The following is a 57,671-nucleotide window of genomic DNA, read 5'->3' as shown; positions in this document are numbered from 1 at the left end:
GGGAGGGGTACGCGGACACCACCGCGCCCCAGCCCACCCTGACCGACGTGGCCCGACTGATCCGGGAGGCCACCGACTCCGGGCAGCGGGTGACCGCGCGCCTGAACGTCCCCGACACCGCCCCCGTCGGCCACGTGGCCCGTACCGTCTACCGCGTGGTGCAGGAAGGGCTCACCAACGCTCGCAAGCACGCCCCCGGTGCCAGGGTGGAGGTGTGCGTCGAGGGGACGCCGGGGCGGGGGTTGACCGTGTCGGTGCGCAACCCGCTGCCGTTGGGGGTGGTGGCCGGCGAGATCCCCGGTGCGGGTGCCGGGCTCACCGGTCTGGCCGAGCGGGTCGCCCTGGACGGCGGCACCTTCGTGCACGGCCCCGAGGAGGGGACCTTCCACCTCACCGCCGAGCTGCCCTGGTCCGAGGTGGTGTCACCCGGTCGACCATCCGGGGTCGGGTGCCCGGCAGCCCTCTGAAGGTCGGTCACTCGGGGTGCGCCCGGTGGTCCCACCATCGAGCCGGCCCGGTCCGATGCCGTGCGGTTCGGTCGACCATCCGGGGTCGGGGCCCGGTCGCCACCCGGTCCGGGTCCGATCGTGGCGCGGCCCCCGACATCACCGGAGGACACCCGTCCGGGATGCCATAGTTGGGGAGTGGACACACCCGTGCGCGTTCTCCTCGTCGACGACGACCCGCTGGTGCGGACCGGTCTGCGCCTCATGTTCTCCGCCGCCCCCGACCTCACCGTGGTCGGGGAGGCCGCCGACGGGGAGGAGGTCGAGGCGGCCGTGGCCGCGCACCGGCCCCACGTGGTGCTCATGGACGTGCGCATGCCCGGCCTGGACGGCATCGCCGCCACCGCGGCGCTGCGCGCCGGCGCGCCCGGCGCCCCCCAGGTCATCGTCCTCACCACCTTCGATGCCGACGCCACCGTCGCGCGGGCACTGCGCGCCGGCGCGGCCGGTTACCTGCTCAAGCACACCGAACCCGAACGCATCGTGGAGGCGGTGCACCGGGCCGCCGCCGGCGAACCGGTGCTCTCGCCCGCCGTGGCCCGCGCTCTGATGGACCGGGTCGCCGCCACCGACCCCGGCGAACGGCGCGGCGCCACCGAACGCCGCCGCACCGCCCGGGACCGCCTGGCCCTGTTGACCGACCGCGAACGCGAAGTGGCCGAGGCGGTCACCGCAGGGCTGTCCAACATCGAGATCACCCGGGCGTTGCACATGTCCCTGGGCACGGTGAAGGCGCACATCTCCAACGCGCTCACCAAACTCGACCTGACCGGCCGGGTCCAGTTGGCGCTGCTCGCCCACGACGCCCGCGACTCCGACTGACCGACCCCGGCCGGACCCGGACCGCCGACACCCCACCGTCGAGGGGACGCGCACCGTCCCGTCCCATCGGCACCCGACCCGGGTGCCCGGCCCCGTTCCGCCTCGGCGATGACGGGCGTCGGTCCGCGCGCCGTTCTTCGCACCGCCGTGGGCGGCCGGTCGAGCGGGCCGGAGGCCGGGCCGACGATGACGATCACAGGCGGGCCGACTCGCGGTGGAAGGCCACCCCCTGACCGACGATGAGACCGGCGGTGGCCACCGCGTAGGCGATCCACACCCCGGCGAGCCCGCCCACGGCGGCGGCCGGAACCGCCGCCGCGCACAACAGCCCGTAGCAGACCGCGAACGTGTACATCGAGTACCGCGCCCGCTTGAGCCCCAACAGCCCCATCCCGGGCAGTGCCTGGACGGCGTCGGCGATCACGACCGCCGACAACACCGGCAACAGCCCGATCACCGCCTCCCGTACCGACGGATCGGGCGTGAACATCCCGACCACCGTTCCGGCCAGGACCCACAGGAGCGCCAAGGCCACCGCCACCACCGGCACCGCCACCACGTATCCGGCGGTGACGGAGCGGCGCACCTCCACCGACGACCCCTTCCCGGCGGCCCGCGCCGTGAACGGGATGCTCGACTGGCCCACCGCGACCGCCGGGATGAACACGAGGTTCGCGATGACCACCAACAGTTGGTGGGCGGCGGCCTGCTCCGTGCCGATCCGGGCCACCACCAGCCCCAGCAGGCTCAACGTCCCGAACTTGATGAGCAGCGTGGACCCGGTGGGCAGACCCACCCGGGCGATCCTCACGACGCCCGCCCACCCGGGCGTCCCCGGTCCCACCGGCTGCCCGCGCAGCACGGTCCGTCGGCGTGAGACGTACAGGAACAGGGCGGCCATGACAGAGCCGTTCACGGCCATCGCCAGCGCCGCCCCGGTCAGTCCCAGCCCCGGGACCGGGCCGGCCCCCAGCACGAGGACCGGGGTCACCGTGATCGCCAGAGCGGCGTCGACCAGGCTCAGGACCATCACCGACCGGTTCCGTCCCAGCCCGATGAGGAGTACGGTCACCGACGTCTTGAACGCGGCGGCGATCATGCCCAGGCCGACCAGCATCGGGGGCACGGTGCCCAGCGCGACCAGGGTGGGTTCGGCCACCCCGATCACCCGGGCCCACAGCGGGGTCAGGGCCAGGACCACGCCGCCCGCGCCGCCCAGGACCAGGGCCAGCCAGGTGGAGTCGCGCACCACCGGGGCCAGCGCCGCCGGATCGTCCTCGTTCTCGGCGATGAAGGGCATCGAGCCGCGCAACGCCCCCTGCACCACCATCAGCAGCGGAGCGAAGACCGCGATGACCAGCGCGTAGGCGGCCAGGTCGGCGGTGGCGACGTTGCCGATCACCCCGGCGGTGACCATGTTCCCGGCCATGCCGGCCAGCATCGAGAAGGAGAGGGGGAGGGCCTTGCCCCCCAGGGTCCGGGTGAGTTCTCCCAGCGGCGCCACGGGTCCGCTCGTTCCGACGGGGGTCGGTGGTTCCGTGCTCACGGCGGGGTCTCCCGGGGTGGTTCCCAACGACTCCCGGAGAACGTAGCACCCTTTCTCATGACATGCGAAATAAATGGATTGACAAAAGAAATCTCATATCATGGCGTAAAGTCACGAGAAAGGCTTTTCCGGTGTCCGGTTCCGGTCGCCCTTCGGCGGGGGCGGTCGGAGGGAAGCCCGGTCGGGCCGATAGCGTTGACCGTGGTGCGGGCCGAAGGATCGGTCCGCCGTCGATGGAGGAGGCGTCGTCCCGTGTCAGAAAAGCGCGTCTTGTGGTCCAAGCAGGTTCCCGAGATCTATTCCAAACTCGACGAGGTCGACGGGCTCGTCGCCGAGCACCTCGACATCACCCTGCTCGAACTGGTGAAGCTGCGTTCGTCCATCCTCAACGGCTGCTCCTTCTGCGTGGACCTGCACACGCGGAGGGCGCTGAAGGAGGGCGAGTCCCAGCAGCGCCTGTTCCTGGTGTCCGCCTGGTACGAGGCGGGCGAGGTCTTCACCGACGCCGAGCGGGCGGCGCTGGCGCTCACCGACGAGATGACCCGGCTGGGCGATCACGGCGTCTCGGACGAGGTCTACGACGCGGCGGCCGAGCACTTCGACGACAAGCGGTTGGCGGCGTTGAAGGTCGCGATCTCGATGATCAACCTCTACAACCGGCTGGCGGTCAGCTCCCACCTGCATCCCCGCCCCCGTAAGGGCTGAGCGTCTTTCAGGGGCGTATCCGGGGAGGCGTCCCGGTGTTACGCTCGCATGTGTTCTAGATCACATGTGAGCGTAGGACGACCGTCAGGAGCCCTCCGTGCCCCCAGCCGTCTCCCCGGACCACACCCTCGCGCATCTCCTCGAACACAACGCCACCGCCCACCCCGACCTCCCGGCGCTGTCCTGGCGGGACGGTACGGACTGGGCCACCCTCACCTGGGCCGAGGTGAACGCGGCCGTCGCCCGCCTCGCCCAGGGGTACGCGTTCCTCGGGCTCGCCCCGGGCGACCGCGCCCTCCTCATGATGGGCAACCGACCCGAGCACTGGCTCTCCGACCTGGCCCTCGTCCACATCGGCGCGATCCCCACCACCGTCTACGACACCGCCGCCCCCGAACAGGTCGCCTACATCGTCCGGCACAGCCGGGCCAAGGTCGCCATCGTCGAGAGCGCCGAGGTCGCCGCCGCCTGGGAGCCCCTGGTCGCCGACCCCGGAACGGCACTGGAATCCCTGGTCGTGGTCTCGGGCGCCGATCCCGCGCGCGGCCACCTCGACTACGTTCCGCTGGCCGCCACCCCGGCGGGGGACGCCTTCGAACGCCGCCACGACCTGAAACCCGACGACCTGCTCACCGTCGTCTACACCTCCGGCACCACGGGCGATCCCAAGGGCGTCGCGGTGACCCATCGACGGATGCTCGCCAACCTGGCGGCCCTGAACTCCCTGGTCGACCTGCCCGAGCACGTCGACCACATCTGCTACCTGCCCCTGGCCCACATCGCCGAACGGGACCTGGGACTGTACCTGCCGCTGCTGCGCGCCTCCCACGTGTGGATGTGCGACGACCCCGCCCGGCTGGTCGAGACGCTCCGGCACGTGCGCCCGGCCCAGTTCTTCGGTGTGCCCCGGGTGTGGGAGAAGCTGACCTCGGCCCTGCGGGCGGGCATCGCCGCGCTGCCCGAGGAGTACCGGGCCGGAATCGAGTCGGCAATGGAGGTGGGCGCGGAGCACACCGCCCGCCTCGAACGCGGTGAACCGATCCCCGACGACCTCGCCGAACGGTTCGCCGCGGTCGGCGAACTCGCCCTGACCCCGATCCTGGAGAAGGTCGGGCTGGACCGGGTGGTGTGGGCCTCCAGCGCCTCCGCCCCCATGCCCCAGGACGCGGTGCGCTTCTGGGCGGGTCTGGGCGTTCCGATCATGGACGCCTGGGGACTCACCGAGTCCCTCGGCGTGGCCACCGTCAACACCCCCACCGCCGGGTTCCGGCTGGGATCGGTGGGCCGGCCGCTCGACACCGTGGAGGTCCGGGTCACCGAGGACGGGGAGGTGCTGCTGCGCGGTGAGACGGTGTTCGACGGGTACGTGGACGCCGACGGCACCGTACGGTCCGCCGCCGATGCCGACGGGTGGTTCGCCACCGGCGACATCGGCCGGTTGGACGAGGACGGCCACCTGTGGATCACCGACCGCAAGAAGGAGATCATCATCACCAGCGGGGGCAAGAACGTCTCGCCCGCCCTGGTGGAGAACACCCTCAAGGAGCACCCGCTCGTCGGGCAGGTCTACGCGCACGGCGACCGGCGCCCCTACCTGGTGGCCCTGGTGGTGCCCGATCGCGAGATCACCCCGGTATGGGCGGCCGCCCGGGGCATCGACACCGGCGGGGACTGGGCCGAACTCGTCGCCCACCCGGAGGTGCGGGCCGAGCTGGAGCGCGCCGTCGCCGAGGCCAACGCCCGGCTCAACCGGGCCGAGCAGGTCAAACGCCACCGGGTGCTGGCGGGGGAGTGGGGCCCGGACACGGGAGAACTCACCCCCTCGCTGAAACTCCGGCGGCGCGTCATCCGCGACAAGTACGCGACGGAGCTGAACGACCTCTACGGGGAGTCGGCTCCCCTGTCGTGAGGGTTCCGGCCCGTCGCCGGGCGTCCGACCGGTCCGGATCGTCCGGGGCGCGGCCTTCGCCTCGAAGAGGCGGTCCGGACGGACTCCGCGGCGGCGCCCCCTTCTGCGTGCCCTCCCCGGTCAGCCGGTGGTCTGTCCGTGCTCGGTGGTCTGTTCGGGGGACCGGGCCGGGCGCGGTGCCTCGTGCGCCGCCCGGTGTCCGCTCCGGTAGACCGACTCGTCGGTGGCGGTCCGGGGGGACGTCCCGCCGCCCTCGGCCCGGTTCCTGTCGGGCCAGCCGGCGGTCAGACCGAAGATCACCAGCAGGTCGATGGCGATGGCCATCATCGACCACAGCGGCATGGCCATGACGAACGCCATCTGGGCCAAGGCGTTGAGGCAGGCCAGGACGATGGCGAAGACCCGCGCCCAGGTGCTGCCGGACAGCACGGCCAGACCCGCGACGACCAGGACCGCACCCCACAGGCCGAGCAGGACGCCCCAGGAGTCGTATGCCATGACGAGCATCTCCGAAGACCCGACGACGTAGTACTCCGGCGTGAACAGGGCGACCATGCCCTGGATGACGTTGACCAGGCCGATGACGATCAGCAGGGTCGCGACGAAGTACTGCCAGCCGTTGGCCGAATCCACGCGCATGTCGTCTCCTCACCGGCCGGAACCGGTCTGTCCGTGTTCCGACCCATCGGACGTGACGGAGAACGCGGGACCGCGCTCCGCTCCTTCATGATCTTCCGGTCTCGGTCAGCGACGCGCCAACGGTCCGCACTCATCGGGCAAAGACGGCCTGGGCGCGTCTCTTTTCTATGAACTTACGTAATTACGGATTTTCGTGTACGGTGCAGGGGTGGCAGAGCACACGACAGAACAACGCCTGGCCGCACTGGAGGCCCGGGTCGCCGCGCTGGAGGAACGCGCGTCGGCGACGACCGCCGACGGGCGGGAGGCCGCGCCCGCCGCCGGGGGCGATCCGTTCTTCGCCCTCAACGCCCTCAAGGAGCGGGTGGACGGCGACGGCGGAGTGGTCTTCGCCGGCGTCATCGGCTCCGGGGACGACACCGTCGAATGGCAGCAGGCACTGCCCACCTCACGCCTGGCCGAAGAGGACTGGTCCCGCCGTGCCGGCGCCCTGGACGCCCTGGGGCATCCGGTCCGCCTCCATCTCCTGCGCGCGGTGTGGAACGGCACCGACACCGTCGCCGCCCTGGCCGAACGCGCCGACTTCGGCACGACCGGTCAGATCTACCACCACGTCAACCTCCTGGTCGCCGCCGGTTGGCTCACCACCGTCCGGCGCGGCCGTTACACCGTGCCCCCCGAACGCCTCGTCCCGCTGCTGGTCATCCTGACCGCCGCGGGCGGGCTCACCTGATACGAGGGAAGAGGACCCGTGCGAACCCGGACCATCGTGGCGGCCTGCCTGGCCGCCCTCCTGGTCATCGCCGTCGGAGTGGCGGTCGCCCCGCGCGTCCCGACGCTGTCCACCGCCGAGACCGGTGACCCGGACCTGCTCGACCGCGCCCGCGACCTGTACTCCGACGGCCCCCGCGACCTGCTCGGAGTCGTCGAGATCGACGGCGGGACCACCTCCGCCGCCCACTTCGGCGGCGACGGGGACACCGACTACGAGATCGGTTCGATCAGCAAGGTCATGACCGCCCTGCTCCTGGCCGACGCCATCGAGCGCGGTGAGGTCACCGAGGAGACCTCGCTCGGCGAACTGCTCGACCTCGGCGACGCCCCGGCGGAGGACGTGGTCCTCGTCGAACTGGCCTCCCACCGCTCCGGGCTACCCCGACTCGCGTCCCGGCCCCAGGACGTGATCCTGACCGCGACCGCCGCCAACCTCGGCCGTGACCCCTACCGCGTCGACGTTCCCACCCTGCTCGACCAGGCACGCGCCGCCCGACTCACCGACCGGGGCGAGCCCCGCTACTCCAACCTCGGGTTCGCGCTGCTGGGGCAGGCGCTGGCCGAGGCGGCCGGCACCGACTACGCGACCCTGCTGCGCGAACGCGTCCTCGATCCGATCGGCATGGACGACACGTACCTGCCCGTCGACGGTACGGAACTGCCCGCCGACGCCACCCTCGGCCACACCGACCGGGGCCGTACCGCCGCGCCGTGGCTGGCCATGGCCTACGCTCCCGCCGGCGGGGTCCGTTCCACCACGGCCGACATGGAGCGCTTCGCCCGAGCCCTGCTCGACGGCACCGCCCCGGGCATGGCCGCGCTCGAACCGCGGTGGGCCGACGGCGAGGACCGCGTCGGCTACGCCTGGGTCGTCACCGACGTCGAGGGCACCGAGGTGACCTGGCACAACGGCGGCACCGGCGGCTTCGTCTCCATGCTGGCCCTGGACCGTGAGGCCGACCGCGCGGTGGTGGTGCTCTCCAACACCACCACGGACGTCGAGGGCGAGGCCGTGCGCCTCCTCACCGGAAAGGACTGGGCGTGATCTCCTCTGTGATCCCCATCGTCATCGGTTCCGTCCTGTGCCTGTGGTGGGCGCTGGCCGTCGTGACCACCGGGTTGGCCGTCCGCCCGGGACGCCTCGTCGACCGCTGGGACGCGGTGTCCCGGGTGGCCTCGCTGGCCTTCGTCATGGCCCTGTGCCTGGTCGTCGTCACATGGACACTCGTTCCGGTCGCACTGTGGTACCTGCTCACCGTCCTGACCGCGGCGGTCGTCGCGGCCGTCGTCCTGCGGGCGGTGGACCTGCCGACCCGGGGCGAGGACTCCGCGGCTCCCACGCGCCGGGCCTCGGCCATCGGCAACACGGCGCTGGCGATCGCGGTCGCCGCCGGACTCCTCCTGGTGCTCCCCTGAGAATGCGTGGGAGAGAAGGGCGGACGAAAGAATGCGATATGCAGAGAAATGTCGAGTTGATCTCCTTGTATGAGGGGTGAGCTGGGAGGATCCCCGCCGAAAAGGCGGGGATCCCTTTCCTCGGAAGGCCCGCGCGACGGTCGAATGTGGTCTACGGTGAAAATCGTCCGTCCGCGCGTTCCCCGGCGAACGCCGAGTCCGGCCGAACGCGCGGTGGGACTCCGTGCCGTTCGACCCGCCCGCGAGGACCTGCACCCATGCCGATCGACTCCCGCGACCGGAGCCGGACCCTCCCCCACCCCGCACATCAGGCTCTGATCGCCCTCCTCATCACCGCCGCCCTCGTCGCCCCCGCCTGGTCGTGGTCGGTCGCCGTGGTCGGCGATCACGACCGCGCCCTCGTCGCCACGGTGACCGGGGTCTTCGGAGCCGCCCTGTGCGTCGCGCTCACCGTCGCCGCGCATCGGGCCGCGACCCTGCGCGCCGTGCGGGACGGACGGGTCCGGGCCGACGAGATCGCCGAGAGCCTCGAACGCGAGGCCGCCCGCGTGACCGACCACCTCCTGCCCACCCTGGTCGAGGGCGTCCGCGCCGGACGCACCGTTCAGGAGATCCTCGCCGCGCACCCCCCGATCCGGAACGCCGTCCTGGACCGACTCCTGCGCACGACCGGCGGGGAACTCGATCTCGCGGCCCGCCGCGCGGCCCACGCCCGTGCCCTGATCGCCCGCTGCGAACGGCGGATCATCGACCTGGACCGGGTCTGGCTGTCCCTGCTCGTCACCCGCGTCCGTGAGGACCGGTGCACCGCCGTCGAGCACACCGACCGCGAGCACCCGCACGTCCCCACCGGCCATTCCTCCCTCGACGACGCGCTCGCCTCCCTGGCCGACCACGTCCGCGACGAACTCCTGGCCGCCGCCCGTCGCACCGACACGGCCTTGGCCGCCACCGCCGCCTGTGGCGCCCGCCTCCGGGCCGGACTGGAGACGACCGACGCCCGCCTGCGCGTCCTGCGGGAGACCCACGGCGACCGCCCGGAGGTCCGGGAGGACCTCGTGGAGGCGGGCCGTGTCGTCGCCCGTACCGGTCGGATCGCCGACACCCTGGTCACCCTGGCCGGCGGTGGCCCGGGCCGCCGCCACCCCCGCCCCATCGCCCTGGCCGACGCGCTGCGCTCCGCCGGCCGTCGGATCGGCGCCCACCGGCGGGTCCGCGCGCCCCACACCGGGGGTGTCGCCGTACTCGGCCATGCCGCCGAGGCCCTGATCCGTGTCCTCACCGAACTGTTGGACAACGCCACCGTCTTCTCCGGACCCGACACCGACGTGCACGTCCGGGTGGAGGAGGGGGAGAACGGGATCAGCGTCGTGGTGGAGGACGCCGGGCCCGGCATGAGCCGCCGGGAACGGGAGGCGGCCCGAGACCTCGTCACCTCCCCCCGAGGTCTGGAGGGGCTGGACGGCGATCGCACGGGCCTGGCCGTCGTCGGTCTCCTCGCCTCCCGACACCGGTTCGACGTGACCTTCCGAACCTCACCGTACGGCGGGCTCGGTGCCGCCGTCCTGATCCCGCACCACCTGGTCACCGCGGTCCGTCCGGCGCCGTCGGTCATCGTGGCGGAGGAAGGGGCCGGCCGTGTCGCCGGGAGGGCGCTGTGAGCATCTCCGAAGACGACACCTCCGTCCGGCGGCCCCCGACGGCGGACGGGCCCGCCCCGGACGTCGCTCCGGCGAGCAGCGGGCCGCCGCCCCCCTCGCCCGACCACGCCGAAGCGCTCCGCCTCCACGGGCCCGAGGCCGAACGGGATCCCGTCGCGCTCTTCGCCCGCCTGCGCGCGCTCGGCCCGGTCGCCCCCGTGTTGCTGGAGGGCGACGTCCCCGCCTGGTTCGTCTCCGGTCCGCGCGAGCTGCGGCAGGTGATGGGCCGCCCGGAATGGTTCTCCCGGGACTGCCGGCGGTGGAACCACCGGGACCGGATCGGTGCCGATCACCCGCTCCGTCCCCACGTGACGTGGACGCCGGCGCTCACCTTCGCCGAAGGGGCCGAACACCGGGCCCGGGTCGACGCGATCGGCGACGCCTTGGCCGCCGTCGACCGGATCGACCTGCGCGACCTCTCCCATCGGGTCGCCGGCCACCTCGTGGACCGCTTCGCCGGCCGGGGGACGGCCGACCTGGTCGTCGACTACGCCCGGCACGTCCCGGCCCGGGTGCTGGCCCGCCTGTACGGCATCGCCGAGGACTCCGCGCCGATCGCCGACCTCATCGCCGCCGCGATCCCCGACCCCGGGGCGGGGCCGGCGCGTCGACGGCTCCACGGGCACCTCGTCGAACTCGTGCGCGATCGCCGCCGCCTGCCGCGCGCGGACGTGCCCTCCCGGCTCGCGTCCCACCGAAGGGCCGCCTCCACGGAGGAGGTGGCCCTGGACCTGCTGCTCATCTCGACGGCGTGGCAGACGTCCACCGCCGACTGGATCGCCGACACCCTGCGGCTGACCCTGGTGGACGCCGCGTTCGCGGCGGACCTGGGGGCGGGGCGGATCACGGTCTCGCGGGCGCTCGACGAGGTGCTGTGGCGGGACACACCGGCCCGCAACGTCCTCGGCCGGTGGGCGGTGCAGGACTGCGAACTGGGCGGTCGCCGGATCCGACGGGGCGACCTGCTCGTAGTGGGACTGGCGGCGGCCGGTATGGACCGGCCGGCCGGCGAACGCCCCCGGCTGTTCTTCGGCCACGGTGAGCAGGGCTGCCCCCACCCCGCGCCCCGGATGGCGGCGACCATCGCCGGGACGGCGGTGGAGGTGCTGCTGGACCGCCTGCCCGACATGTGGTCGACACCGTCCCCGCGCGGGTCGGACCGCAGGCCCTCTCCGTGGGCGGGCGGCCCCCTCCACCTGCCGGTGACCTTCGGCCCCCGGAGGACGTGACGCCGGCCCGCGCCCTGGGGAAGAGGGCGCGGGCCGGGTGTCGGTCCGTCGTGCGGGTCGGTTCCCGCGGGTCAGTTCCCGTACCGGTTCTCGTACTCGACGGGGACGGCCGCTTCGCCGATCTCCTCGACGAAACCCACCTGCTCGTAGGTCACCCAGACCTGCTCGTCCATCTGGGTGCTCAGCAGGGTCCCCGACTCGGGGTCCACGATCCAGTGGAAGGACAGGTCCGCGTCGGGAATGCTCGGGTCGGTCACCTTGAGCCGCTGCCCCGGTCGGCCGAGCTGGTCCTGGGCCGGGCCGACCAGCTCGATCCCCTCCGCCTCGGCGGCCAGGGCGAAGAACGCGCCCCGGGTCTCGCTCCGCAGCGCGCCGGTGACGAGGTCCGGGAAGACGCTGAGCACGTAGGAGTCGAACTCCGCCTCGGTCTCCGGTACCGGGGAGTCGGTGAGGGACAGGGACGCCGACCACCGTTCGCGCAACAGGGTCTCCAGCTCCTCGGGGTCACCGGGCAGTTCGAGGAGTTCCGAGGTCCGGGAGTCGATGATGTTGACGAACTCGCCGTGGTAACCGGTGCTCGCGGGGGTGCTGTGGTTCAAATCGGGTGACCCCGCCTCCTCCCAGGCCGCACGGTCCTCCTCGGTCGGGAAGATGTTCTCCGCGTTCAGGTTGAGGTTGTTCAGGCTCCGGAAGTCGCCGCCGAGTTCGTACCACTGCTCCTCGGTGAAGGTCTGGTGGACGGTGTAATCGGATCCGCCCCCCACGGGTCCGGCGGGGCGCCGGTTGTGCGTGCGGATGTACCAGACGTCGCCCACGGCCGTCTCCTCGGCTGCGGCGGCCTCGGCCGCGGCGATGAACACCTCCCGCGCGTCGGCGTAGGCGGGCGCCTGGGCGGTACCGCCCTGGACGTCGGCGGGGCCGCCGGGGACGATGATCGTCTGCGGCGAGTACATGAAGATCCCCGCCCCGACCGCGGCGGCGGTGGCCAGTGCCCCCACCGTCACCGGGAGCCGCCACCGGCGGTCGGCCGTCGCCCGCAGGAACGCCCGCCGTCCGCCCGCGGCCCGGGCCCGTTCGAGGACCCGCTCGCGGTGCAGGTGGCTGAGGTGCTCCGCGCGTTCCCGCACGGCCCCGGGCTCCAGCGCCGACACGGCGTCGAGGATGTCGTCCTGTGTCATCGTGCCTCCTGGTGGACGTTGCGGACCGTCGGGTGGCCGGAACGGGGTTCGGGGGGACGTCCGTCCGACGCCTTGCGGCCGTGGGAACCCTCCAGGACGTCGAGTTGCCGGGCCAGCGCACGCCGAGCCCGGTGCAGACGGACCGAGAACGTCGTCGCGGAGCAGCCCAGGACCTTCCCCGCCTCAGCGGGGGTGAGGCCGTGCCAGGCGACGAGGGTGAGCGCCTCCACGTGCCGTTCGGGGAGCTCGCTCAGGGCCCGGACGGCGCTCTCGCGCAGCACGAACCGTTCGGCGACGTCCCAGTCGCGCTGGTCGCGGTCGTTCGTGAGTTCGGCCAACCGGCGCAGCAGGGTCTCCCGGCGCATCCGCGCGCCGTACTGTTTGCGCAGCAGGTTGCGGGCGACCCCCAGAAGCCACGGCAGAGGCGGGTCGGGGACGGTCGACAGCCTGCGCCAGGCGATCACGAACGTCTCACTGGCCACCTCCTCCGCCACGGACTCGTCCGAGCGTAGGAGACAGAACGCCAGGATCCTGGCGTGGTAGCGGTCATAGAGGTCCGCCAACCGGTCGGTGGGCGGGGCCTCGGCCCTGTCGGTCCTCATCGGTCTCCTTCACCGTCGTCGGACTCTCGGGGAAGTAGTCCCTGGAGAGGAGGCGCGGATTACCGCGAACGCGCTCCTTCTTCCTTTCGCGTCTTCGGCCGAAAGGGTTCCCTCCGTCGTCACCCGGGTGGACATCGCCGGGGAAGGGGGGCGTTGTAGCGTCGTGGTCGTCACCCCCCGACAGGCTTGAGGAGCGGACGATGAACGTGGAGCACAAGGACGTCGAGGTCAACGGGATCCGATTGCACGTCGCCGAACAGGGGAGCGGGCCGTTGGTGCTGCTCCTGCACGGTTTCCCGGAGGGCTGGTACTCCTGGCGGCACCAGTTCGCCCCGCTGGCCGAGGCCGGGTACCGCGTCGTCGCCCCCGACCAGCGCGGGTACGGCCGCAGCGAACGCCCCGAGGAGGTCACCGACTACTCGCTCCCCCGACTGGTCGGCGACGTGGTCGCGCTGATCTCCGCGCTGGGGGAGGAGCGCGCCGTCCTGGTGGGCCACGACTGGGGCGCCCCCGTGGCCTGGGCCACCGCGCTCATGCGCCCCGATCTGGTGCGCGGCGTGGTGGGCCTGAGCGTGCCGCCGGTGGTGCCGGCGATGATGCCGTCGCCCTCGGTCACCCGGCACATCTACGGCGAGGGCTTCTACCAGGTCTACTTCCAGGAACGCGGGCGCGCCGACGCGGAGATGGCCGCCGACCCCGCCCGTTTCCTGCGCCGGGTCCTGGTGGGGGCCTCGGGTGACGACCCCAGGCCCGACGGGCCGCGGATCTGGATGATCCCCGAGGGGAGCACGTCCGTGGACAGCCTGCCCGAACCGGAGTCGCTGCCCGACTGGATCACCGAGGAGGACATCGCGGTCTTCGCCCGCGAACACGCCCTGCACGGGGAGCACGCCTACACGGGTCCGCTCGACTGGTACCGCAACATCGAGGCGAACCAGGGGCTCATGTCCCCGTTCCAGGGTCGCACCATCGACGTGCCCGCCCTGTACATGGTGGGCACCATGGACCTGGTGCTGGCCATGCGCGGAGTGCCGGAGCTGCGGTCGATGCTCACCGCGATCGTGCCCGACCTGCGCGGGGACGTCACCCTGCCCGGCTGTGGTCACTGGACCCAGCAGGAGCGGCCCGCGGAGGTCAACGCCGCCCTGCTCGACTTCCTCACCGGCCTGGACTGAGGTAGGGACCCCTGGCCGACCTCAGCGGGTGTAGGTGTCGGCCAGGGCGGTGAGCACCTCCGAACAGCCCGCGTCCACGGTGAGGTCGGCCAGGGCGTCGCAGCGGGTCTCGCCCCGGTTGAGGATGACGATCGGCAGGTGGCGGTCGGCGGCGGCCTTGACGAACCGCCGCCCCGACAGGACCGTCAACGACGACCCCACGACCAGGAGCGCGGTGGACTCCTCCACCAGCCGGTACCCCCGGCGGACCCGTTCGGGCGGCACGTTCTCGCCGAAGTAGACGATGTCGGGCTTGAGCACGCCCCCGCAGGCGGAGCAGTCGGCGACCCGGAAACCCTCGGTGGTCGCCAGGGCGGCGTCGGCGTCCGGGGCGATCTCGATGTCGCCCACCCGGTCGGAGAAACCGGGGTTGAGCTCGCTCAACCGTTCGGCCAACCGCTCGCGGGGGATCACCCGCGAGCAGTCCAGGCACACCACCCGGTCGTAGCGCCCGTGCAGGTCGATCACGGCGCGGCTGCCCGCCGCCCCGTGCAGGGTGTCCACGTTCTGGGTGATGACGGCGGAGACGACCCCCACCGCCTCCATGCGGGCCAGCGCGCGATGGCCCTGGTTGGGCAGGGTCCGGTGCACGTGTCGCCAACCGACGTGGTTGCGCGCCCAGTAGTGGCGGCGGAAGGCGGCGTCGCCGACGAACTGCTGGTAGGTCATGGGGGTGCGGGGCGGTGAGTCGGGACCCCGGTAATCGGGGATGCCCGAATCCGTGGAGATGCCCGCGCCGGTCAGGGCCAGGACGGGGCCTTGGCCCAGGGTCTCGCGGATGCGCTCGGCGGTGGCGGTGAGGTCGGTCCTCTCACATGCGTTCGTCACGCCTTCGAGGGTATGCGCAGCCCTCGCGGTCGACCCACCCGCTATTCGGCGGCGGCCTCCTGGTGGACGCGGTCGAACTGCGCGTTCATGGCGTCGGCCAGGGCCTGGAGCCCCGAGAGCGGGCGGACGATCACGGTGAGCGCGTCGATCCGGCCGGTGTCGTCGAAGTGGAGCAGGTCGCAGCCCTCGATCTCCCTGCCGCTCACCGTGGCCCGGAAGCGCAGCACGTGTTCGCGGTCGTCGGCGGAGGTGTACTCGCCGACGTAGCGGAAGTCCTCGAAGACCCGCAGGACCGCGCGCAGGATGGCGGCGGTGACGGCCTTGCCGTGGTGCGGCTTGAAGGCGACCGGGCTGGTGAAGACGACATCGTCGGCCAGCAGTCCGGCGAGCGCGTCGGCGTCCCGGGCTTCGACGGCCTCACGGAAGCTTCCCATGGCGCACTCCTTGGTCAATTAGTTGAATAGGCCTGGAGGCTAGCAGCTCCTCGGTGCGCTGTACACGGGTTCACTATTCGATTTTTTGATCAATCAACGAGGCGAGTCCCGGAGGTGGGCGTTACAGTGACCGGATGGCACTGCGCAACGCCGTCATGGCCGCCCTTTTGGAGGGGCCGGCCTCCGGATACGACCTGACGAAGATCTTCGACTCCTCCGTGGCCAACTTCTGGATGGCCACCCCCCAGCAGATCTATCGGGAACTGGAACGGATGGAGGGCGACGGGCTCATCGAGGCGACCGTCGTCCGCCAGGAGCGCAGGCCCGACAAGCGCGTCTTCACCCTCACCGACCACGGCCACGAGCACTTGCGCGCCTTCACCGCCCGCGCGCCCCGGCCCATCGCCATCCGCGACGAACTCATGGTCCAGGTGCAGGCGGTCGACGCGGGCGATCTCGACGGCGTGCGCACCGCCGTCACCGAACGCGGGGACTGGTCGCGCGCCCGCCTCGCCCATTACCTGCGCCTGCGCGACCTGCTCCGGGAGGGGCGGAGCGAGGAGGAGCACCTGGCCGAGGCCGAGCGGGTCGGCCCCTACCTCACCCTGCTGCGCGGCATCGCCCTGGAGGAGGAGAACCTGCGCTGGTACGAGCGGGTGCTGACGGTCCTGGAGCGCCGCGCGGCCCTGCGCTGAACGCCACGGGGACGCACGGTGTCCGTGCTATGACTGTGGGTCATGTCCTTTGCGAGTGGGAGGATCCCGATCCTCCGTCGGTGGGACCGCGCGGTCCTGACGGGCGAGGTCGTCCTGATCCTCGTCCTGTACTACGTCGTCCCCTTCGAGTACACGGCGACGTCCTGGCAGGTGTGGGCGCGCTGGATCGTCTTCGCCCTCGGAATCTGCCTCGTCTGCCTGTCGATGCTGCGGGCGGCCCGCCGCCAAGGACGCGAGGACCCGGCCACCCTGCCCCTGCGGCCCCCGATCCTCATCGCCGTCTGCGGGATCGCGCTGTTCGCCCTCGCCGACCACGGGGTCGCCCTCGTCCGCCCCGGGGAGTTCGTGGGCCTGGAGACCCGGACCGACGCCCTCTACTTCGCGCTCACCACGCCGGCCACCGTCGGCTACGGCGACATCCACGCCCAAGGGCAGTGGGCGCGCGGGCTGTTCATCGCCCAGATGATCTTCAACGTGGCGGTCATCGCGGGAGCGGCGCGCCTGGTGGCCTCTCGACTGCGGGCCCGGGGCCACGGCGACCCCCGATGAGGATCACCGGTGGATGTGCGCCCTCCAGTCGGCGGGCACCCGGTCGGCGGGCGCCGGCACCGGCTGGTCCTCGGGGTGTGAGGTGGGCGGGGCCAGCTCCGGACCGCTCTCGGTCCTCCCGCTGCGGAAGTCGTAGAACCACACCTCGCCCGGTTCGAAGCTCTGGATGATCGGGTGGCCGGTCTCCTCGAAGTGGTGGCCGGCGTGCCGAGCGGGCGAACTGTCACAGCAGCCGACGTGCCCGCAGACCGCACAACGGCGCAGGTGGACCCACCACCCGCCGCCGGCCAGACACTCCCGGCATCCGGGTCCGCTGGGCGGGACGGACGTGTCGATCGCGTTCTCCGAGTCGCTCATGGGGCCACGGTAGTCGCCGGACGCCGATTCCGAGAGGACGCGGCGCCCGTGTCAGTCGCGACGCTCGGAGTGCCCGAGCGGGCGGTCGGGCGCGATCCGGTCACGGACCAGCCGCTTGATGTCGGCGGCGTCGGTGAAGGCGGCGTCACTGGCGCGCGACCACACGGTCTCCCCGTCGATCCGCACCTCGAACACCCCGCCGGTGCCCGGGACCAGCGCGACCTCCCCGAGTTCGGCCTCGAACGTGGTGAGCAGTTCCTGCGCCATCCACGTCGCGCGCGGCAGCCATCGGCAGCGCGTGCAGTACTCGATCTCCAGGCGGGGGGTCCGTTCCGACATGGGGACCAGTATGCCCGACGCCCTTCCCCCCGCGGGGTCGGACCCCGGACGCGGGGCCGACACGCCCCTCGTCCCCGGCCGGTGCCGTCCGGCGGCTTCTCCACCGGGGCGACGGCGAGCCCCTCGGCCACCGGCTCGTCGGGGACGGCGGGCCGGTGGTACACCGCGACCCGGACCCGACCGGCCTCCCGCGCCCGGCGGACCGGTTCCACGGGCGTCGGCCGGCCCCCGGCGTGATGGGAGGGACACGGTGTCCCCGGCGGATTCGTGAGCGCGCCTTCCGAATCCCGGCGCTTCCCCGTGTTGGACTTGTGGCCGGACGTCCCCCTAGCGTGAGCCTCGGACCCGCTCACGAACGAATCAGGAACCCGACCAGTGAAGACGTTCACCCTGCCCGGGACGGACATCCCGGCCCCGAATGTCGTGCTCGGCCTCATGCGCATCGCCGACAAGGGCGACGACGAGATCCGCGCCCTCGTGCGCACCGCGCGGGACGTCGGGATCGACTTCGTCGACCACGCCGACATCTACGGCCGGACCACGCACGAATGCGAACGGCGGTTCGCCGAGGCGATGCGCCTCACGCCCGCCGAACGCGACGCCGTCACCATCCAGACCAAGGTGGGCATCGTCCGTGAGGGCCCCTACTTCGACCACTCCCACGAGCACATCGTCTCGTCCGTCGAGGAATCGCTGCGCGCCCTGGACACCGATCGCGTCGACATCCTGCTGCTGCACCGGCCCGACGCGCTCGTCGAGCCCGAGGAGGTCGCACGGGCCTTCGACGAACTGGCGACCGCCGGGAAGGTGCGCGCGTTCGGGGTGTCCAACCACACTCCTCGTCAGATCGACCTGCTGCGCCGGTACGTGGACCGCCCGCTCGTGGTGAACCAGCTTCAGCTGTCCCTCACCCACGCCCCGATCATCGCCCAGGGACTGGCCTCGAACATGGTCGGCGAGCCGCAGGCGACGACCGTCGACGGCGGAGGGGTCCTCGACCACGCCCGACTGCACGACATCACCGTCCAGGCGTGGTCCCCGTTCCAGGCCGGGTTCTTCGACGGCGTCTTCCTGGGTTCTCCCGAGTACGTCGAACTCAACGCCGTCATCGACCGACTCGCCGAGAAGTACGGTGTGCCGTCGATCGCGATCGCCACCGCGTGGATCACCCGGCACCCGGCCCGCATGCAGGTCGTGCTCGGGACCACCACCCCCGAGCGGGTCATCGGGGCGGCCCGGGGATCGGACATCCCCCTGACCCGCCCCGAGTGGTACGAACTGACCCGGGCGGCCGGGCACCGCGTCCCCTGACCGGATCCCGCCGTCCGCGGACGATTTGTGGGTGCCCCACCGCTCTGGCAGATTGACGGGGTGCGCGTCGCGATGCTGGGACCCTTCCAGATCCGGGACGGAGAGGGCCGTGCCCTGCCGCCCGGTGGAAGGCGCATGTCCGCCCTGCTCGCCCGGCTGGCCCTGGCCCCCGGCCGGGTGGTCCCGGCGGAGACGCTCATGGCCGACCTGTGGGACGACGGCCCTCCCGAGGGCGGCGCGGACACCCTGCGCCGACTGGTCTCGCGGACCCGGGTCCGGCTGCGCGGGCACGGCGTCGAGATCGGCCCGGTCGCCCACGGCGGGGGATACCGCCTGGACGTATCGCCCGAGGCGGTCGACGCCCACCTCTTCGAACGACTCGCCGCCGAGGGCGCCCGACTCCTCAGGGAACACGCCCCGGACCGGGCGGCCGAGACCCTGGACGAGGCCCTGTCCCTGTGGCGGGGCGACCCCTTCGGCGGGGTGGACGCCGACTTCGCCCGGCGGGAGGCCCCCCGCCTGGAGGAAGTGCGCTCCACCGCCGTCGAGGACCGGATCGACGCCCTGTCCCGCCTGGGCGACCCCGCCGCGCTCGTCCCCGAACTGCGGGCGCTGTGCGCGGGTCACCCGACCCGCGAACGTCGCCACGGACTGCTCATGCGGGTCCTGCACGAGACCGGACAGAGCGGTGCGGCCCTGGCCGTCTTCGAGGACCTGCGCCGCGCCCTGGCCGAAGAACTGGGCGCCGATCCCTCCGCGTGGCTCCGCGACCTCCACGGCGAGATCCTCCGCCACCGGCCTCCCGCCCCGCCTCGGGGGTGGACCAACCCCTACCTGACGCGCTTCTTCGGGCGCCGGGGCGAACTCGCCGCCATCGACGCGCTCATGGAGCGCACCCGCCTGGTGACCCTGCTCGGCCCCGGAGGGGTGGGCAAGACCCGGCTGGCCACCGAGTACGCCTCCGGGGCGGCCACGGGCACCCGCGTGTGCTTCGTGGAGCTGGGACCGCTGCGCGCGGAGGACAGCCTGACCGAGGCGGTCACCGCGGGTCTCGGAGCGGAGGGCTCCTTCCCGGCGCAGCCAGGCCCCGACCGGACGGCCCGGCTGGTGTCGGCCCTGTCGGCCGCGCCCACCCTCCTGGTCCTGGACAACTGCGAACACCTGGTGGACCCCGCCGCCGAGCTGGCCGTCGGACTGCTCGCCCGTTGCCCGACCCTGCGGGTCCTGGCCACGAGCCGGGAACCCCTCGCGGTCACGGGCGAGGCCCTGGTCCGCGTCGAGCCGATGCGCGTTCCCGAGGACGGCGGCGGCGAGGCCGTCGCGATGTTCATCGAACTCGCCTCCCTGGCGCGTCCGGGCGGCGTGAACGCCGAGGACACGGCCGCGGTCACCGAGATCTGCCGCAGCCTGGACGGCCTTCCCCTGGCCATCGAGCTGGCGGCGGCGCGGACCCGGTCGATGCCGATCCGCGAGGTCGCCCACCACCTCGACGAACGCTTCCGGCTCCTGTCCGGGCCGCGACGGGCCGGGACCGCCCGACACCGGACGCTGCGCGCCGTCCTGGACTGGACCTGGAACCTGCTCACCGAACACGAACGGGTGCTGGCCCGGCGCCTGGCGGTACTGCCCGGCGGCGCCACCGCGGACACCGCCCGCGCGGTGTGCGTCGGGGACGGCGTGCCCGAGGGCGAGGTGCCGTTCCTCCTGGCCTCGCTCACCGACAAGTCCCTGCTGGCCCCCGTGGACTCCTCCCGGGGCGGACCGCGCCACCGCCTTCTGGAGACCACCCGGGTCTACCTGGAGGAACGCCTGTACGAGGCGGGCGAGGGGGAACGGATCCACGCCGTCGCGGCTCGCCACCTCGCCGATCTGTCCGAGGCGGCGTTCGCGATGCTGCTCGGTCGTGACCAGCCGCGCGGCCTGGAGATCCTCGACACCGAGCACGACAATCTCTTGGAGGCGCTGCGCCACTCCTGTCGGGGCGGCGACCCGGGCGAGGCCGTCCGGATCACCGTGGCGCTGAGCTGGTACTGGATCATCCGGGGCCGCTACGAGGAGGCCGAACGCTGGTTCGGCGAACTCGACCGTCGCCCGGAGGCGCTCACCCCGACGGCCCGGACGGTCGCCGGGGCGGTCCGGGCGATCCTGCCCCGGCCGCAGGCCGACGCCGGGGCCCGCACCCGACCGCTCGCGCTCGACACGGCCGTGCTGGCCGACCACCCTCCGCTGGCGATGATCGTTCCCAAGCACCGCCTGCTGGTCGGCGACCTCGCGGGCATGCGGGCCGACGCCGCGACCGCCGCGGCCCACCCCCACCCCTGGGTGCGGGCGGCGGGCGCGGCCACCTCCGCGCTGGTCGCCGAGGCGGAGGGGGACGTCATCGGAGCCGAACGGCGTACGGCGGACTCGGCGGAGGCGTTCCGGGAGTCGGGGGACCTGTGGACGGCGGCCCAGCTGGTCGCCGCGCTGGCCGGGTTCCGTTCCGCGCGTGGCGACGTGGACGGTGCGGTCGCCGATCTGCGACGGGCCTGGGAGCTGGAGGGCGCCTCGGGAGCCTCGGACCGCCGCACCCCCGTCCTGATCCGCCTGGGCGGCGAACTCGTCCGGGCCGGGCGGGCCCGTGAGGCCGAGGAGGTCTTCCTCGGGGCCTTGGACGCGGAGCCCGCCCCCACCGCCGAACACCGCATCATGTGCCTGGCCGGGCTGGCCGACCTGGAACTGTCCCGGGGGCGGCCGGAGGCCGCCCGGGAGCTGCTGGACCGTGCCCGACGGCTGCTCGCCGGACCCTTGGCCGACACCGGTTACCTGCGGGTGACGGTCCTGTGCCGGGAGGCGGCCCTGGCGCTGGCCGAGGGGGACGCCGAGGAGGCGCACGGCATCGCCCTGCGGGCCCGGTCCGCCGCCGACCTCCTCGGTGTCGCCGCCGTCCGCGCGGAGGCCACCGAGACGGTGGCCGACGGCCTGTGGCACACGGGGCGGCCCGAGGACGCGGCCCGCGTCCTCGGAAGCGCGACGCGGATCCGAGGACGGCGCGACGACGGCAGCCCGAGAGTGCGTTCGTTGGCCGCCGCGCTGATCTCGGCGCTGGGCCGGGAGCGCTTCGAGCGCGCCTACACCGAGGGCGCCGCCGGGGCCGACCCGCTCCTCAGGTAGGCCAGGACCGCTTGGACCCGGCGGTGTCCGCTCCCCTCCTGGGTGAGCCCGAGTTTGGCGAAGATCGAACCGATGTGCTTGCCCACCGCCGGTGTGGAGAGCCCCAGCAGTTCGCGTATGCGCGTGTTGTCGTGGCCTTCGGCCATGAGACCGAGCACCTCCAGCTCCCGGGGGGTCAGCGACCCCAGCGGGTCCCTGCGGGTGGGGCCGGACAACAGGTGGGACACCACCTCCGGATCCAGGGCGACCCCGCCCCCGGCCACCCGGCGCAGGGCGTCGGCGAACTCGGCGACGTCGCCGATCCGGTCCTTGAGAAGGTAGCCGATGCCCCGGCTGTCGGCCAGCAGTTCGGCCGCGTAACCGTCCTCGACGTGCGCGGACAGCACCAGGACCGGGAAACCGGGGGACCTCTCGCGCAGCCGGGCCGCGGCCTCCAACCCTTCGCGGCGCAGGCCCGGCGGCAACCGGACGTCGAGGACGGCGACGTCGGGTCGGTGCGCCTCGAAGAGGCTCCAGAACTCCGTGATCTCCCTGGCCGCCCCCACCACCTCGAACCCCTCCGTCTCCAGCAGGAGGACGAGTCCTTGCCGCAGGAGGGCGTCGTCCTCGGCGATCAGAACGCGCATGGCAGTCTCACCTCTATCGTGGTCGGCCCGCCGGGCGGGCTCTCGATCCGGGTACGGCCCTCCAGGGCGGCCGCCCGCTGCCGGATTCCGGCCAGACCGCTTCCCCGGTACTCGTCCGCACCGCCACGACCGTCGTCGGCGACGGTGACGACCAGCTCCTCACCGTCCCCGACGATGGTGACGCGCGCGCTCGCGGCCCCGGAGTGTTTGGCGACATTGGTCAGCGCCTCGGTGACGACGAAGTAGGCGGCCGTCTCCACCGCGGCGGGCAGGCCGGACAGCCGCTCGACCTCCACGGCGCAGGGGACGGCCGACCGGGAGGCCAAGGAGGTGACCGCCGTGGCGAGCCCCTGGTCGGCGAGGATGGGGGGATAGATGCTGCGCACGACGGCGCGCAGCTCCTTGAGCGCCTCCTCGGCCGCGCCCTTGGCGACCGTGATCAGTCGGCGGGCGTGCTCGGGGTCCTCGTCCAGGAGGCGTTCGACCAGCCCCAGGTGCATGCGGACCGCCACCAGCCGGTTCTGGGTGCCGTCGTGCAGGTCCCGCTCGATGCGTCGGAGTTCCAGACCGTGCGCCTCCAAGGCGACCCGCCGCAGCGCGGTGACCTCGGCGATCCGGGTCCTGAGCCCCCCGGTCTCCCCGCTGAGCAGGATGCGGCGGAGGGCCAGGGCGTGCCCGGTGGCCAGGCGGGGGACGCAGAACACGAACAGGCCCAGGTAGGCCAGGCCGACGAGCGGGGTCCACAGGGCGGCGGCCCAGGAGTCCACCGGGTATCCGCCCGGACTGACGGCGATCCCGGGCGGCAGCGCCCACCACCACAGCGGACAGGTGAGGGAGACGACCACCCCCACGGCCAGGACGAACGCCGTGAGCGCGCCGACCAGCCCGAGCAGGCAATTGGCGGCCGTCCAGCACAGCGACCTCCAGAACTCGAAACGGAGGGCGGTCGTGTTCGTGACCTCTTTTCCGGCCGCCCGGTCCAAGTGGGCCAGGGCCGCGCGCGCGTCCCTTTCGGTATTGCGCTCCAACAGCGCCGTCATGCGCCTGAGCAGGGGCGCGCCGACGAGGAGGATGACCGGGACCTGACCGAAAAGGAATCCACCCAGGATCAGCCAGGAGCGCAGCGCCCCCACACCCGCCGACAGGGTGTACCGGGCCCCGACGGCCGCTCTCTCCAGAGTCGGACGGTGGCCGAGCAGGGACGCGCCCAGGTGTGCCAAGGAGGTCCCCCGAAGGCTGAATAAAGAACAAGGCCATTCTCGGGGGAATGTTAGCATTCCTGCGAGAATCGACGAAGGAGTCCTCGTGTTCGGCAGAAGAGCATCAGTTCGGGGAGCTGTTTACGGCGTGTCCGAAACCCCCGAGGAAAATCCTGCTCTGAGAATGCGCGAAGTTTACCGGACCTACGGTTCGGGTGCTGGAAAAGTGAATGCGCTTCAGGGTATTTCCGTAGAGCTTGCCAAAGGCGTCTTCACTGCGGTAATGGGACCCTCCGGATCGGGGAAGAGCACGTTCCTGCACTGTGCCGCCGGCCTCGACCGGCCCTCCTCCGGGCGGGTGTGGCTGGGCGGCGTGGACCTCTCCGACATGTCCGAGAACCGGCTCACCCGGCTGCGCCGAGAGCGCGTCGGCTTCGTCTTCCAGTCCTACAACCTGCTGCACGCGCTCACCGTCCAGGACAACATCACCATGCCGCTCCGGCTGAACGGGACCGCGGTGGACCGGGACTGGGCCGAACGGGTCGTGCGGCAGGTGGGGATCGAGGATCGGCTGCACCACCGCCCCGCCGAACTGTCCGGGGGACAGCAGCAGCGGGTGGCCATCGCCAGGGCGCTCATCACACGGCCCGACCTGGTGCTGGCCGACGAGCCCACCGGCGCACTGGACTCCCGCACCGGTGCCCGGGTCCTGGCCCTGCTGCGGGACACGGTCGCCGCTCTGGGACAGACGGTCCTCATGGTCACCCACGACCCCGTGGCCGCCTCCTACGCCGGGAACGTGCTCTTCCTCGCGGACGGCCGGCTGGTCGACTCCCTCGCCGCCCCCACCTCCGCCGCCGTCGCCGAGCGGATGAGCCGCCTCGGGGAGCACTGATGCTCGACATCGCCTGGAAGACCCTGCGCGCCCGTAAGGGCGCCTTCGCCGGCGCCTTCGTCGCCCTGCTGTGCGCCACCGCCCTCATCTGCGCCTCCGGTGTCCTGGCCGAGTCCGGGTTGCGCTCGTCGGTGTCCCCGTACCGCTACGCGGCCGCGGACGCGGTGGTCGTCGGGGAGAGGAGCCTGCGCCCGCCCGGCGGGGACTTCACCACCTCCGCGCGGCTCCCCGAACCCGCGCCCGTGCCCGTCGACCTGGTCGCGTCGCTGGGAGCCCTGGACGAGGTGGCCCTCGCGGTCGGCGATCACCACCTGCCCCTGGCGATCGGCGCGGCGGAGGGGGACCGGCCGCTGCCCGCCCTCGGCCACGGCTGGGACACCGCCCCCCTGGCGCCGTTCGCCGTACGGGAGGGGGCGCCCCCGGAGGGGCCGGGTGAGGTGGCACTGCCCGTCGACCTGGCCGACGCCCTCGGGGTCGGCCCCGGTGATCCCGTTCGGATCGTGCGGGCGGCGGTGCCCGCCGAGTACCGGGTCAGCGGCACCGTCGTCCACGAGGGCCCGGGGGAGGGGCGCGGGAGCCCGGTCTTCCTCCATCCCGACGAGGTCGCGCGCCTGGCGGACGTCGGGGGCGACCCCGACGCGCCCCCCGCCGTCCACGCGATCGGGATCATCGCCGCCCCGGGCGTCGACGCCGACGCGCTCGCGGCGGCCGTCACGGAGGCCGCGGCCGACACGGACGTCACGGTCCACACCGGCGACACCGCCGACCGGGTGGAGTTCGCCGACATGGACGCGGCCCGAGGCCTGCTGCTGTTGATCTCCGCCTCGTTCGGCGGGTTGGCGGTTCTCATCGCCCTGTTCGTGGTGGCCGGGACCCTGGCCCTGTCCATCAACACCCGACGGCGCGAATTCGCCGTGCTGCGCGCCATCGGTGCCACCCCCGGCCAGGTCCTGCGCATGGTCGGCGCCGAGGCCCTCCTGCTGTCCCTGGCGGCCGGACTCCTGGGCTGTCCGCTCGGTGTCCTGGTCGCCCACGCCATGCGCACCGCCTTCGTCCGACTCGGGGTGCTCCCCGCCGACCTGCCGCTGGTGACCGGTCCGCTCCCCCTGGTCGGGGCGGTCCTGCTGACCGCGCTGACCGCGCTGGTCGGCGGGGTGGCCGCGGCGCTGCGCCCGGCCCGCACCGACCCGGTGGAGGCGATGCGCGAGTCCGTCGCGCCCCGTCGCGCACCGGCATCCTGGCGGGGCGCGGCGGGGATGGTCTGCCTGGCGCTGGGCATCGGCGCGGCGATGACCCCGATCGCCCTGCGCAACGACGCCGGGGCCGCCGGGACCGGGAGCGCGGTCCTGCTGTCGGTGATCGCGGTCGCCCTCGCCGGGCCGGCGCTGCTGGGTCCGTTGGCCGCGGTCATCGTGCGTCCGCTGCGGCGCTTCCGGGTCAGCGGTTTCCTGGCCGCGGAGGCCATCGTCTCCGACCCGCGCCGCCTCGGCGCCGTCCTCACCCCGCTGGTGCTCGCCGTCGGCTTCACCCTGTCCATGGTCTACACCCAGGGGGTCCTGTCCGGCGCGGTCACGGCCCAGGTCGAGGAAGGGGTCACCGCCGACGCCGTGGTGGCGGACAGGGGCTCCGGCGGCATCGCCCCCGATGTCCTGGCGGAACTCCGAGCGCTCCCGGAGACGGGTACGGTCACACCCCTGAGCGAAAGCCGCATGTTCGTGCCCTACTCCGTGTTCGGGGACCCCGACCTGGCGTCCTTCTCGGTCCGCGGGGCCGCCCCCGAGGGACTGACGGACAATCTGGATCCCGGCATCGTCTCCGGGGACCCGGCCGACCTGGTCGGCGGGACCGTCGCCATGGAGCGCTCCGGTGCCGACCTGCTCGGCGCGGACATCGGTGACGAGCTGGAGGTACGGCTGGGCGACGGCGCGCACGCCACACTCCGGCTGGTCGCCACCTATGAGCGCGGGCTGGGTCTGGGCGGGGCGATCGTGCCCGAGGAGGTCCTGATCGGACATACGGGACCACCCTCCCTGGCCCTGGTGGGCGCGTCACCGGACACCTCCCCCGAGGAGCTGGAGGCGGCGCTGACGGAGTTCGTCGAAGGACGTCCCACGCTGGTGCCGACCGACCGGGGCGGATTCGCCGACGGGGCCCGTGCCGAGGCGGACCTGGCGGCGTGGGTCAACCTCGTCGGGCTCGCGGTCATCCTGGGCTACATCGCGATCGCCGTGGTCAACGGCCTGGTGATGGCCACCGCCGCCCGATCCCGGGAGTTCGCCCTGCTCCGACTGATCGGGACGACCCGCCGACAGGTACTGCGCTCACTGCGCTGGGAGGCGTGGACGATCGCGGTGCTCGCGGTCCTGCTGGGCACGGCGGCGGCCGCGCTCCCCCTGGCCGTGCTGAGCCTGGCCTTCCTCGGCACGCCCCTCCCGGCGGGATCACCGCTGATCTACGCCGCCGCGGTCGCCGTGACGGCTGTGCCGGCCGTCGTCTCGATCATGGTCCCGGCCCGCCTGGCACTGCGGGTCCCCGCCGTGACGGCCATCGGCGTCCGCGAGTGACACGGGTGTCCGCCCGTTGTCCGCCCGTTGTCCGCCGGCCCCGGGAGGGTGGTCACGGACCCGAGGAGGAAAACGGGATGGATATCTGTATCCGGGCTCAAGGCCTGGTCAAACGGTTCGGCGAGACCATCGCCCTCGACGGGGTCGACCTGGAGGTCCCCACCGGCTCGATCCTGGGCGTGCTGGGCCCCAACGGCGCGGGCAAGACCACCGCGGTGCGCATCCTGGCCACCCTGTCACGGCCCGACGAGGGCACGGTGAGCATCGCCGGGTACGACGCGCTGCGCGATCCGGTGGCGGTCCGCGGGCTCATCGGCCTCACCGGCCAGTACGCCTCGGTGGACGAGGAACTCACCGGCCGCGAGAACCTCGAACTCATCGGACGGCTGCTGCGCCTGCCCGCACGACGGTGGCGGGCGCGCGCCAGGGAACTCGTGGAGCGCTTCGACCTGGTGGAGGCCGGCGACCGCCCGGTCAAGACGTACTCCGGGGGCATGCGGCGCCGGATCGACCTGGCGGCCAGCCTGGTCGGCCGGCCCCGGGTCCTCTACCTGGACGAGCCCACCACCGGTCTGGACCCGCGCAGTCGCGGGGAGCTGTGGCGGATCGTGCGCGGCCTCGCCGACGACGGCACCACCGTCCTGCTCACCACCCAGTACCTGGAGGAGGCCGACGAACTCGCGGACCGGATCACCGTGATCGACCGCGGCCGGGTGGTGGCCGAGGGCACCCCCCGGGAGCTCAAGCGCATGACCGGTTCCCAGACCCTGCACGTGCGCACGGTGAACCCCGCGGACACCGAACGGGTACGCGGGATCGTCGCCGATCTGCTCGGGACCGCCCCCCTCCTGGGAACGGACGCGATGACGATCTCCGCCCCGACCGACGACCCGGTCCTGCTGTCGGCCCTGGTCCGCCGCTTGGACCAAGAGGCCATCGCCACCGACGAGCTGTCCCTGCGGCTGCCCGACCTCGACGACGTCTTCCTCTCCCTGACCGGCCGTCCCCTGCCCGACGCCACTCCCGAGGAGACCGTCGTATGACCGCCACGACCCTGCCCCCGGCCCCCGCCGCCCCCTCGGGCGCCCGCCGACGCATCGGTCCGTTCGAGGCGCTCGGGCACGGTCTGACGCTGGCCGACCGCAACCTGCGCCACATCCTGCGGACGCCCACGACCCTCATCGACACGGTCATCCAGCCGGTCCTGTTCCTCCTGGTGTTCGTGTTCCTGTTCGGCGGCGCGATCTCCGGCACCTGGCAGGACTACCTCCAGACCCTGGTCCCGGGACTGATGGTGCAGATCACCATGTACGCCAGCATCGGGACCGGGATGGCGCTCAACACCGACATCTCCAAGGGGGTGTTCGATCGGTTCCGGAGTCTGCCGATCGCGCGGTCGGCCCCCCTCGTCGGCGCGGTACTGGGCGACGTCGTCCGCTACGCGGTGGCGGTGACCGTGCTGCTGCTCCTGGCGTTCGCCCTGGGCTTCCGGGTCCAGACCGATCCGTTCTCCGCCCTGCTCGCCTGCGTCCTGGTCGTCGTGTTCGGGCTGACCCTGTGCTGGCTGTCGGTCCTGGTCGGCATGGTCGTCTCCGCACCCCAGGCGGTGCCCGGCATCGCCATGGCGGTCATCCTGCCGTTGACCTTCGGCAGCAACATCTTCGCCGACCCGGAAACGATGCCCCGCTGGCTGGAGCTGTGGGTGAGCGTCAACCCCGTCACCCACTTCGTGGACACCGTCCGCGGACTGATGATCGGCGGCCCCGTCGCCGGTCCCCTCACGGTGAGCCTGATCGCCGTGGTGGTCTGCCACGTGCTCCTCCTGCCCCTCGCCCTCCGCGCCTACCTGCGCAAGGTCAGGTGAAGCCGGGTCATCGCCCCGGTGCCCTCCAACGGTCGGAAAGGACGTTCCACATGACCACGATCCGCCTGACGGCGCGGGACATGGCGCGCGTTCGCGTCCGCTCGGAGCCGTCCGCGCTCATCGAGGCCGCCCACGCCCTGCGGGCCGTCCTGGCCGGCCCGGCCCGGCCCGGCGCGGGTCGGTGGACGCGTCGAACCCGGGTCCGGCTCTCCGCCCTTCCGTTCGTGCGCTCCGACCTGGCCGAGGCCCACGGGCTCGTGTCCGACGTCCTCGCCCTGGTGTCCCCCGCCCATGACGGCGTCCCCGCGCCGCACGCGCCCGAGCGCGTGCGGCGTGCGGCCCGGACCCTGACCCGGGTGGCCCGGGCCGTCATCACGCCCGACCTCGACCGGTTGCGGGTGATCCGGGTCCGGGCCGCCTACCGGATCGGCGCCCTCTTGGCGGGGGAGGGGGCGGAGAGGGCGCTGGAGGCGTTGGGCGGCGGGTGCCGGTGGACGGACACGGGCGTCGAACTCCCCGACGGCCGGGACCGGGAGGTCGATCCCGGGGGGTACGGGTTCGAGCTGGTCCCCTCCGTGTTCCTGGAATCGGTGCCCCGGGTGGAGCGGTGGATCGACCCGGACGAGGGACGGCCGCGCACCGCGCTGCTGTTCCCCGCACTGGGGGCGGACGACGCGCTCGACCCGCTGCTCGCCGAAACCCCCGACCGCTCCCAGGAGGCTCTGGGCCGACTGCTCGGCCGGACCCGCGCCGCGGTCCTGGGCGAGGTGCTCTCCCCGAGCTCCACGGGGGAACTGGCGAGGACCCTCCACGTGTCGCCCACCTGCGTCAGCGAGCACACCGCCGTCCTGAGGGAGGCCGGGCTGATCACCACGACCCGCGAGGGCAACCGGGTCCGGCACACGGCCACCGGACTCGGCCGGAGCCTGCTCGACCGTGACGGTGCCCGGAACACGGGGCACGGGAACCGGGGATGGGACCCCTGGGCCGAGAGCGCCTGAGACGCCTGGCGCGCACGAGGCGGGGGCGGCCCCGAGGCCGCCCCCGCCGTCGTCGTCCGCGGTCCTACCCGTCCAGGGCGGCCACCAGGCTCTTGGGCCGCATGTCCGTCCAGTTCTCCTCGACGTAGGCCAGCGCCGCCGCCCGGGACGTCTCCTCCAGGGCGATGTCCCAGCCCTCGGGGATCTCCGCGAAGGACGGCCACAGGGAGTGCTGTCCCTCGGCGTTGACCAGCACCAGGTAGGTGGCGTCGTCGTTCTCGAAGGGGTTGTCGCTCATGGTTCCTCGTTTCCTCTCGGTGTTCTGCGGTGGACGGATCAGGTCCGGTCGGCCGGTCGTCCGCGTCGGTCGCGGCGCGGGGCGCCGGCCGCCGCGATCAACGCGCGCAGGGCCTCGGTGAAGGTCCGGGCCAGGCGTTCCACGGTCCGGTCGTGGTGACGGTTGGCCGAATAGGTCCAGGAGAACTCCAACCGCCCGTCGGTGACCGAACCGGTGACGTCGAGCAGGTTGGTGCGCTCCTCATGCGGAGCGTGGTCCGGGCCGGGGACGGGCGTGAACCGGCGGATCGGCCCGTGCCCGCCCGCTCCGCCGAACCGGCCCAGATAGTTGAAGGAGACGGGGAGGTCCGGCAGGGCCCGCAGCGGTTCGGTGTCCGGGCCGTCCACCAGGTGGCGCAGCGCGCCGAACCCGATGCCGCGCGGCACCGACCGGATCCGGCGTTTGACGGCGGTCACCGTCGTCGCCCAGTCGTCGTCCTCCGGCAGTTCCAGCGGGAGGGGGTGAACGGTGGTGAACCAGCCGACCGTGCGGGACGGGTCCACGTCCTCGAAGAGGTCCTCGCGGCCGTGGCCCTCCTTCTCCACCAGGACCCGCCGGGAGCCGGTCCAGTCGGCCAGGATCCGGCCGAGCGCCGCCAGCAGCACGTCGTCGATCCGGCAGCGGAACGCCCCCGGCACCCGGGAGAGCAGGGCCTCGGTCTCCTCCTCCGACAACCCCGAGGAGAGGACCCTCTGGGAGGCGACGTCGTTGGGCCCCTCGGCCGAGTCCAGAGGAAGGGGGGCGGTGGGCCCGGAGCAGATCTCGACCCAGGCGGCCAGGTCCTCGGCGAACCCGCCGCTCCGGGCGAAGTCGACCAACCGCTCCGCCCACACCGGGAACGGGGTGGTCTTGGGGCCCGGATCGATCGGGAGCCCGTCCCGGAGCCGCTCGTAGGCGGCGGCCAGGTCCTCCAGGATCACCCGCCACGACACCCCGTCCACCACCATGTGGTGCGCCGACAGCAGCAGCCGGTGCCGGTCCTCCGCCCCGGTGTCCACCACCACGGCCTCGAACAGCGGCCCCCGCGACAGACGCGTGGCCGGACGCTCCCGACCCGCCTCGCGGGCCACGACCTCCTCCGGGTCGACCTCGCCGGTGGCGTCCACGATCCGCACCGCGCCCGGGACCGCGTCCGCGTCCAGGTGCTGGCGCCAGCCCTCGTCGGTGCGCTCGACCCTGGCCCGGAGCATGTCGTGGTGGGCCAGGACGTGCTCGGCGGCCAGGGCCAACAGCCGCGGATCGGTACCGGGCGCGGTCTCCGCCAGCAGGGACATGTCGAAGTGCTCAGGAGAGCGGGGGTGCGTGTCGAGGAACCAGTGCTGTACCGGTGTGAGCGGGACGGTCCCGGTGACCGGGCCGTCGGCCGTGCCGTCCCCGGGGGAGCGCACCTCCGCGCGCCCGTCCACGGCGGCGGCCAGCGCCGCCACGGTCTGGTTCAGGAAGACGTCCTTGGAGGTCAGCTCCCCTCCGGCCGCACGCACCCGGGACACCATCTGGATGCTCAGGATGGAGTCGCCGCCCAGATCGAAGAAGTTGTCGTGCGCGCCGACCTTCTCCAACCCGAGCAGTTCCCCCCAGATCTCGGCGAGCAGGGTCTGGGTGGGTCCGCGCGGGGGCGCGTACCCGGTGGTGTCGAAGGCGTCGTCATCGGGGGCCGGGAGCGCGCGGCGGTCGGTCTTGCCGTTGGCGTTGAGCGGCAGATCGGCCAGTACCACCACGGCGGTCGGCACCATGTAGTCGGGCAGCCGGCGCGCGGCGCCCTCCCGCACGCTCGCCGCGTCCACGCCGACGGCCGTGCCCTCCGGTACGACGTAGCACACCAGCCGGCGCACCCCGGGGCGGTCCTCCCTGACCACGGCCGCCGCGGACCTGATCCCCGGTAGCGCGGCCAGCACCGATTCGACCTCGCCGAGTTCGATCCGGAAACCGCGGATCTTCACCTGGTCGTCGTCGCGCCCCAGGAACTCCAGTTCGCCGTCCGCGGTCCGGCGGACGACGTCCCCGGACCGGTAGAGCCGTCCGCCCGAGCCGAACGGGTCGGCCACGAAGCGTTCGGCGGTGGCCGCCGGGTCACCGTCGTACCCCAGGGCCAGTGAGGCTCCCGCGAGGTAGAGCTCCCCGCGCACACCCGGGGGGACCGGCCGCAGCCAGTGATCCAGGACCAGGGCCCGGGTCCCGGCGACCGGTCGGCCGATCAGCGGGCGCGTTCCCGCCCGGACCCGCCACACGGTGCTGTTCACGGTGTTCTCGGTCGGACCGTAGAAGTTGTGCACGGCGCGGACCCCGGCCGAGGCGAGCCGTTCGGCCAGGGCGTCGTCCAGCGCTTCGGCCCCCACGGTCAGGACGGTGAGCGGGTGCCGCCCCTCGTCCAACAGCCCGACGGCGACCAGCCGGGCCAGGTACGAGGGGGTGACGTCCAGGTAGTCCACCCGGTGTTCGTCCAGGTGGGCCGTGAGGGCCTCGGCGTCGGTGCGGGTCCGTTCGTCGATGACGTGCAGGTGGTGTCCGTCCAACAGCCACACGAACGGGTCCCAGGAGGCGTCGAAGGTCCAGGACGCCAGGTGCGCGGCGGTGAGCCGGCGGCCTCGGACACCGGGGTCCGTCAGCACCGCGGCCCGGTAGGCGGCGACCATGGCGGACAGGTTGCCGTGGGTGACGACGACCCCCTTGGGAGTCCCGGTCGAGCCCGAGGTGAACATCACGTACGCGGGGTGCGCTCCGTGCAGCGGTCGGACCCGGTCGGAGTCGCTGAACGGGGTGTCCGGACCCGGTTCGGACCCGTCCACCACGGTGACCGCGACCTCTCGGCCCAGGGACCGCCGCACCGTCTCCAGGGTGTCCCGGGTGGTGAGCACCCGGACCGCGCCCGACCGTTCCAGCACGGTGCGCGCCCGCTCGGTGGGAGCGGCGGGGTCGACGGGGACATAGGCGGCGCCGACCCGCAGGATCGCGAACAGTCCGATCACCGCGTCGGCGGTGCGGGGCAGCACGGTGGCCACCCGGTCGCCGGGGCCCACGCCCTCCGCGACCAACCGCCGGGCCAGCCGGTCGACACTCCGGTTCAGCCCGTCGAAGGTCAGGGTGACGGCCCCCGCGGTCAGCGCGGGCCGGTCGGGGTCGATGGACGCCAACGCCGTCAGGTCGTCCAGGACATGGCCCTCGGCCACCTCCGCCTCCGGGCCCTCCAGCACGTCCGGGCCCCGGCCCCCGGTGGTCGACGACAGGGTGTGCACGGGCGCTCCGGGATCGGCCGCGAGCCCCGCCAACAGGGCGACCACGTGCTCGGCGAACCGGGCGACGGTCCCCGGGTCGAACAGATCGGTGTCGTATTCGACCGATCCGCGCAGCCGGTCCCCGTCCTCGTGGAAGTCCACGCTGAGGTCGAACAGGGAGGAGTGCCGGGTCAGCGGCTGCTCGGCCACGGTCAACCCGTCGATCTCCCACGCCGAGCCGGGGACGTTCTGCAACGCGACGACCGCCTGCACCAGGGTGGGCCGGGACGGATCGCGGCGCGGCGAGACCGCCTCCACCACGGTGTCGAAGGGGACGTCGCCGTGCTGGAAGGCGGTGATCAGGGTCTCGCGGACGGCCGCGAGCAGCCCGCTCCCGGTGAGCGCCTCGTCCACGCGCGTCCGCAGGGCGAGCGTGTTGACGAAGAAGCCCACCACGTCCTCCCACTCCGCGCGGTCGCGGCCGGAGGTCACCGTCCCCAGCACGATGTCCCGTTGTCCGGTGTGACGGGACAGGACCACCTGCACGGCGGCGGTCAGCACCATGAAGAGGGTGACACCGCAGGAGGCCTCCAGCAGCCGGACCGAGGCGAGCGTCTCCGCGGGGATCTCGAAGGCGTGCAGGGCGCCCCGGTTGCGCCGGACCGGGGGCCGGGGACGGTCGGTGGGCAGGGCCAGGGGTTCGGCCCCGGCCAGTAGTTCCCGCCAGTGGTCGAGCCGCTCGCGGAACACGTCGGACTCCAGGTGCGCGTCCTGCCACGCCGCGAAATCGGCGTACCGCAGGCGGGGCGGGCGCAGCCCGGCCCGTTCCGCGAGTCCGGCCGGATCGACGGGGTCCGCCGACCGTGCCGCGGCCCGGTACAGCGCGCCGAGCTCCCGGGTCAGGATCGACAGGGACCAGGCGTCCACCACGATGTGGTGGATGCCCAGGGCCAGGACGTGCTCCTCGGGGCCCAGGGAGACCAGGAGTGTTCGGAACAGGGGCCCCTCCGCCAGGTCGAAGGGGCGGTGGACGAACTCGGAGAGCACCGCGTCCAGCGCGGCCTCGCGCTCCCCGGCCGGGACGCGGCGCAGGTCGGAGGTGGCCGGGCCGCCCCCGGCCGGGTCGCCGATGACCTGCACGGGGCGTCCGTCGCGTTCGGCGAACGTGGTGCGCAGCGACTCGTGCCGGTGGACCAGGGCGTCGAGGGCGGCGATCAGGGCGGGGACGTCGAGCGGCCCGGTCAGCCGCAGCGCGCCGCCGGAGTTGTACTCGGAGCCGCCGGGCTCGTACCGGTCCAGGAACCACAGACGGCGCTGGGCCGCGGAGAGAGGCGGCTCGACGCCCTCGGGAAGCGGGGTGATGACCGCGCCGCCGTCGCCGTCGCCTCCGGCGGCCAGCGCTTCGGCCAGTTCCGCGATGGTCGGGTGATCGAAGACCGTGCGCACCGGCAGCCGGGTCCCGAAGATCTCGGCGGCGCGGGCGACCATGCGGACCACGCCGACCGAGTCGCCGCCCACCCGGAAGAAGTCGTCGTGCGTCCCGACACGTTCCAACCCGAGCAGGTCGCACCACAGGTCGGCCAGGTCACGCTCGGCCGCGGTGCGCGGGGCGGTGTACCCGGCCCGTGACTGCGCCGCCCAGTCGACGGCGGGCAGCGCCCGGCGGTCGGTCTTGCCGTTGGGGGTCAGGGGGACGTCGTCCACCGTGACGAACGCGGCCGGGACCAGGTACCCGGGCAACACCTCGGCGGCCCGCGCCGCCAGTTCGTCGGGCGTGGGCGCGGCCCCGGCCTCGGGGACCACGTAGGCGGCCAGCCGGCGCCCGGATCCCTCGCCGACCACGACGACCACGGCCCGCGCGACTCCGGGCAGATCGGCCAGCGCCGCCTCCACCTCACCCGGCTCGATCCGGTGGCCGCGCACCTTCACCTGGTCGTCCGCCCGGCCCAGGAACTCCAACGCCCCGTCGGGTCCACGCCGCACGACGTCGCCGGAACGGTACATGCGCGTCCCGGGCGGCCCGAAGGGGTCGGCCACGAAACGCCCGGCGGTCAGGCCGGGGCGGTTCCGGTACCCGTGGGCGACCCCGTCCCCGGCGATGTACAGCTCACCGGGGACCCCGTCGCGCACCGGGCGCAGCCACCGGTCGAGCACCCGGACGCGGGTCCCGTCGATCGGATCTCCCAGGGGCGGGGTGCCCGCACCCGACAGGGGGGTGCTCATGGTGGTGCACACCGTCGCCTCGGTGGGGCCGTAGGCGTTGTACATCCGGCGGCCGACGGAGAAGCGCGCGACCAGGTCCCCGGGGCAGGCCTCGCCCGCGACGAGCAGGTGCCGGACCGGTCCCAGGTCGTCAGGGGACAGGCTCGGCAACAGCGCCGGGGGCAGGGTCACGTGACTGATCCGATGGTCGCGCAGCGCGGCGGGCAGTCCTTCTCCGGCCAGGTCGGCCCGGGGCAGCAGCACGGCCGCGGCCCCGTTGAACAGGGCCACCGACAACTCCGCGACGGAGGCGTCGAAGCTCGGCGACGCGAACTGCAACAGGCGGGAGTCGGGGCCGACGTCCATCAGACGCCCCTGGGCGCGGACCAGGGCCGCGAGACCGCGGTGGGGGACGACCACGCCCTTGGGCCGCCCGGTGGAACCCGAGGTGTAGATCATGTACGCCGGATCGTCCACCGTGACGGCTTCGCGCAGGGGAACGCCCGTCCCCTCGCCCCCGGGGTGGAGCACCGGAACCGATCCGGGCAACCGGTCGGCCGTTCCGGGGGCGGCCAGGACCAGGGCGGGGGAGGCGTCCTCGATCATGGAGGCCAGGCGGTCGGCCGGATAGTCCGGATCGAGGGGAAGGTGGACGGCGCCGGCGTACATCGTGGCCACCAGCAGCACGGCCGACTCCGGGCCGCGTTCCAGACACACCCCCACCCGGTCGCCGCGCCGCACGCCGTGGTCGCGCAGCAGGCCCGCGACCCGCGCGGCGCGGTGGTCCAGCTCGGCGAAGGAGACGACCTCCTCCGCGCCGATCAGGGCCGGGGCGTCGGGACGGGCCGCCACCTGTTCCGCCAGCAGTTCGGGAAGGGTGCGCGGGCGCGGGCCGGGCGCGCCGGACACCACCCCCGAACCCCCCGCGCCCGGACGCAGGGCGCGCAGCGGGCGGTCGTCGCCGGCGTTCGCCAGCACGTCCAGCACATCGGAGACGAACCGGGCGACGGTGGCCTCGTCGAAGACGTCGGTCGCGAACTCGGCCGACCCGGCCAGCCCCTCACCGTCCACCGCGAATTCCAGGGTCAGGTCGAAGACCGCCTGTTCGCGTCGTACCGGGAAGGGACGCACATCGAGGTCGCCCAGAGCCGGGCCCGCGCCGTCCCCGGTGTTCTGGAGGACGAGGGCGGCCTGCACCAGCGGCGGCACGGAGGGGTCGCGCTCGGTCAGCACCGCGTCCACGACGGCGTCGAAGGGGACCTCGGCGTGGTCGAAGTCGGCCAGGACGTCGTCGCGGGTCCGAACGAGGTTGTCGGCGAAGGAGAGTCTCTCGTCCACCCGGCCGCGCAGGGCGAGGGTGTTCACGAAGAAACCGGTCAGGCCGTGGAGCCGGGGGTCCTCTCTGCCCGCCGTGACGGTGCCCAGGACCACGTCTTCGTCCCGGGTCCAGCGGGCCATGGCGATCCGGGTGGCGGTCGTCAACACCGCGTAGAGGTTGGCACCGTGCTCCCGGGCCACCTGCTCGATCCGGGAGAGCGACTCCGCCGGCAGACGGAAGGCGTGGCCCGCGCCGCGCATGCTCCGTACCGGGGGGCGGGGCCGGTCGGTGGGCAGCGCCAGGGGGCGTGCGCCGGCGAGCCGTTCCCGCCAGTGGTCCAGCGACCGCTCGTAGGCGTCGCCGGTGAGCCGTTCACGCTGGCGGACGGCGTGGTCGACGTACTGGAAGGGGAGCGGGGGCAGGGTCGCGGCGAGTGCGTCCCCCGTCAGCAGGGGGTCCCGCGCCGCGGCCGTGTACAGGCGGTCCAGCTCGCCCTGGAGCGTGCCGAGCGACCAGCCGTCGGTGATGATGTGGTGCAGCACCCCGAGCAGGACGTGGCGCCGGTCCCCGGTCCGGAACAGGTGCACGCGCAGGAGCGGCCCGGTCTCCAGGTCGAAGGGCGCGCCGTAGTGGCGGCCGACGACCTCGTCCATCTCCTCTTCGGGGACGTCGGTGACGGTCAGGGGGAGCGGGGCGGGCGGCCCGATGACCTGGCGACCCTCTCCGTCGATCTCGTGGAACGTGGTGCGCAGCGACTCGTGCCGATGCACCAGGGCGGTCAGCGCCCGGCCCAGCGCCTCCACGTCCAAGGCGCCGCGCAGGTCCAGGGCGAACCCGGAGTTGTAGTCGGTCCGGCCCGGCCGGATGCGGTCCAGGACCCAGAGCCGCTGCTGGGCGAAGGACAGCACCGCCGGTGCGTCCCGGGGCACGGAGGGCATGTCGTCGGTGCGTTCGCGCCGGTCGCGCAGCCTGCGCAGGACCTCGTGCCGCAGCCGCTCCCGATCGGGGCTCGTGCCGTGGGCGTCGTTCATCTTCGGTGCTCCTACCGTCGTCGGTGGGGGAGGGAACGCGAGGGGCGGGGCACCCGGGTACGGGCCGACCGCGCCCCCGAAGGGGTTCAGTGCGCCGACGAGCCCAGCAGCCCGTCCTCGACCGCCCGGGCGTAGGACCGGACCGTCTGGTGATCGAACAGCGCCCGGGTGGGCACGGTGACGTCGAGGATCCGCCGGATCTCACCGACGACCTGGATGCTCTTCACCGAGTCGCCGCCGATGTCGAAGAAGTTGTCGTCACGGCCGACCCGGTCCCGGCGGAGCACGGTGGACCAGACCTCGGCCACCAGCTCCTCGGTGGGGGTCTCCGGGGCGGCGTAGTCGGTCTCCTCGGGCCGGGGGTCGGCCGGTGCGGGCAGCGCCCGCCGGTCGACCTTGCCGTTGGCGTTGAGGGGGAGCGACGCCAGGACGGTCAGGGACGAGGGGATCATGTAGGCGGGCAGCGTCCTGGCCAGTTCCGCGGTCACCGCGGCGGTGTCCAGCGTGCCGGGGACGGCCTCCGTCAGGTACCCGGCCAGGGACCGCGCCCCGGACGGCGCGGCCACGACGGTCGCCGCGGCCTGGGCGACGCCCGGCGCGTTCGCCAGGGCGGCCTCGATCTCCCCGAGTTCGATCCGATGGCCGCGGAGCTTGATCTGGCCGTCGGCGCGGCCGACGAACTCGATCAGCCCGTCCTTCCGCCATCGCACCAGGTCACCGGTGCGGTAGAGGCGCCCTCCGGAGCCGAAGGGGTCGGCCACGAAACGTTCGGCCGTCGCCGCCGGGCGGCGGTCGTAGCCGCGTGCCACACCGTCCCCGGCGATGTACAGCTCACCGACCGCGCCGACGGGCACCGGCCGCAGGGCCGCGTCCAGGATGTGGGTGCGGGTACCGTCCATCGGGGCGCCGATCGGGCACTCCCCGGCTTCGGCCAGGTCCGCGCCGATCGGGGCGCAGGTCGCGAACGTGGTGGTCTCGGTCGGCCCGTAGACGTGCACGACCCGGGTGTCCCCGCACGCCCGCAGGACACGGGAGAAGGAGGCCGGGTCGGCGGCCTCACCGCCGGTCCACACCTGTCGCAGCCCGGCGAAGCAGCCGGGGTCCTGCCCGGCGAAGAGGTTGAACAACGCCGTGGTCAGGAAGACCGCCGTCACCCCGTGGTCGCGCACGCCGGCCCGGATCATGTCGGCGGTGACGCCCTGTTCGGGGGCCACCATCACGGTGCCGCCGTTGAGGAGCGGCGTCCAGATCTCGTGGGTGGCCGCGTCGAAGGCGTGCGGGGAGTGGAACAGGATCCGATCGTGTCCCCGGCCCCAGCGGCCGTCCCGGGTGAACGCCACGATGTTGCGGTGGTCGACCACGACGCCCTTGGGCGTGCCCGTGGACCCGGACGTGAACATCACGTAGGCGGCCGAGGCCGGCCGGGCCCGTCCGGGCCGTACGTCCCGCTCCACTCCGGGGCGCTCGGCGAGGAGGGTGATCCCCTCGGGGCCGTAACCGTGGACGGTGATCGGGACCGACCCGGTGTAGAGGTCCGCCGACACGGGGTCGGTGATCGCGATGTCCACACCGTTGCCGGCGGCCAGGGCGGCCACCCGCTCGGCGGGGACGGAGTCGTGCAGCGGAACGTAGGTCGCCCCCGCCTTGAGGACCCCGAGCATCGCGACGACGACTCGGGGCGAGCGCGGCAGGGACAGGAACACGCGGGACTCGTGACCGGCCCCGTGGGCGCGCAGATGCCCGGCGATCTCGTCGGAGCGTCGGTCCAGTTCGGCGTAGGTCCACTCCCGGTCGGCGCCGACGAGCGCGACCGCGTCGGGCCGGGCGCGCACCTGTTCGGCGAACAGCTCGGGCACCGTCAGGTCGGGCACCGCCAGGGTGCCCCCGTCGGTGAAGGCGCTGGTGGCGGAGGCGTCCGCGCCCGTCACCGCGCCCAGGGGCCGCTCCGGGTCCAGGACCAGTGATCCGAGAACGGTCGACAGGTCGTCCAACAGCCTCAGGGCCGTGTCCCGGTCGAAGTGATCGGGTTCGTAGCCGATGATCAGACGGATCCTCTCCGTCGCGTACGCGCTGAGCGCGAGCGGGTAGTTGGTGGCCTCCTCGGCGGTGACGTCGAGGATCTCGATGCCGTGGCGGCGGGCGGTCTCGGCGTTCACGGGGTAGTTCTCGAACACCACGATGCTGTCGAACAGCTGCGTGTCACCGGGTAGCCCCGCTTCTCCCTGGATGCGGGACAGCGGCAGGTGGTCGTACCGGCGTGCGGTCACCTGACGGTCCTGGAGTTCGCGGAGCCAGGTGGTGACGGGGGTGTGGGGGGTGACGCGGACGCGGACGGGGAGGGTGTTGATGTAGATGCCGACGGCGTTCTCGATGTCGGGTCGGTCGGCGGGGCGTCCTGAGGTGGTGGCGCCGAAGACGGTGTCGGTGCGGCCGGAGTGGGCGGACAGGAGTAGGGCCCAGGCGCCTTGGACGAGGGCGTTCACGGTGAGTCCGTGCTCCCGCGCGAACCGGTGCACGGAGGCGGAGCGCTCCTCGTCGAGGTGGGTCTCCACCCGGACCCGGGAACGGGCGGTCCGCACGTCCTCGGGTGTGCGGTCGTAGGGGAGCGGGGTGGGTTCGTCGATGCCGGTGAGGGTGTCGCGCCAGTGGGCGAGTCCGGTTTCGGTGTCCTGTCGGGCGAGCCAGTGGAGGTGGTCGCGGAAGGCGGGGCGTGCGGGCAGGGGTTGGTCCCGGTAGGCGGTGAAGACGTCGTCCAGGATCAGGGGCAGGCTCCATCCGTCGAGGAGGAGGTGGTGGAAGGTCCAGGTGACGGCGGTGCGGGTGGGGGAGAGGCGGACGACCCCGATGCGCATGAGGGGTCCGGTGGTCAGGTCGATTCCGGTGGTGCGGTCGTGGTCGGTGAACGCTTGGAGGGCGTTTTCCTGTTCGGGTCCGTTGAGGTGGGAGAGGTCTTCGATGGTGATGGGGAGTGGTGTGGTGTCGGTGATGAGTTGGACGGGGGTGGTGAGTCCTTCCCAGGCGGGGACGGCGCGTAGGGCGGGGGTGGCCTCGTAGGTGCGTCGCCAGGCGTCGGCGAGTTTTTCGGGGGAGTCGACGCCTTCGAGCCGGACCACGATCTGCTCCAGATAGGACGATCCGTCGTCCAACAGGGAGTGGAACAGCATGCCCTGTTGCATGGGGGTGAGGGGGAGGACGTCCTGGACGTGGGGGGTGACGAGGCGGTCGAGGGTCTGCTGGTCCAGTTCCACGAGGGGGAAGTCGGAGGGTGTGGCTCCACCGACGCCCTCGCCCAGACAGAAGTCCACCAGGTCGTCCACCGCCGTCGCCAGCGACTCCAACAGACCACGTGCGGTGTCCTCGGTGTGCACCCGGTCGGAGTAGGCCAGGTCGAGGGTCAACCGTTCGTCCACCACCCGACCGACCACGTCGATCAGGTGCGCCCGATCGGCGTCGGCGTCATCGGCCCCGCCCAGGGTCATGGCGGTGTAAGGCGCCTCCTCCGGTACCCCGGTGTCGAATCGGCCGAGGTAGTTGAAGGAGATCCGGGGTTGGGGGGTGTGTTCCAGTCCCGGTCCGAGGTGGTGCAGTGCGCCGAAGCCGATGCCGTGGCGGGGGACGGAGCGGAGCATCTCCTTGGTGGTCTTGATCTGTTGTTCCCAGTCGGGGTGGGAGGTGAGGGCGACGGGGAAGAGGGTGGTGAACCAGCCGACGGTGCGGGACAGGTCCAGGTCGGCGGACGGATCGGCGGACAGGTCCTCGCGGCCGTGTCCCTCCAGGTCGACCAGGAGGCGTTCGCGCCCGGTCCACTCACCGAGCACCCGGCCGAGTGCGGCGAGCAGGAGGTCGTTGACCCGGGTGCGGAACACCGGCGGCACCTCCCGCAACAGCGCCCGGGTGACCTCGGGCGACAACCGCCCCGACACGCTCCGCTGGGTCGCGATGGTGCCGTTGCCGTTGCCGTCGCCGTTGTGGTGGTGGTCGTGGGGGAGGTCGGTGGGGGTGTGGGCGAGGGTGTTCCAGTGGTCGGTCTCGTCGTTGAAGTGGCCGTTGGTCGTGAGGGTGGTGAGGTGGTCGGCCCAGGTGGGGAAGGGGGTGGTGCGGGGGCCGAGGTCGAGGGGGGTGCCGGTGGTGAGCTGGTGGTGGGCGGTGGTGAGGTCTTCGAGGAGGATGCGCCAGGAGACGCCGTCCACGACGAGGTGGTGGGCCACGATCAGGAGTCGGGAGGGTGCTTCGTCACCGGTGAACAACACCGCCCGCAGCATCCGTCCGACCGCCGGTTCCAGCCCGGCCTGGACCCGCCGGACGTGTTCGGAGATCACGTCGTCGACCCGTTCCCGCTCCGTTCCGGAGAGGTCGACCGTCTCCACCGACGGCTCCACCTCGTCCACCCCGGCGATCCGGAAGGCGCCGTCGGCGTCCATGCACAACCGGAGCATGTCGTGGTGTGCGACCAGGGCGTCCACCGCCCGTACCAGCGCGCCGGCGTCGGTGTCCTCCGCCAGGTCCAGCAGCACCGACATGTTGAAGTGCTCCGGGGCGACGGGATGCGTTCGCAGGAACCAGCGCATGATGGGGGTGGGGGTGACGGGTCCGGTGGTCGGTCCGAGGCGGGGGCGTTCGTGGTGGTCGTCGGTGGTGGCGACCGCGGCGAGTGCGGCCACGGTGGGGTGGGAGAAGACCTGTTGTGAGGTGAGGGTGAGGCCGGAGCGTCGGGCGCGGGAGACGACCTGGATGCTCAGGATGGAGTCGCCGCCCAGGGCGAAGAAGTCGTCGTGCACGCCGACCCGGTCGGCTCCGAGCACGGAGGCGAACACCTCGGTCAGCGCCCGTTCCCTCTCCGAACGCGGAGCCGTGAAGGCCCTCTCCCCGCCGTCGGAGGGCGGCTCGGGCAGTGCCCGCCGGTCCACCTTGCCGTTGGCGTTCAACGGCATCGCGTCGAGCGGGACCAGGACACCGGGCACCATGTACGCCGGAAGCTCTCGCGTCAGGGCTTCGCGCAGCCTTTCGGCCCCGGCCTCGGTGATCGGCCCCGCCGCCCCCACCACGTAGCCGACCAGTCGCCGCGCGCCGCTCTCCGAGCGGTGCACGAGCACCACCGCCTCGGCGACCTGTGGGCTGCGCAGCAGGGCGGCCTCCACCTCGCCCGGCTCGATCCGAAAGCCCCGCAGTTTCACCTGCGCGTCGGCGCGGCCCGTGTACTCCAACCGTCCGTCGCGGTTCCATCGGACCAGGTCGCCGGTGCGGTACAGGCGTTCGCCGGAGCCGAACGGGTCGGCCACGAAACGCTCCGCGGTGGTCCCCGGACGGCCCCGGTACCCGCGCGCCACCCCCGCGCCGCCGATGTACAGTTCGCCCACGGCGCCCTCGGGTGTACGGCGCAGCAGCGGGTCCAGCACGCACACCCGTGTCCCGTCCAGCGGGTCGCCGATCGGGACCGGCGTCGGGACCGGGCCCTCCCCCTCCACCGTGAACGTCGTGGCGTACGTGGTGGTCTCGGTCGGACCGTACACGTTGGAGACGAGGGTCCCCGGGCACGCACGCCGCACCCGCTCCACGGCGCCCGGGTTGGCGGCCTCACCACCGGTGAGCACCTCGCGCAGACCCGAGAAACAGGCCGGATCCTGCGATGCGTACAGGTTGAACAGCGATGACGTCACGAACGTCCCGGTGGCGCCGTGTCGGGCGACCACGGCGGCGAACCCCTCGGCGTCCAGGTGTCCGGGCGGGGCCACCACGACCGTCCCCCCGTTCAGCAACGGCACCCAGATCTCGTAGGTGGCCGCGTCGAACGCGTGTGAGGAGTGGAAGAGGAGCCGGTCGTGTCCACCGCCCCGCCAGCGCCGGTCCCGGGCCAGCCGGACGATGTCGTCGTGGGCGACCGCCACGCCCTTGGGGGTGCCCGTGGACCCGGACGTGAACATCACGTAGGCCAGGCTCTTCGGGTGAACGCGCACCGGGGCCCCGTCCGGGGGCACCGGGCCGCCGTCGGGGTCGATGACGGTCAGTCCGGGACGGGCCGGCACCCGGTCGGCCGAGGCCGCGTCGGCGATCGCACAGACCGCCCCGGTCTCCTCGGCCAGCCGTGCCACCCGCTCGACCGGGTCGTTCACGTGCACCGGCACGTAGGCCGCGCCCGCGCGCACGACCGCGAGCATCGCGGTCACCACGCTCACCCCCCGCTCCAGCACCACCAGGACGGGCGACTCGTCGCCCGCGCCGTGCGCGCGCAGCCGGGCGGCCAGGGCGAAGGAGGCCGCGTCGAGTTCGGCGTAGGTCAGCTCCCCGTCCGGGCCGGACACGGCCGTGGCCTCCGGGGCCCGTGCGACCTGCGCCGCGAACGCCTCGGGAAGGGTCGGCACCGACCCCTCGGGCCCGCCCCCCTCACGGGAGGCCAGGACCCGCCGTTCATCGTCGCCGCGGACGTCGATCCGGGCCACGGCGGTCTCCGGCGCGTTCGCCAGCAGCTCCGCGATCGACCGCAGGCCCCGGGCGAGGCCGGCGATCCGCTCCTGGTCGTACAGGTCGGTGTTGTACTCCAGGGCCAGTCGCAGGCCTCCGTCGCGTTCGGTGAACTCGAAGACCAGGTCGAACAGGGACGAGGTCCGGGGCAGGTCCACCGGCCGTACCTGGAGGCCGGGCAGGTCCAGCCTCCCCGAGTGAGCGTTCTGGAGCACCATCAGAGCCTGGAAGAGGGGGGTACGGCCCGGATCGCGTTCGGTGGCCACCGCGTCCACGACCCGCTCGAAGGGCATTTCGTGCTCGAAGGCGGTGAGAACGGTGGAGCGCACCCCGTCCGCGACCCCTCCGAGGGTCGAGGCGGGGTCGATCCGCGACCTGATCACCAGGGGGTTGACGAAGAACCCGACCACGTCGTCCACCTGGTGGTGGTCGCGTCCGGCCGACGCCACCCCGAGGGTGACGTCCACGGATCCCGAGGCGGTGGACAGCAGCAGCTGGGTGAGCGCGGTGAGCGTGGTGAACAGGGTGGAACCGCGCCGCCTTCCCGCTTCCTTGAGCGCGTCCGTCAGAACGGGACCGAGGTCCAGGCGGTGCACCGCGCCCGCCGTGGTCCGGACCGTCGGCCTGGGGCGGTCGCAGGGGACCTCCAAGGGGCGCGCCCCGTCGAGTTCGCGCCTCCAGTACGCCAGGCGCCCGTCCGCGTCCGGCCCGTCCCATCGGCCCTGTTCCCACACCGCGAAGTCGGCGTAGTCCAACCGGTCCGCTTCGGGCTCGGCCGTGGACCGGCCGCGGGTCCGGTCTCGGTACAGAGCGGTCAGGTCCCGGGCCAGGAGGTCCACGGACCAGCCGTCGCAGGCGATGTGGTGGAAGCTCAGCACCAGGAGGTGGTCGTCTTCGCCGAGCCGGACCAGCAGGGCCCGGAACGGGCCGCCCTCCCCGAGGTCGAAGGGCCGCTCCACCTCGGCGGTGAGCACCTTCTCCAGTCGTTCCCCGAGATCGCCGGTTCCGGCCAGGTCGAGGTGGGACAGCGGGGCGCCGCCCTCCGAGGGCTCGCCGATCACCTGGACCGGCCCCTCATCGGTGGTGGCGTAGGTGGTGCGCAGGATCTCGTGCCGCCGTCGCAGGCCGGTGAGCGCGTCCTGGAGAGCGGGTACCGAGAGTTTCCCGGTCAGCCGGTGGGCGCTCCCCGTGTGGTACTCGGCGCCGCCCCGGTGGTGCTGGTGAAGGAACCACAGGCGGCGCTGCGCGGCGGACAGGGGCAGGGGACGGCCCCGGTCGACGCGGGTGATCGGACGGGTGGCGTCCGTGCCGCCGACACCCTCGGAGGCCAGCCGGGCCGGGGTGGGGTGGGCGAACACCGACCGTCGGTCCAAGGCGGTCCCGAGCCGGGCGTCGATGCGGGACAACGCGCGGACGGCGAGGATGGAATCACCGCCCAGGGAGAAGAAGTCGTCGTGCGCGCCCACCCGGTCCAGACACAGGACGGCGGCGAACTCCTCGCAGACCACCCGCTCGGTGTCGTCGCGCGGCGCCGTGTACTCCGGCTCCGGGGCGGCCTCGTCGGGGGCGGGCAGCAGGGCGCGGTCGATCTTCCCGTTGGGCGTGGTGGGCAGGGCGGGCAGCGCCACGACGACGGAAGGGACCATGTGGTCGGGCAGCCGCTCGGCCAGGGCCGCGCGCACCCGTTCCCCGTCGGGTGCCGGGCCGTGCGGCTCCCCGGCCACGTAGGCGACGAGACGGCGGATCCCGGGCCGGTCCTCGCGTACGAGAACCGCCGCGGTGGCCACCTCGGGCACCCGGGTGGCGGCGTCCTCGATCTCCCCCGGCTCGATGCGGAAACCGCGCAGTTTCACCTGGTGGTCGCTCCTGCCGCGGAACTCCAGGTCGCCGTCGGGACGCAGGCGCACCACGTCGCCGGAGCGGTACATGCGGGAACCGGGCGGGCCGAACGGGTCGGGCACGAAGCGCTCGGCGGTCAGCCCCGCCCGGCCGTGGTAACCGCGGGCCAGACCGGCACCGGAGATGTACAGTTCGCCGATGCCGCCCTCCGGTACCGGACGCAGCCGCTCGTCCAGCACGTGGACGGTCGTGCCGTCGACCGCGCGACCGATCGGCGGCACGTCGTTCCCGGACAGGGGTGCGCTCATCGTCGCGCACACGGTGGTCTCCGTGGGCCCGTACCCGTTGTACATCCGCCGGCCGCGCGACCACAGGTTCACGATCTCGCTCGGGCACGCCTCGCCCGCCACCATCACCGCCCGCAGTCCGGTCAGGTCGGTCGGCGACAACCCCGGCAGGACGGCCGGGGGCAGGGTCACATGGGTGATCCGGTGCTCCCGCAGGGAGGAGATCAGCTCCTCGCCCAGGAGTCTCGGACGGGGGAGGACGACCAGGGCGGCCCCGTTGAGGAGGGCCATGCACACCTCGAACACCGAGGCGTCGAAGCTGGGCGAGGCGAACTGGAGGATCCGGGAGTCGACGGTCACCTCCATGCGGACCCGCTGGGTGGCCGCCAGGTCGCCGATGCCCCGATGGGTGACCAGGACGCCCTTGGGCCGTCCGGTGGATCCGGAGGTGTAGATGACGTAGGCGATGTCGTCGGGCAGCGGGCGTGCGTCCGTCGGAGCGGTGTTCCCGACGGCTCCGGCGCCCGCGTCGGCCTCGGCGGTGGTCAGGGCCCGGACCCCGTCGGGAAGGGGCGTCGACACCGCGTTCGCGGTGATCACCGTCCCGGCCCCGGAGTCGGTGATCATGTACGCGAGCCGTTCGGCCGGGTAGGCGGGGTCCAGGGGGAGATGGGCCGCTCCCGCCCGCATGATCGCGAGTAGTGACACCACCGTGTCCCGGCCGCGTTCGAGGTGCACACCGACGATGTCCCCGGGACGGACACCGTGGAGGAGGAGTCCGCGGGCCCGGCGCTCGACCAGTTCGGCGAGGCTCGCGTAGGTGAGCGTCCCGCTCTCGGTCACCAACGCCGTCGCCTCGGGGCGGCGGGCGGCCCGGGCGGCGAACAGTTCCGGGAAGGTGCGGGCGGCCGGGGCCTGGGGGGACGACACGATCACTGCTCCTGGGATTCGAAATCGAGGACAGGCCGGTGGCGGGGCCCGAGGGGGAGGGGAGGGGGTCAGGTCCTGGCGCGGACCGGGAGGGGGGTCCTGCGCAGAGACCGGCCGTTGTACTGCATGGCCGTGACGACCTCGGGAGCGTGCGGGTCGCGCAGGAAGCGGCCGTTGAAGGACATGCCGCCGAGATCGCCCACCGTGACGGAGAAGTGCTGGTCGGAGGCCGGGTCGAGCGGACCGGAGAACCCGTCGGCCAGGCCGAACCAGAATCCGTCGCCCAGCCGGGTGACGTCCACGCGCAGATCGCCGTTGACGTACCGGCCGGTGATCTCCTCACCGGGGACCGTGCTCCGCCGGTGCCGGACCGGGTGCCGGTAGTGCCCCACGTCCACGCCCAGATCCCGCAGGCCGGACACCAGGTCCTCCCACATGCGCAGCCCCGAGGTGCCGTTCGTGGTCAGCGCCAGGGCGGTGCGCCCTTCGGGGTCGACCCGCAGGTCGCAGGTGCCGCCGTCGAGCGTGCCGTCGTGGCCGTACCAGAGCCGGTCGCCCGCCAGGTGCAGGGCCCAGCCCGCGCCCCAGCCGTCGGCCAGCCCGAAGGGGTCGGCCGCCGGTACCGAGCGGCCCATCTCGTGCAGCACGCTCGGGTCGGCGATGTCGATGTGCAGGGCGGCGTCGTCGGGCGTCATGAAGGCCCGCGCGAAGTTCACCAGGTCGGTGGCGCTCCCCGCCAGCCCGCCCGCGGGGGCCAGCGCGGGCTCCACGTGGAAGTCCACCGGCTCGACCGTTCCCGAGGGGAGGTCCACGGCGTGGCCGCTGACGATCTCGGGTCGGGCACCGGGGTCGCGGGCGTCGTACACGAAGACCGTGTCCAGTCCGGCGGGTGCGAGAAGGTGCGATTCCAATGTCTCCCACCAGCTCTGGCCGGTGACGGTCTCCACCAGGTAGGCGGCCAGGGAGTAACCGCTGTTGGAGTAGGAGAAGGCGTTCCCGGGGTCGGCGACCCGGCCCTGCTCCAGCAGGGACAGCGCCTGCCGGCGCAGGGAGGCGGACCGGACCGGCCCCTCGTCGTGGTCGGAGATCAGCCCCGCGGTGTGGCTGAGGAGCTGACGGGTGGTCATCGTCGGCCTGTCGCCGGCGGCCCTGAGCCCGGGCAGGAGGTCCATGACGGGGGTGTCGAGATCGAGGTCGCCGTCCTCGACGGACTGCATGATCAGGGCGGCCGTGAAGACCTTGGAGACCGATCCGTAGGCGAAGCGCGAGCGCGGGGTCACGGGGCGCTCCGTGCCGGCCCGCTCGACACCCGTGGTGAGTTCGTACAGTTCGCCCCCGTGATACAGGGACAGTTGGGCCCCCGGCACCAGGGAATCGTGGGCGAGGCCCTCGAACAGGCGCGAAAGGTCTCTTCTCACGTCGGCTCCTGTCGTGTTTCGGAGAATGGATAGTCCGCCTGAGTTTTGCGATGATCGAGGGTGTAGTCAGCAATACCGACAGGCAGATACTTCACTATCCCTTCCGGACGAGTCAAGGGATGCGGCTCATGCCTCAACATGCACATGGGAGCACACTTCGATGCGATGGTTAATCGCCCGTTAATGTGCCGTGATCGTGGTCTTCGCTGGTTGCCGGGTAGGTGTATGAAAACCTGACACTGTTCATTTGTTTACTGCTCTCCCAGAGATCGCCCGCTGCTCGCCGGAGGCGTTGAGGCGAAGTCCCCTGGGTGCTGACATCCGCTCTGAACTGGTCTTATGTGGTCATATCGACTGGGGTCGGGGGGTGCCCGAAGCTTCCTTGTGACTTGAGTCACCTTTTTGGGCGTTCTGCTCGAATGGCGTGGTGAGAATCGCTGGTCAGAGGGCACGTTGTTTCGCCTGGGGGCCGTGCATTCACGGATTGTCACGCTGAGAGATGTTTCGTGAGAGTAGAGTAATGAGTCGCTTCTCGGGGTGGCCGAAAGTGGCCACAAAAGAAAAAAGCCATCCGGGGTCGCCGGATGGCAGAGATGCTCTACTCAGGAAAAGATAAAGGGTTTTTCTTTATCTGTCCGATGGGTTGTGCCGTCTGCGGTGGCGCAGATGGTGCATGACCAGCAGGACTATGCACAGCACGGTCGACAACCCGAAGGCCACGCTGATCAGCGGATGGAATCCGCCGAAGGAGGTGACCGCGTTGGCCGTGGCGCCGAGGATGATCAGCAGCCACAGCGAGGCGCGCACCGCGAGTCGGCCCCCTGGGGTGGGGGCGCCGTCCTGTCGCGATGGGCGGGGGTCTCCGGAACTCCGCGAGAAGCGGTAGGGGTCGCTCATCTGCTTCAACTCCAAGGGCCCGGAGGCCGGGGTGGGTGGGACACGGCACGGCCGTACGGGTCCCTGCCGCCAACGATGACGAGCCTAGGAGCCCGACCTCCGCCGAGGCGATCCCGCGCACTGAACACCTCGGGTACAGCAGGCTGTACTCTTCCCCGTCGCCTCCTCCGCCGGGCGTTCCCAGCCGGTAGGGTTGCGCCGAACCGGCCCCCGCCAGGAAGTGAACATGCCCCCCACGGACGACGACACCGGTCTGTTCCGGGAACTGGTGCGCACCGGGCTCAACAACATGTTCCTCAGCCTGGAACGCCTCGCCGGCGGGCTGATCACCGCAGTGATGGCCCTGTTCTCCCTGGCGGTGATCGGCGCCGTACTCCTCGCCTCGCTCGCCGGCGTCGGTCTGCTCCTGCTCCCCGCCGCCCTGCGCCTGCTGCGCGCGGTCGCCGATCGGGAACGCCACCGCCTCACCCGCTGGGGGTGGTCCGCTCCGTCGCCTCCCCCGGCCACCGACCGCGCCACCGTGTCCGGGGCGCTGCGCGCCCTCGTCGGAGACGTTCAGGTCCGCCGGGACCTGTGCTGGCTGGTCTGCCACTCCACCCTGGGGTTCCTCACCGGGGTCCTGGGAGTACTGCTCCCGGTGATCGCCGTCCGGGACGCCACCTTCCCCCTGTGGTGGCGCCTGCTGCCCCCCGACACCGCGGGCGCCTCCATCGGAATACCCGTCCACGACTGGTACACGGCCGCGGCGGTGGGTCTGCTGGGAGTGGCCTGGGCCGCGATCGCCTTCGGAGCCGAGCCGGCGCTGGCCCGCCTCCAGGCATGGCCGGGGCACCGCCTGTTGGGACCGCACTCCCGTGCCGTCCTGTACGAGCGCATCACCGAGCTGACCGCGACCAGGGCCGCCGCCCTCCGGTCGCACACCACCGAACTCCGCCGTATCGAGCGTTCCCTGCACGACGGCGCGCAGAGCCGACTGGTCGCCGTCATCATCCAGGTGGGCGCCGCACGCCGGGCCCTGCGCACCGACCCCGCTCGGGTCGACGCGGCCCTGGAACGTGCCCAGGCCGCCGCCGAGGACGCCCTGGCCGAACTGCGCGGTCTCGTGCGCGGCATCCTGCCGCCGATCCTGGAGAGCCACGACCTCGAAGGCGCCCTCGGGGCCCTGGCGGCCGGCTGCTCGGTCTCCTGCACGGTCGAGGTCGGGGACGTGGCCCCCCTCGCCTCGTCCATCGAGGCGACGGTCTACTTCACCGTCGCCGAGGCGGTCACCAACGTCACCCGGCACAGCGATGCCCGACGCGCGCGGGTGCGCGTCGTCAGAGAAGGAGACACCTTGTACGTCCACGTCCACGATGACGGCCGGGGCGGTGCCACCGAACACGCGGGAAGCGGGCTGACCGGTATCCGCCGCCGGGTGGAGGCGCACGACGGCTCGCTCACCGTCCACAGCCCCGAGGGCGGGCCGACCGACGTTCGCGCGGAGCTGCCGTGCGGATCGTGATCGCCGAGGACGACGCCCTGCTCCGAGAGGGGATGGCCGCCCTGCTCCGGGGCGAGGGGCTGGAGATCGTGGCGGCCGTCGGGGAACCCGACGCCCTGGTGGAGGCGGTGATCCGGCACGAGCCCGACATCGCCGTCATCGACGTCCGAATGCCCCCTACCCACACCGACGAGGGCATCCGGGCGGCGGTCCGCATCCGGAACGCCCACCCCGGGCTGCCGGTCCTGGTGTTGTCGGCCTACGTCGAGCGGTCGTTCGCGACGGAGCTGATGGAGAGCGGAACCTCGGGCATCGGCTACCTGCTCAAGGAACGGGTCGGCCGGGTCGACCGGTTCCTCGACACCCTGCACCGGGTCGCGGCCGGGGAGGTCGCCATCGACCCGGAGGTGGTCGCCCAACTGTTCGCCCGCAAACACGCCGACGACGCCCTGAACCGGCTCAGCCGCCGTGAGCGCGACGTGCTCGCCCTCATGGCGGAGGGCCTGGGCAACACGGCGATCGCGGAACGGCTCACGGTCACCGAGGGCGCGGTGCACAAGCACATCCGCAACATCTTCGGCAAGCTCGGTCTGGCCCCGGACGACCGCTCCGACCGGCGTGTCGCCGCGGTCCTGCGCCACCTCAACGCCGCGGGCCGCTGAAGATCACGGCTTGCGGGCGACCACGCCGAACTCGTCCATGAACCGGGGCTCACCGACCTCCGAGGGCTCGGGCCGCCACAGGGGGATCGACACCAGTCCGGGGTCGACCGGCTCCAACCCCTCCAGGAACCGTTCGATCTCCGCCGGGCTCCGCAGGGTGATGGGGGCGGGGGAGGAGGCGTTCCACTGCCGCACCGCCTCCTCCATCGCCTCGCCGGTGGCCTCGTTCGTGGCGTGGGTGAGGATCACGTGGCTGCCGGAGGGCAGCGCCTCCACCAGGGTGCGGACGACGTCGTACACCTCGTCGTCGGGAATGTGGAAGAGGATCCCGAGCAGGACGAGTCCGATCGGCTCGTCGTCGCCCAGGATCCCGACGGCCTCGCGCAGGATGGTGACCGGGTCGCGCAGGTCGGCGTCGACGTAGGCGGTCCGCCCCTCCGGGGTGCTCGTCAAGAGGGCCCGCGCGTGCGTCAGGACCAAGGGGTCGTTGTCGACGTAGACGATGCGCGCGTCGGGGGTGACGGCCTGGGCCACCTGGTGGGTGTTCTCGGCGGTGGGCAGCCCGGTGCCGATGTCGAGGAACCGGCGGATGCCCCGCTCCCGGGCGAGGAAGCGCACCGTCCGCCGGAGGAAGGCCCGGTTCTGGATCGCCATCTCACCGATCATCGGCAGCACCGACAGGATCTGATCGCCCATCGCCCGGTCGGCCGGATAGTGGTCCTTGCCGCCGAGCCAGTAGTCGTAGACACGGGCGGAATGGGGCTGGGAGGCGTCGATGAGGGGATGGGGAGTGTGCGACATGACTGCCTTCCGATCGGGTCCGGCGCACAGCATAGAGCGCGCGAAGCCTTACCGGGTAGGGCCTGGCGCCTCCGGCTTCCCCTCCGTGGGAGCGGGCGGTCCGGAACGTGCGTGCTCCGCCTGGCGCCGTTCCAGCCCTTCGAGGACGAGGTCGAGCGAGAACACGGACTCCTCGTCGTCACGGCCCCCGAGCGACCCCGAGCGGGTCGAGGCGGGCGCCATCTCGGCGGTCCGGGGCGGCTCCCGCGCCCAGACGGGGCGGCCTGGGCGACGGCGCCCTCCGGCTCCGCCCGCGTCCTGTCGTCGTACGGGTCCTCGCCCAACCCCGGGACACGGCCGCCCGGGACGGGACGGTGTCCCGGTCGGGGCCGGACCTCCTCACGGCGTGGGTTGTGCTTTCGAAGCGGAACGGGAACGGGGAACGAGTGCCCGGTACCCGGTGGGCCATGCGGGTGACCTTCTCTCGGCGCTCGGGCCGAGGACACCGGGTGACGGGACTTGTTCCGCACGGGCATGTACACGCGAAGGGGAGCCCGAGTGGGATCACGGAAGAGGGGTTTCCTCGGCCTACCGCGAACCCGCGATTCATCACGTTGGAAGAGCCGGTGGGCGAATCCTCAAGGGATCATGGGATGAAGCTCCGGGAGGTTCTCGATCTCACTTTCGCGAATCGGTTTCGGAAAATCGTGATATCGGATGCGTTCCGGAAGGTGGACGGTACGCCGGGCCTGGGAAAAGGCTCCGGTCCCAGTGATCTCACTGGAGCCGGAGCCTTTCGACGAGTACCGAGGTCCGGATTCCCGCATCCGGTGCCTCCGTGGGGGTCAGACCATGCCGGGCCGCTTGGCGGGGAAGGCGTGCTTGCGGGCGAGGAGCACGACGATCAGGACCGGCACCAGGAGCAGGAGAACGCTCCATGGGAAGGACCTCGGGCCGAAGAGTTCGAGGAGGATGCCGCCGACGGCCCCACCCCCGGCCATGAACCCGTTCCATGTGGTGACCAGCAGGGCCTGCGCGGAATCGCCTCCCGCATCGGTCACGGCGGTCTGCATGAGGGTGGTGATGCCGCCCCAGCCGAGCCCCCACAGGGCCGCCGCGACGAAGACCAGGACGCTGCTGTCGGCGAACACCGCCAGCAACGTGGTCCCCAGCGCGAACAGGATCGCGCTGGTGATGGTCAGGGCCCGCAGTCGGCGGTCCACTTGGGCGCCGACGATGAGGATGCTCACCATGGACGCGATGCCGAAGATCAGCAGCACGAGGCCGATGGACGATCCCATCTCGTATTCGATGAGGAACGTGGCGATGTACGTGTAGAGAATGTTGTGGGCCAGTACGTAGGCCGCGACCACGAACAGGACGGCCACCACGCCGGGACGGAGGAGGGCGCTCAGAACCGACTCCCTCTGCTCTCCCCGCTTGCCCACGTGGTCCGGAACCGACGCGAGGACCCATCCCATCAGGATCACACCGAGGAAGGCGACCAGGAGGAACGTCATCCTCCAGCCGAAGAACCCGCTGAGGAAGGTGCCCACCGGGATGCCCAGCGACAGCGCGAGGGGGACACCTCCCATGGTGATGGCGATCGCCCTGCCCTGGAGGTGGGGAGGCGCCAGGCGGCGGGCGTACTCGACCAGCAACGCCCAGATGAGACCGGCGGCCACTCCGCCGATGAATCGGAACACCATGGTCAGCAGGTAGTCCGGTGAGACCGCCGTGACCAGATTGGACACGGCGATCGCGGCTATCGCTCCCAGCAGGAGCGGCTTGCGCCGCCATGTCGCCGTCAAAGCGAACAGCGGGATCGCCGTGATCGCGGAGGCGATCGCGTAGACCGTCAGGGATTGGCCCATCGCGGACTCGCTGACCGAGAGGCTCCTGCTCATCTCGGGCAGCATTCCCGCCGGAAGCGCCTCGGTCAGGATGCCGACGAAGGCCGCCGTGGCCAAGGCCAACAATGGCACCCAGGGGAGCCCCTGATCTTTCGCCCCTTCGGGGGAGGGGTCGACCATTTTTTCTACATGGGAAGTAGACATGGTCTGTATCCTCAAACCCTTCCATAAGTGTGAGGGTCAATCGCCATCTTTGTGAGGTGGACCACATGCGCATCGGTGAGTTGTCGGAACGCACCGGGACGTCCCGCCGACTGCTCCGCTACTACGAAGAACAAGGGCTGATCGTCGTCGAACGCTCTCCCAACGGTTATCGGGAGTACGACGAGCGTTATGTGGACCGTGTCCTACAGATCAAGGGACTGCTCGAAGCCGGTCTGCCGACCAGGATCATCAAGCGGATCCTTCCGTGCCTCGATCAGCCGCGCGCCATCTATGTCTCCCATGCCACGCCCGAGACGATCGCCGTGCTCGAACGCGAGTGCGACCGGATGAACGAGCGCATTCGGTTCCTGGTCCATAACAGGGACTCCATATCCGCCTACCTCGATGAAGTGCGCCGTGGCCGAGGCCCGGACGCGCCGGAGACGGACCCCGGCTCCGACACCACCCCCGCCGCGACCTCGTCCGAGGAATCGGTGGGCTCTCGCGCGGACCTGTGAGGGGCGGGCGGCCGGGCGGTTCGACGCCGGGGACCGGGCCTCACGCCAGGACGCGGCGGCCACCCGGTTGTTCGTCGCGTCCGCCGCCCGAGAGGTCGTCGAAGGAGCGGTGCGCTTCTCCGGACCGCTCGCCCTCACCGACGACCGGCTGATGGCACGAGCCCATCGTGACGTGCTGTTCTTCTCCGAAACCGGTGGTGGCGTCGAAGCGCTGCGACCGGTGATCGCGGCGTCCCTCCCAGGACGTGGTTGAACATGACGACCGGAGCCGATGTGGACCACGCACGACACGACATGGAGTTTCCCCGGCATCGCCGCCCGGGCCGCCAAGACCGACGAGGAGGGGCGGATACCACCTCAGAGCTGGACGGAGGTCATCGAGAGCGGATACCTGCGGCTGTTCCACTCCACCGAGGTCGGTGGCGTCGGCGCGAACGGGGCGACCCAGGCCCAGGCCATGGAGGCTTTGGCCCGAGCGTGTCCGGGCACGTACTGGACGGCGACCGTATCGGCGTTGTTGTGCGCCAAGATGATCTCCACCTACGGCGACCCCGATCACCACGAAGGGCTGCTCCGTTCTCTGCTCAGCGGTCGCAAGCCGGCCGGCTTCGCCGTGGTCGAGACGACGGCGGGCAGCGACTCCGCCACCTTCCGTACCTCGGTGCGCCCCGCCGGGCCACCCGGCGGAGGCTTCTACATCAGCGGTGAGAAGGCCCGCATCTCCAACGCGCCCAGCGCCGACCTGGCCGTGACCCTCGCCCGGCGGGAGAAGTCCCCGGGGGATGACGGCCCGGACTGGTGCCTCGCCTTCGTGGACCTGCACCAACCCGGAGTCCGCCGTTACGAGATCCCCCACATGGGGCTGCGGGGGATGCCCTGGGGCGGCATCGTCTTCACCGACGCGCACGTCGCCGAGAGGGACGTCGTGCCGGTGCCCTTCCACGAGCTGGCCGAGGGCATGGCGTGGGGATGGCTGAAGATCTCGTTCGCGGCCATCGCCATCGCCGAGTCCGCTCTCGCGGCCTCCGTACGGCACGCCAAGGACCGGGTCTCGTTCGGCCGCCCTCTGGCCCACATGGAGGGCGTGCAGGCCCAGCTCGCCGACTCCCGCGCCCAGATCGACGCCACCCGGTCGCTGGCCCGCCGAGCCCTGTGCGAGCGTGTCGCGGGACGGTCGGCCAGGGACCTCATGGCCAAGCTCAAGATCTACGCCACCGAGATGGCCGTCCAGGTGGTCACGCGCGCCGTGCAGATCCACGGGGCGGCCGGTGTGACCAAGGGCCATGAGGTGGAGCGTCTGTACCGGGACGCCGAGATGAACGTCATCGGCGGGTTCACCTCCAACCGTCTGCGTGAGCAGGTCGCCGAAGGCATGGGCCTGGGACCGGCGGTCTATGGGGAGTTCGACTGGGTGACGCCGGCCGGGCTCGGCCGGGATCCGACGGGGCTCGACGGTCCCTCGTTCCCCGAGGTCGGCGGACACTAGGCCGACCGCTCGGAGCCGTTCGCGGAGGCGCTCGGCCGGGATGCCCCGGCCGAGCGTGCGAGCGAACACCCTCGGTGCGCCGCCGTGGTGGGAGAACGAAGAGGCGGGCTCCCTCGGGAGCCCGCCTCTTCGCGGTGCCGGTGGGCCCTGGGTGAACCGACCATGACCCGCGGGACGAAGCCTCGCATCGGGGGGCCGGGGCGTCCCCCCAGAGGAAACGACGAAGCGGCCCTGCGAGGAGGCCGTGGGCCTCCGAGCAGGACCGCTCCGGAGTGAAGTGGGCGATACAGGATTCGAACCTGTGACCTCTACCGTGTCAAGGTAGCGCTCTAACCAACTGAGCTAACCGCCCTCATGGGAAATGAGGTGCATGGAGGCGGAGACGGGAATCGAACCCGTGTGCAGGGATTTGCAGTCCCTTGCCTCAACCACTCGGCCACTCCGCCAGGAACTGCATGGGGGAATCGCCTCGTGGACACCCATGCGGGCCTCTCCGAGCGGACGACGGGATTCGAACCCGCGACCCTCACCTTGGCAAGGTGATGCTCTACCAGCTGAGCCACGTCCGCATGCGCTACGGAACCACGTTCCGAAGCCGACCCGACTCTGCCACCTCACGGCGGCGGAGTCGAATCGTTTTCGAGCGGACGACGGGATTCGAACCCGCGACCCTCACCTTGGCAAGGTGATGCTCTACCAGCTG

General features: G+C 72.3%; 41 protein-coding genes and 3 tRNA genes (1 of these 44 running past the window's edge). 24 read left to right on the top strand and 20 right to left on the bottom strand.

What is annotated here, in order from left to right; all coding sequences use genetic code 11:
- Positions 1-467: the end of a histidine kinase gene (locus PWG71_RS14460; protein WP_446725029.1), read on the top strand. The gene continues 748 nt to the left of window position 1, outside the view; 467 of the gene's 1,215 nt are visible here — the last part of the coding sequence; its start codon lies off the left edge, out of view; its stop codon occupies positions 465-467.
- A gap of 177 nt (positions 468-644) precedes the next feature.
- Positions 645-1,328, top strand: coding sequence for a response regulator (locus PWG71_RS14455; protein ID WP_274810228.1), 684 nt, complete (start codon positions 645-647; stop codon positions 1,326-1,328).
- Between the two features lie 193 nt (positions 1,329-1,521).
- Here PWG71_RS14455 and PWG71_RS14450 read toward each other — a convergent pair whose 3' ends face one another.
- Entirely contained in the window at positions 1,522-2,874 is a 1,353-nt protein-coding gene (locus tag PWG71_RS14450; protein WP_274810227.1) for an MATE family efflux transporter, read from the bottom strand.
- A 252-nt stretch (positions 2,875-3,126) separates the two neighbouring features.
- Here PWG71_RS14450 and PWG71_RS14445 point away from each other — a divergent pair, with 252 nt between their 5' ends.
- Together PWG71_RS14445 and PWG71_RS14440 are read left to right on the top strand one after the other, a co-directional pair.
- Positions 3,127-3,579 (top strand): carboxymuconolactone decarboxylase family protein, encoded by a 453-nt coding sequence (locus PWG71_RS14445; RefSeq protein WP_274810226.1) that lies wholly within the window; start codon positions 3,127-3,129, stop codon positions 3,577-3,579.
- A gap of 97 nt (positions 3,580-3,676) precedes the next feature.
- The gene (locus PWG71_RS14440; RefSeq protein ID WP_274810225.1) at positions 3,677-5,488 is read left to right on the top strand and encodes an AMP-dependent synthetase/ligase; all 1,812 of its coding nucleotides are present in this window, start codon (positions 3,677-3,679) and stop codon (positions 5,486-5,488) included.
- A 120-nt stretch (positions 5,489-5,608) separates the two neighbouring features.
- Here PWG71_RS14440 and PWG71_RS14435 read toward each other — a convergent pair whose 3' ends face one another.
- Positions 5,609-6,127 (bottom strand): DUF7144 family membrane protein, encoded by a 519-nt coding sequence (locus tag PWG71_RS14435; protein WP_274810224.1) that lies wholly within the window; start codon positions 6,125-6,127, stop codon positions 5,609-5,611.
- Between the two features lie 208 nt (positions 6,128-6,335).
- Between PWG71_RS14435 and PWG71_RS14430 the strand changes: the two genes are divergently transcribed.
- The 5 genes from PWG71_RS14430 to PWG71_RS14410 all read left to right on the top strand — a co-directional run bounded on the left by PWG71_RS14430 (position 6,336) and on the right by PWG71_RS14410 (position 11,246).
- The gene (locus tag PWG71_RS14430; protein WP_274810223.1) at positions 6,336-6,860 is read left to right on the top strand and encodes a helix-turn-helix domain-containing protein; all 525 of its coding nucleotides are present in this window, start codon (positions 6,336-6,338) and stop codon (positions 6,858-6,860) included.
- A gap of 18 nt (positions 6,861-6,878) precedes the next feature.
- Positions 6,879-7,946, top strand: a complete 1,068-nt coding sequence (locus PWG71_RS14425) for a serine hydrolase domain-containing protein (protein ID WP_274810222.1) — start codon at positions 6,879-6,881, stop codon at positions 7,944-7,946.
- Positions 7,943-8,317 (top strand): hypothetical protein, encoded by a 375-nt coding sequence (locus tag PWG71_RS14420; RefSeq protein ID WP_274810221.1) that lies wholly within the window; start codon positions 7,943-7,945, stop codon positions 8,315-8,317. Before PWG71_RS14425 ends, PWG71_RS14420 begins: the two co-directional genes overlap by 4 nt.
- 257 nt (positions 8,318-8,574) lie before the next feature.
- Positions 8,575-9,978: an ATP-binding protein gene (locus PWG71_RS14415; protein WP_274810220.1), complete on the top strand. Its 1,404-nt coding sequence runs from the start codon at positions 8,575-8,577 to the stop codon at positions 9,976-9,978.
- A complete protein-coding gene (locus PWG71_RS14410) occupies positions 9,975-11,246 on the top strand; it encodes a cytochrome P450 (RefSeq protein ID WP_274810219.1) in 1,272 nt (423 codons plus the stop codon). The genes PWG71_RS14415 and PWG71_RS14410 overlap by 4 nt, the downstream gene beginning before the upstream one ends.
- Positions 11,247-11,317: 71 nt before the next feature.
- Here the strand turns inward: PWG71_RS14410 and PWG71_RS14405 are convergent, their stop codons facing one another.
- Together PWG71_RS14405 and PWG71_RS14400 are read right to left on the bottom strand one after the other, a co-directional pair.
- Complete coding sequence (locus PWG71_RS14405) at positions 11,318-12,424, bottom strand: hypothetical protein (RefSeq protein ID WP_274810218.1); 1,107 nt, start codon at positions 12,422-12,424, stop codon at positions 11,318-11,320.
- Positions 12,421-13,026, bottom strand: a complete 606-nt coding sequence (locus PWG71_RS14400; RefSeq protein WP_274810217.1) for an RNA polymerase sigma factor — start codon at positions 13,024-13,026, stop codon at positions 12,421-12,423. Before PWG71_RS14400 ends, PWG71_RS14405 begins: the two co-directional genes overlap by 4 nt.
- A gap of 200 nt (positions 13,027-13,226) precedes the next feature.
- Between PWG71_RS14400 and PWG71_RS14395 the strand changes: the two genes are divergently transcribed.
- Positions 13,227-14,201 carry an alpha/beta fold hydrolase gene (locus PWG71_RS14395; protein WP_274810216.1) on the top strand — a complete coding sequence of 325 codons (975 nt, stop codon included), beginning with the start codon at positions 13,227-13,229 and terminating at the stop codon, positions 14,199-14,201.
- Between the two features lie 21 nt (positions 14,202-14,222).
- On the opposite strand, the gene PWG71_RS14390 is transcribed toward PWG71_RS14395, so the two are convergent.
- The gene (locus PWG71_RS14390) at positions 14,223-15,068 is read right to left on the bottom strand and encodes an NAD-dependent protein deacetylase (RefSeq protein ID WP_274810215.1); all 846 of its coding nucleotides are present in this window, start codon (positions 15,066-15,068) and stop codon (positions 14,223-14,225) included.
- Between the two features lie 41 nt (positions 15,069-15,109).
- Positions 15,110-15,502, bottom strand: a complete 393-nt coding sequence (locus PWG71_RS14385; protein WP_274810214.1) for a nuclear transport factor 2 family protein — start codon at positions 15,500-15,502, stop codon at positions 15,110-15,112.
- 134 nt (positions 15,503-15,636) lie between these two features.
- On the opposite strand from PWG71_RS14385, the gene PWG71_RS14380 reads away from it, so the two are divergent.
- Together PWG71_RS14380 and PWG71_RS14375 are read left to right on the top strand one after the other, a co-directional pair.
- Positions 15,637-16,197 (top strand): PadR family transcriptional regulator, encoded by a 561-nt coding sequence (locus tag PWG71_RS14380; RefSeq protein WP_274810213.1) that lies wholly within the window; start codon positions 15,637-15,639, stop codon positions 16,195-16,197.
- Between the two features lie 42 nt (positions 16,198-16,239).
- On the top strand, positions 16,240-16,767 hold the full coding sequence (locus PWG71_RS14375; protein ID WP_274810212.1) for a potassium channel family protein: 528 nt from the start codon (positions 16,240-16,242) through the stop codon (positions 16,765-16,767).
- A 3-nt stretch (positions 16,768-16,770) separates the two neighbouring features.
- Here PWG71_RS14375 and PWG71_RS14370 read toward each other — a convergent pair whose 3' ends face one another.
- Complete coding sequence (locus tag PWG71_RS14370; protein ID WP_274810211.1) at positions 16,771-17,124, bottom strand: UBP-type zinc finger domain-containing protein; 354 nt, start codon at positions 17,122-17,124, stop codon at positions 16,771-16,773.
- 51 nt (positions 17,125-17,175) lie between these two features.
- Positions 17,176-17,463, bottom strand: coding sequence for a SelT/SelW/SelH family protein (locus PWG71_RS14365; protein WP_274810210.1), 288 nt, complete (start codon positions 17,461-17,463; stop codon positions 17,176-17,178).
- Between the two features lie 375 nt (positions 17,464-17,838).
- Here PWG71_RS14365 and PWG71_RS14360 point away from each other — a divergent pair, with 375 nt between their 5' ends.
- Together PWG71_RS14360 and PWG71_RS14355 are read left to right on the top strand one after the other, a co-directional pair.
- Positions 17,839-18,774, top strand: coding sequence for an aldo/keto reductase (locus tag PWG71_RS14360; protein WP_274810209.1), 936 nt, complete (start codon positions 17,839-17,841; stop codon positions 18,772-18,774).
- Positions 18,775-18,834: 60 nt separating this feature from the next.
- Positions 18,835-21,927: a BTAD domain-containing putative transcriptional regulator gene (locus PWG71_RS14355; RefSeq protein WP_274810208.1), complete on the top strand. Its 3,093-nt coding sequence runs from the start codon at positions 18,835-18,837 to the stop codon at positions 21,925-21,927.
- Here the strand turns inward: PWG71_RS14355 and PWG71_RS14350 are convergent.
- Positions 21,885-22,553: a response regulator transcription factor gene (locus PWG71_RS14350; protein ID WP_274810207.1), complete on the bottom strand. Its 669-nt coding sequence runs from the start codon at positions 22,551-22,553 to the stop codon at positions 21,885-21,887. The two genes, PWG71_RS14355 and PWG71_RS14350, sit on opposite strands and share 43 nt — an antisense overlap.
- Entirely contained in the window at positions 22,541-23,773 is a 1,233-nt protein-coding gene (locus PWG71_RS14345; RefSeq protein WP_274810206.1) for a sensor histidine kinase, read from the bottom strand. The genes PWG71_RS14350 and PWG71_RS14345 overlap by 13 nt, the downstream gene beginning before the upstream one ends.
- A 163-nt stretch (positions 23,774-23,936) precedes the next feature.
- Between PWG71_RS14345 and PWG71_RS14340 the strand changes: the two genes are divergently transcribed.
- From PWG71_RS14340 to PWG71_RS14320, 5 genes are all read left to right on the top strand, one after another.
- The gene (locus PWG71_RS14340; RefSeq protein ID WP_274810205.1) at positions 23,937-24,647 is read left to right on the top strand and encodes an ABC transporter ATP-binding protein; all 711 of its coding nucleotides are present in this window, start codon (positions 23,937-23,939) and stop codon (positions 24,645-24,647) included.
- Positions 24,647-27,211 (top strand): ABC transporter permease, encoded by a 2,565-nt coding sequence (locus PWG71_RS14335; RefSeq protein ID WP_274810204.1) that lies wholly within the window; start codon positions 24,647-24,649, stop codon positions 27,209-27,211. Before PWG71_RS14340 ends, PWG71_RS14335 begins: the two co-directional genes overlap by 1 nt.
- A gap of 77 nt (positions 27,212-27,288) precedes the next feature.
- Positions 27,289-28,254 (top strand): ATP-binding cassette domain-containing protein, encoded by a 966-nt coding sequence (locus PWG71_RS14330; RefSeq protein ID WP_274810203.1) that lies wholly within the window; start codon positions 27,289-27,291, stop codon positions 28,252-28,254.
- A complete protein-coding gene (locus tag PWG71_RS14325; protein ID WP_274810202.1) occupies positions 28,251-29,075 on the top strand; it encodes an ABC transporter permease in 825 nt (274 codons plus the stop codon). The genes PWG71_RS14330 and PWG71_RS14325 overlap by 4 nt, the downstream gene beginning before the upstream one ends.
- Before the next feature lie 50 nt (positions 29,076-29,125).
- A complete protein-coding gene (locus PWG71_RS14320; RefSeq protein WP_274810201.1) occupies positions 29,126-30,076 on the top strand; it encodes a helix-turn-helix domain-containing protein in 951 nt (316 codons plus the stop codon).
- 64 nt (positions 30,077-30,140) lie between these two features.
- On the opposite strand, the gene PWG71_RS14315 is transcribed toward PWG71_RS14320, so the two are convergent.
- The 5 genes from PWG71_RS14315 to PWG71_RS14295 form a co-directional block, all read right to left on the bottom strand.
- Complete coding sequence (locus tag PWG71_RS14315) at positions 30,141-30,353, bottom strand: MbtH family protein (protein ID WP_274810200.1); 213 nt, start codon at positions 30,351-30,353, stop codon at positions 30,141-30,143.
- A gap of 38 nt (positions 30,354-30,391) precedes the next feature.
- On the bottom strand, positions 30,392-38,155 hold the full coding sequence (locus tag PWG71_RS14310; protein WP_274810199.1) for a non-ribosomal peptide synthetase: 7,764 nt from the start codon (positions 38,153-38,155) through the stop codon (positions 30,392-30,394).
- A gap of 86 nt (positions 38,156-38,241) precedes the next feature.
- Positions 38,242-47,670 (bottom strand): non-ribosomal peptide synthetase, encoded by a 9,429-nt coding sequence (locus PWG71_RS14305; RefSeq protein WP_274810198.1) that lies wholly within the window; start codon positions 47,668-47,670, stop codon positions 38,242-38,244.
- Positions 47,671-47,738: 68 nt separating this feature from the next.
- Complete coding sequence (locus PWG71_RS14300; RefSeq protein ID WP_274810197.1) at positions 47,739-49,088, bottom strand: serine hydrolase domain-containing protein; 1,350 nt, start codon at positions 49,086-49,088, stop codon at positions 47,739-47,741.
- 627 nt (positions 49,089-49,715) lie between these two features.
- Positions 49,716-49,985, bottom strand: coding sequence for a hypothetical protein (locus PWG71_RS14295; protein ID WP_274810196.1), 270 nt, complete (start codon positions 49,983-49,985; stop codon positions 49,716-49,718).
- Between the two features lie 226 nt (positions 49,986-50,211).
- Here PWG71_RS14295 and PWG71_RS14290 point away from each other — a divergent pair, with 226 nt between their 5' ends.
- Together PWG71_RS14290 and PWG71_RS14285 are read left to right on the top strand one after the other, a co-directional pair.
- Complete coding sequence (locus PWG71_RS14290; protein WP_274810195.1) at positions 50,212-51,486, top strand: sensor histidine kinase; 1,275 nt, start codon at positions 50,212-50,214, stop codon at positions 51,484-51,486.
- Positions 51,474-52,127 (top strand): response regulator transcription factor, encoded by a 654-nt coding sequence (locus tag PWG71_RS14285; protein WP_274810194.1) that lies wholly within the window; start codon positions 51,474-51,476, stop codon positions 52,125-52,127. Before PWG71_RS14290 ends, PWG71_RS14285 begins: the two co-directional genes overlap by 13 nt.
- 3 nt (positions 52,128-52,130) lie before the next feature.
- On the opposite strand, the gene PWG71_RS14280 is transcribed toward PWG71_RS14285, so the two are convergent.
- Positions 52,131-52,928, bottom strand: a complete 798-nt coding sequence (locus PWG71_RS14280; protein ID WP_274810193.1) for an SAM-dependent methyltransferase — start codon at positions 52,926-52,928, stop codon at positions 52,131-52,133.
- An 824-nt stretch (positions 52,929-53,752) separates the two neighbouring features.
- Entirely contained in the window at positions 53,753-54,964 is a 1,212-nt protein-coding gene (locus PWG71_RS14275) for an MFS transporter (RefSeq protein WP_274810192.1), read from the bottom strand.
- Positions 54,965-55,029: 65 nt separating this feature from the next.
- On the opposite strand from PWG71_RS14275, the gene PWG71_RS14270 reads away from it, so the two are divergent.
- Genes PWG71_RS14270 through PWG71_RS14260 form a run of 3 tightly spaced genes read left to right on the top strand, consistent with a single transcriptional unit; the run spans position 55,030 to position 56,968 of the window.
- A complete protein-coding gene (locus PWG71_RS14270) occupies positions 55,030-55,482 on the top strand; it encodes a MerR family transcriptional regulator (protein WP_274810191.1) in 453 nt (150 codons plus the stop codon).
- Positions 55,370-55,735, top strand: coding sequence for an acyl-CoA dehydrogenase family protein (locus PWG71_RS14265; protein ID WP_274810190.1), 366 nt, complete (start codon positions 55,370-55,372; stop codon positions 55,733-55,735). Before PWG71_RS14270 ends, PWG71_RS14265 begins: the two co-directional genes overlap by 113 nt.
- Positions 55,736-55,753: 18 nt before the next feature.
- A complete protein-coding gene (locus tag PWG71_RS14260; RefSeq protein WP_274810189.1) occupies positions 55,754-56,968 on the top strand; it encodes an acyl-CoA dehydrogenase family protein in 1,215 nt (404 codons plus the stop codon).
- Positions 56,969-57,246: 278 nt separating this feature from the next.
- On the opposite strand, the gene PWG71_RS14255 is transcribed toward PWG71_RS14260, so the two are convergent.
- From PWG71_RS14255 to PWG71_RS14245, 3 genes are all read right to left on the bottom strand, one after another.
- A tRNA-Val gene (locus PWG71_RS14255) sits at positions 57,247-57,320 on the bottom strand.
- 19 nt (positions 57,321-57,339) lie between these two features.
- Positions 57,340-57,414, bottom strand: a tRNA-Cys gene (locus PWG71_RS14250).
- 50 nt (positions 57,415-57,464) lie between these two features.
- A tRNA-Gly gene (locus tag PWG71_RS14245) sits at positions 57,465-57,537 on the bottom strand.
- Positions 57,538-57,671: the final 134 nt, after the last annotated feature.

This window comes from Nocardiopsis sp. N85 (assembly GCF_028882275.1).
GTDB lineage: Bacteria > Actinomycetota > Actinomycetes > Streptosporangiales > Streptosporangiaceae > Nocardiopsis > Nocardiopsis lambiniae.
Note: the sequence above shows the minus strand (reverse complement) of the source record. Positions and strands in the feature narration are given on the sequence as shown.

Bases quoted from the DNA above. Each gene is read 5' to 3' on its own strand.
- PWG71_RS14435 (WP_274810224.1), bottom strand. From the start codon at position 6,127: ATGCGCGTGGATTCGGCCAACGGCTGGCAGTACTTCGTCGCGACCCTG.
- PWG71_RS14415 (WP_274810220.1), top strand. From the start codon at position 8,575: ATGCCGATCGACTCCCGCGACCGGAGCCGGACCCTCCCCCACCCCGCA.
- PWG71_RS14405 (WP_274810218.1), bottom strand. From the start codon at position 12,424: ATGACACAGGACGACATCCTCGACGCCGTGTCGGCGCTGGAGCCCGGG.
- PWG71_RS14400 (WP_274810217.1), bottom strand. From the start codon at position 13,026: ATGAGGACCGACAGGGCCGAGGCCCCGCCCACCGACCGGTTGGCGGAC.
- PWG71_RS14395 (WP_274810216.1), top strand. From the start codon at position 13,227: ATGAACGTGGAGCACAAGGACGTCGAGGTCAACGGGATCCGATTGCAC.
- PWG71_RS14385 (WP_274810214.1), bottom strand. From the start codon at position 15,502: ATGGGAAGCTTCCGTGAGGCCGTCGAAGCCCGGGACGCCGACGCGCTC.
- PWG71_RS14380 (WP_274810213.1), top strand. From the start codon at position 15,637: ATGGCACTGCGCAACGCCGTCATGGCCGCCCTTTTGGAGGGGCCGGCC.
- PWG71_RS14375 (WP_274810212.1), top strand. From the start codon at position 16,240: ATGTCCTTTGCGAGTGGGAGGATCCCGATCCTCCGTCGGTGGGACCGC.
- PWG71_RS14370 (WP_274810211.1), bottom strand. From the start codon at position 17,124: ATGAGCGACTCGGAGAACGCGATCGACACGTCCGTCCCGCCCAGCGGA.
- PWG71_RS14365 (WP_274810210.1), bottom strand. From the start codon at position 17,463: ATGTCGGAACGGACCCCCCGCCTGGAGATCGAGTACTGCACGCGCTGC.
- PWG71_RS14350 (WP_274810207.1), bottom strand. From the start codon at position 22,553: ATGCGCGTTCTGATCGCCGAGGACGACGCCCTCCTGCGGCAAGGACTC.
- PWG71_RS14340 (WP_274810205.1), top strand. From the start codon at position 23,937: ATGCGCGAAGTTTACCGGACCTACGGTTCGGGTGCTGGAAAAGTGAAT.
- PWG71_RS14335 (WP_274810204.1), top strand. From the start codon at position 24,647: ATGCTCGACATCGCCTGGAAGACCCTGCGCGCCCGTAAGGGCGCCTTC.
- PWG71_RS14330 (WP_274810203.1), top strand. From the start codon at position 27,289: ATGGATATCTGTATCCGGGCTCAAGGCCTGGTCAAACGGTTCGGCGAG.
- PWG71_RS14325 (WP_274810202.1), top strand. From the start codon at position 28,251: ATGACCGCCACGACCCTGCCCCCGGCCCCCGCCGCCCCCTCGGGCGCC.
- PWG71_RS14320 (WP_274810201.1), top strand. From the start codon at position 29,126: ATGACCACGATCCGCCTGACGGCGCGGGACATGGCGCGCGTTCGCGTC.
- PWG71_RS14315 (WP_274810200.1), bottom strand. From the start codon at position 30,353: ATGAGCGACAACCCCTTCGAGAACGACGACGCCACCTACCTGGTGCTG.
- PWG71_RS14310 (WP_274810199.1), bottom strand. From the start codon at position 38,155: ATGAACGACGCCCACGGCACGAGCCCCGATCGGGAGCGGCTGCGGCAC.
- PWG71_RS14295 (WP_274810196.1), bottom strand. From the start codon at position 49,985: ATGAGCGACCCCTACCGCTTCTCGCGGAGTTCCGGAGACCCCCGCCCA.
- PWG71_RS14290 (WP_274810195.1), top strand. From the start codon at position 50,212: ATGCCCCCCACGGACGACGACACCGGTCTGTTCCGGGAACTGGTGCGC.
- PWG71_RS14280 (WP_274810193.1), bottom strand. From the start codon at position 52,928: ATGTCGCACACTCCCCATCCCCTCATCGACGCCTCCCAGCCCCATTCC.
- PWG71_RS14275 (WP_274810192.1), bottom strand. From the start codon at position 54,964: ATGTCTACTTCCCATGTAGAAAAAATGGTCGACCCCTCCCCCGAAGGG.
- PWG71_RS14270 (WP_274810191.1), top strand. From the start codon at position 55,030: ATGCGCATCGGTGAGTTGTCGGAACGCACCGGGACGTCCCGCCGACTG.
- PWG71_RS14265 (WP_274810190.1), top strand. From the start codon at position 55,370: ATGAAGTGCGCCGTGGCCGAGGCCCGGACGCGCCGGAGACGGACCCCG.
- PWG71_RS14260 (WP_274810189.1), top strand. From the start codon at position 55,754: ATGTGGACCACGCACGACACGACATGGAGTTTCCCCGGCATCGCCGCC.